This is a genomic window from Vibrio sp. STUT-A11 (genome assembly GCF_026000435.1).
Classification (GTDB): Bacteria; Pseudomonadota; Gammaproteobacteria; order Enterobacterales; family Vibrionaceae; genus Vibrio.
Genome location: NZ_AP026763.1, coordinates 461,033 through 517,684 on the forward strand (window position 1 = coordinate 461,033; position 56,652 = coordinate 517,684).

Below are 56,652 nucleotides of genomic sequence, written 5' to 3' on the forward strand. Positions count from 1 at the left end.
CGACGAGGTGTATTAAACGGCTTTTCGCTTCTTAGGTCAACAATAAAATTCAAATAAAATATCGTTTGATGAAATTGTGCTCGGAGTGGGCTGTTTTTATGCATTTTAAATGGAGATACACCTTGCTTTAAGCGTTCTTGGGAATTAAACGACGAGTTTGTTTGCCTGATTAGTAAGCCAAAAATAATAAAGCACGTTTGAAAATGTGCTTTAAGTTAGTAAATTGGCTCTAAGCTAGTGCTTTACAGAGAACTTATTCACCCATCCTTCCAGATCATTCGCTAAAGAAGCCAGGCTTTGAGTGCTTGATTGCCTCTCTGTGACCACCGAATTTAGTTGATAACCACTTTCTTCAATCAGGGTTATGCGGTGTGCAATATCGTCGCTAACATGGGTTTGCTCCGCAGCAGCCGTTGCGATTTGTTGGCTCATTGTCGTAATGGCTTCTAATGCTGTCAATATCTGTTGTAGAGATTCAGAAGCATTTTGGGACTGTGTGACTGTGCTTTGACTGGCCTCGGCGCAAATCTCCATTATTTGGATAGCATGGCGAGAACCTTGCTGGAGGTTTGAGATCATGTTCTGCACAGTATCGTAAACACTATCTTTTAGGACTACCGTATCGAAAGTTGCCTGGATATTCCCTGAGGGACAGCCTGAACGGCTTGTCGTACTTCATTGGACCATCCCCTAATACGTTCAACATCTTGAAGATAGCGATGACTAGGCTGGCGAGAGTAGCACCTGCGATGAAGAGACACAGCACGAGTTGTTATTTCGCGCTTGCCCAGAGATGAGCGCCTACAAGTGCTTGTTTAAATTATGATGGAGATTAAATTTTTGTCGTGAAGTCAGTTGTTCAAGAGGCGAGTTTTATATTTAGAACGGTGAAAGTCGTGACTGGGTAGGGGAGAATATATAGATACAAAAAAAGCCGCATCATATGATACGGCTTTTTGAAAGTGGCTCCTCCTGCTGGGCTCGAACCAGCGACCTGCGGATTAACAGTCCGTCGCTCTACCAACTGAGCTAAGGAGGAATTGTTCTTTTAACAACAAAAAGTTGTTTGTGTCTTGCCAATTAAGCAAGTGCACCAAATAATGGTGCCTCGAGGCGGAATAACGGGCCCACCCAGAGCACTGACCGATGTTTTTCAACAAAATCTTTTAAAAGACAATGTCTTCAACACCGATAATTTAATATGGTGCCTCGAGGCGGAATCGAACCACCGACACGAGGATTTTCAATCCTCTGCTCTACCGACTGAGCTATCGAGGCAAAAGAATGGTGCCGACTACCGGAATCGAACTGGTGACCTACTGATTACAAGTCAGTTGCTCTACCTACTGAGCTAAGTCGGCACACTTTATTCTTTTTGGAAGAGATGAACTCTTCTTTTTTAGAATTCCAACTAAATGAAATTCTAGAAAGTGGCTCCTCCTGCTGGGCTCGAACCAGCGACCTGCGGATTAACAGTCCGTCGCTCTACCAACTGAGCTAAGGAGGAATTGTTCTTTTAACAACAAAAAGTTGTTTGTGTCTTGCCAATCATTTCAAATTAAGCAAGCGATAATGGTGCCTCGAGGCGGAATAACGGGCCCGCCCAGGGCACTGACCGATGTTTTTCAACAAAACCTTTAACAGATAATGTGTCCAACACCGATAATTTAATATGGTGCCTCGAGGCGGAATCGAACCACCGACACGAGGATTTTCAATCCTCTGCTCTACCGACTGAGCTATCGAGGCAAAAGAATGGTGCCGACTACCGGAATCGAACTGGTGACCTACTGATTACAAGTCAGTTGCTCTACCTACTGAGCTAAGTCGGCACACTATTATTCTTTGCTTGTTGTCCGTGCATGACACCAACAACATTAAATTGTGGTGCCCGGAGGCGGAATCGAACCACCGACACGAGGATTTTCAATCCTCTGCTCTACCGACTGAGCTATCCGGGCAACGGAGCGCTATTAAACGGATTTTCCCGCTTTCCGTCAACCACTTTTTTTAAATAATTTCAAAAAAGTGGTTGTTCGAACGCTTTTTGTTCAACTCGTGCTAGAAAGTTTGCACAGAGTTAAATTCCTTTTTGAAATTTGTAACTTTTTCTAGGTAGCGTCGTGCTTCTGCATTGGGATGTTTTTTAGTTAGTGCCCAATAAACCTGATTAGGTTGCAGAGAATTCAGATCCCGCATCGCACGTTTTCGGTCACTGCGGTTAAAGGTATTGAGAACGCCACCAGTACCGCCGTTGTACGCGGATATCATACTGTATTCGAGCGAGGTGGGGTGACTGACCTCTTTTAAATAACGATTCTTCAAGATGTAGAAGTAAGCAGTTCCGGTATCAATATTGTTTTCTGGGTTAAACAAATACTCTGGGCTTGGTTGGCCTGAGCGATTTTTTACCAGCGCGAAAACGTCTCTGCCTGCTGTTTTTGGTACGACTTGCATCAAGCCATAGGCATTCGCCCAACTGACGGCATATGGATTAAAACTGCTTTCTGTTTTGATAATGGCGTAAATTAAATCTTCGGGGATGTCGTATTTCTCTGCGGCTCGGCGCACGATGTTCGCATATTGATAGCTGCGTTGGATGAAGTGATCTTCCACCATGGAAATTTCTACGTAGTACGCTTTTTTGAAGTCGACGTCTTTGGTTTTTATTTCGTGGTTAATCAGGTAATCGGCAAAGCGGTTAGCTCGCCATGACCACTTAATAGCCTTGTTATCTTGGTCGACGACTTGTTTATAGAGAAAAGGTTGACCTTCAAGTTTGATATCTTTGGAAGAAAATAGATCGACATTCACCGGGTCATCAGGAGTGAGTAGTGTTGTGATGATGGCGTTTTTGAGGTGCTTTTGTGGTTCGGTTGGCGAAACGGTTTCTATAGTGATCACGCCTTTTTGGAAATCAACTTCAGCTCTACTTAGGTAGTTATCGATATATTTTACGTAATTGCTTTTACCTGCGAGCTTAACTTCTCGTTTACCCCATTTTTTTTGGATATTACCGGAGAAGCTATTGATCAACGAATCGAGAGCTGCGGTGTCTTTCTCAAATTGTCCTGGTAACTCGGCTAAGTTATTGGCGAAGCGATTGGTTGGCTCGTACTCGACATCATAAAACTTTTCGACGACCTCGCGACTACAGCCTGCCGTTAATAGAAGAGCTGCAACGATAAAGACAATTTTTTTCATGGCTAATTATTTGATGGGATGGTGTGGCAATGACACCACAAGGTTCTATGTGATGTCATTGTTTCTGAATAGACTTACTTTATTTGAACAAGTTATTCGCTAGGTGGTGTGTAACCATCGATGTGAACGTCTTTGCCTTCGAACAGGAAGTTCACCATTTCAGTTTCGATCAGTTTACGATGCTCTGGATCCATCATGTTAAGCTTCTTTTCGTTGATCAACATGGTTTGTTTGTGTTGCCATTCAGCCCAAGCTTCTTTAGAAATATTATCAAAAATACGTTTACCTAGCTCACCTGGGTAAAGTTGAAAGTCTAGACCTTCGCCTTCTTTCTTTAGTCGAGCACAAAACACAGTGCGGCTCATAATGACTCCTTGCATTCAATTAACGAAGTTCGTGGGGTAGCGTTTCCAGCAATAGTTTGACTGGCGCGGCTAAGCCTACTTCTTCAGGTTTAGATAAGTTATACCAAAGACCTTTGTTACCTTCCATTATCACATCGGGTTGCTTTGACAGGTCAATCAAAATTGGTGTGATATCGAGATGATAATGACTAAAGGTATGGCGGAAAGTGATCAGCGTTTGCTGCTGTTTAATGTCATTGGCTTGAATGCCGCGTTGTTCCAACAGCAAATCAATATCGCTTTCGACATCAACATGTTCGGTTTGTGGAAAGCAGAATAGCCCGCCCCAAATTCCAGTTTGAGGTCTTTGTTCCAGCCATACTTCGTGCCCATTTGCATTTTTATGATGCAGCATGACAAAGCGGGTTTGCTTCACCGGTTTGTCTTTCTTGGGCTTCTTACCTGGGTAGTCGAGGATATTACCTTGTTTTTTCGCTACACAAAGATCAGCAACAGGACATAGTGTGCATTTAGGTTTGCTGCGTGTGCAGACCATCGCCCCCATGTCCATCATGGCTTGGTTATATTTGTCGACATCCGTTTGTGGGGTATGTGCCTCGGCAATTTCCCACAACTGGTTTTCCACTTTCTTCTGGCCCGGCCATCCTTCAACGGCAAAGCATCGAGAAAGTGTTCGCTTCACGTTACCATCGAGGATCGCATGAGGCTGTTTATGTACGGATGACAGTACAGCAGCCGCAGTTGAGCGGCCAATGCCTGGCAGTGCATTCATTTGCTCGATATCTAGAGGGAATTCACCGTTATAGGTTTGGGCCACCTCTTTTGCTGCTTTATGAAGGTTACGTGCTCGGGCGTAATAACCGAGACCCGTCCAAAGGTGCAGAACTTCATCTTGCTCTGCATTAGCAAGGTCGACCACGGTCGGAAATCGCTCTAAAAAGCGTTGATAATAAGGAATCACCGTAGTGACCTGAGTTTGCTGAAGCATGATTTCAGACAACCAGACACTGTATGCGGTTTTGTTCTGTTGCCACGGAAGATCTTTTCTTCCATATGCGTCATACCATTCTAAAATGGCACTGGCGAAAGGGGTCACGACTTGCTCTGTATTCTATTATTGGTTAGGGGCAAAATTGCACCACATATTGGGTGATAAGTACAACGGATAAAGTGTGGGGATATTACAGGGATCATCATAGCTTTTGAGTCGTGATAGACCGAGAGCTCAACAAAAACTTGCACCCGAGTAAATTCTTTGGATAATCCCCGCTTTGATTAATCAATGTGCAGGCAAAATCAATGAGTGAAGTAACCACTAACGAATACAACGAAGACGGCAAAATGATCCGTAAAATCCGCAGTTTCGTTCGTCGCGAAGGCCGCCTAACTAAGGGCCAAGAGAGTGCGATGAATGAGTGCTGGCCAACGATGGGTATCGATTACCAAGCAGAACTTCTTGATTGGAAAGAAGTCTTTGGTAACGACAACCCGGTTGTACTTGAGATCGGTTTTGGTATGGGCGCTTCACTGGTTGAAATGGCAAAGAACGCACCTGAGAAAAACTTCATCGGTATTGAAGTACATAGTCCAGGTGTTGGCGCTTGTCTTGCTGATGCACGTGAAGCGGGTCTGACTAACCTGCGCGTAATGTGCCACGATGCGGTTGAAGTGTTTGAGCACATGATCCCAAATGATAGCTTGGCGACTCTACAACTGTTCTTCCCTGACCCATGGCACAAAAAACGTCACCACAAGCGCCGTATCGTACAGCTAGAGTTTGCTGAAATGGTTCGCCAGAAGCTTATCCCTAATGAGGGTATCTTCCATATGGCAACGGACTGGGAAAACTACGCTGAGCACATGATTGAAATCATGAACCAGGCACCAGGCTTTGAAAACATTGCTGAAGATGGTGACTTTGTTCCTCGCCCTGAAGAGCGTCCATTGACTAAATTTGAAGCTCGCGGTCACCGTCTTGGTCACGGTGTGTGGGACATCAAATTCAAGCGTACTGCTTAAGGAGCCAGGTGATGTACCACTATGCGATATTAGCGAATCCGGGTCACAACCGTATTTATTTTGATAGCGCAATGACCATCGCATGTTCAGAGCTAAAAGCAATGCTGGCTTCTGAAGGTGTTGAAGTGACTGAAATTGGCAGTAAAGATGTCGGCTTACCTGCGGCACTGGTGTTCTCGTGTGCAGAAGCGCTCAACGAGGCACAAAGTCGTAAAATTGCGGCATCTTCGATTTATTACGCGCTGTTTGAAGTGCGTGAAGATGGTTTGCTACGTCCAATTCAGGCGCCTGCGTTCAACACTTTCCCTGAGAGCATGAGTCAGATCCTGCGTTATACCGGAAAAACAAACGAACAGTTTACGCGTTTGATGGTAAACCTTGGCGTGAGTGCCGCTAACACAGATAGTGCGCAACTGACGTTAATGGATCCGATGTGTGGTAAGGGTACAACACTATTTGAAGGTTTGATCCATGGCTTGAACGTGGTGGGTGTTGAGATCAACCAGAAATGGGTTCAAGAGATTCAAACTTTCGTCGTTAAGTTTATGAAGAACGGTCGCTTTAAGCATAAAGTGAGCAAAGAAAAGCGCACTTCTGGTGGTAAAAAAGTGGCCGATGGTTTCGTGGTTGAAGCCGCAGCGACAAAAGAAGATTACAATCAAGGTAACCTTCAGACGATGAAACTGTATTCGGCGGATACTCGTATCGCTGACCAAGTTGTGAAGAAGAACTCGGTGGATGTCATGGTGTCTGACTTGCCTTATGGTGTGCAGCACGGCAGTAAAAATACCAAAGACAGCAAACTGAACCGCAGCCCATTAGAGCTTTTAAAAGAAGCCCTGCCTGCATGGAAAGTGGTGCTGAAAAAGCAAGGTTCTGTGGTGTTGTCTTTCAATGAGTTCACACTGAAATGGAAAGATGTCGCGGCATTATTTGAAGAACAGGGATGGAAGGTGCTTTCAGAAGCCCCTTACATCGGTTATCTTCACCGCGTGGATCAATCTATCAACCGCAACATTATTGTGGCAGTGAAACCATAATTGATTGTTCGATAAAGAATATTTGAAAAGCCAACACACTGTTGGCTTTTTTTACCTCTGAATTAAATCAGTGATAATAAGGTGGACAATGAAACCTACAGTGGAAATTTTGACAGATATTCTGACCGAAGTTCGTCCTTTGATCGGTCAGGGAAAAGTAGCAGACTACATTCCAGCTCTGGCAAAAGTGCCCAGCAATAAGTTAGGTATTGCGGTATACACCAATGACGGCGAAGTGATTAAGGCGGGAGATGCCGACGAGCCTTTTTCTATCCAGTCTATTTCTAAAGCCCTGAGCCTGACGCTGGCGATGTGCTTATATAAACAAGAAGAAATATGGGCAAGGGTAGGCAAAGAGCCTTCTGGTCAGGCTTTTAACTCTTTAATCCAGTTAGAGATGGAGCAGGGCATTCCACGCAACCCGTTCATCAACGCTGGTGCGATAGTGGTTGCTGATCTGCTGCAAAGCCGTTTGTCTGCACCGCGTCAGCGCTTGCTTGAATTTGTTCGTCAGCTTTCCGGCGATACCCACATAGTGTACGACAAAGTGGTGGCCGCTTCTGAAATGATGCATGGTGACCGCAACGCTGCGATTGCTTATCTGATGCGCTCATTTGGTAACTTTGAGAATGAAGTTATTCCAGTGCTGCAAAACTATTTCCACGCCTGCGCATTGAAGATGAGCTGTGTTGATTTGGCGAAAACCTTTAGTTATTTAGCCAACAAAGGTACGTCTGTGCATACCGGGAAGCCGATTGTCTCACCGACGCAAACTAAGCAGTTGAATGCGCTGCTCGCAACGTGCGGGCTTTATGACGGTGCAGGTGAGTTTGCCTACCGAGTCGGTATGCCGGGTAAATCTGGCGTGGGCGGCGGCATTATTGCAGTCGTACCGGGGGATATGACCATTGCAGTCTGGTCCCCGGAGCTCGACCCTGCAGGTAACTCATTAGCTGGCACTAAAGCTTTGGAATTGCTTTCTGAGCGAATCGGTCGTTCTATTTTCTAGAGTTACTTACTCTTCTCAGAGCATACAAAAATGCCTCTCATATAGAGAAAATACCTTTCGCTTAAGGACTCTCATCGGGTCATTCCAGCGAGCCCTAGCGAGACTAGGAATCTAATATCAGCGTGCTGAGAATAGATAGAAAACGCTTTGACAACAAAGTACTCGGATAGAAGATCCAGAATCACGCTCCTTCGTCGCTGTTCAGGAAGACGGGAGACTTATAAATGCCGTTCGCTGTGAAACGAACGGCATCCTCAAACAGAGAGGCATTCTGATATCAGACTCGCTTATTCGTCTTCTTCTACCATAAACGCTTCGAGTAAGTCGTTCAGAAAAAGCTTACCTTTTTCAGTGATTTGCCAGTGTGTTTCGGTCTCGCTCAAGTACCCCAATTCTAACGCCCAGTTGATGGTGTCTTGAATGCTACTCAGTGGTAATCCTGTGGTGTCGATAAAGTCTTGTTTTGGACACGCTTCTATTAAACGGAAACGGTTCATAAAGAACTCAAACGGACGGTCTTCATCTTCGACGAATTGTTCAGTATGAAGGTATGGCTTAACCATATTTTGGTATGCAGCCAGATACCCACGAGGGTGTTTTACTTTCGTGGTACGAATGATCCGTCCATCAGCAAAACTCAGCTTACCGTGTGAGCCACAACCAATGCCGAGGTAATCCCCAAAGCGCCAGTAATTGAGGTTGTGCTGGCATTGGAAGCCCGGCTTACTGTAACCAGAAATTTCGTATTGTACGTACCCAGCGGCCGCCAGCTTTTTATGTCCTAGCTCGAAGATGTCCCATAAGTCATCGTCGTCAGGTAGCGTCGGCGGCTTGTAGTAGAACATGGTATTCGGCTCAATGGTGAGCTGGTACCAAGACAGGTGCGGCGGTGCCAGTTCAATCGCTTTGTCCAAATCGGCCAGAGCCTGCTCAATACTTTGATCTGGCAAGCCGTGCATTAAATCCAGGTTAAAGCTGTTCAAGCCAATCTGGTGAGCAAGGTTAGCCGCATTGACGGCCTCATCTTTGCCATGAATCCGACCAAGGCGTTCTAGTTTCTCTTGCTCAAAACTTTGCACACCAATGGAGATGCGCGTTACACCTGCTTTTCGGTAGCCGGCAAAACGTTCCGCTTCAATTGTTCCCGGGTTGGCTTCCATCGTAATTTCGATGTCAGTTTTGAACGGAATGCGCGCTTCAATACCTGTTAACAGTCTCTCAATCCCTTGTGCAGAAATCAGACTAGGCGTACCGCCACCGATAAAGATCGAGTGCAGAGGACGCGGCGCATCGTTCAAGCGATACTTCTCAATGTCGGTATCCAGATCTTCCAGCAGGGCGTTGATGTATTGCTCTTCTGGGATCTCTGCCTTGAGCTCATGCGAGTTGAAATCACAGTATGGGCACTTTTGTACACACCATGGGATGTGGACATAGAGACTGAGTGCTGGGGGCGTTAATATGGTCAAACTCGTTTACCTTACTGAGCGGCTTGTTCAGACAGCTGAGCAAACAGAGACTTAAGCGCTTTACCACGGTGTGATAGCTGCTTTTTACGCGCAGGTTCTAACTCCGCTGATGCACAGCCATCCTCCGGTACAAAAAAGACAGGGTCATAACCAAAGCCGTTCTCACCGTGAGCCTCTGTCAGGATACGACCTTCCCACTTACCGTGACAAACAATAGGCGTTGGGTCGTCTTTATGGCGCATCAGAACCAATACGCAATGGAAACGTGCGGTGCGCTCCGCCTCTGATACACCTTCCATTGCTTTTAACAGCTTTTCTAAGTTGTCTTGATCTGTCGCGCCTTCGCCAGCGTAACGCGCAGAATAGATGCCTGGTGCACCGTTAAGGTAGTCGACTTCTAAACCAGAATCATCAGCGATTGCGGGTAGGCCTGTTTCTTGTGCTGCGTGGCGGGCTTTGATGATCGCGTTTTCAATAAATGTGGTGCCTGTCTCTGCAACTTCAGAGACGTTGAATTCGCTTTGTGCTAATACTTCGAATCCGAAATCGGACAGCAAATCAGCCATCTCACGTACTTTGCCTTGGTTGCCGGTTGCTAACACAATCTTTTTCATGGGGTTCTCTTTTCATTGTGATAAGGAGAACATGTCGTTCTCCTTATCATTTTATTTCTAACTTTGTATGGCTTTTGGTCTGCAGGTGTCCAAAATCGTTTAGATCATCTGATCTAATTACTTTTCGACTTATTACTCTTCAACATAAAATTTTTGGGTAAATTGAAGCTTTCCTGAGCCTTTGTTTCCCGATTTTACATCAATATCGAAGGTAAAAGTTTCTTCATGAGTGACTGGCAGTTCCGCTAGGTAGTAAATGGCGTCACCTTCTTTGACTTCTCGAAAGGTTAACTGCTGAGTTTGACCAATCAGGTTCTTAGCTTGCCCAGCAACTTGTGCTTCTAGCGCCGGTTTTCCCAGTGAGGCTCTGTCCAGCACACTAATATTGATGATCGCAAGATAGCCATTACGTTTGATGTCATAGCTTCGCGCTATTTTAGGCGTCAAAAAGGTAGAGTTAAACGCCACGTAATGGACTTCGATGTCTTTCATGTTTTTGAACTGTTCAGCGAAAGTCGGGAAAGACAGTAGGCTGATCAGTAACGCGGTAATCCATTTGTTCATTGTGAAATCCTCAAGGAGACACTTCCATTTAAGTTTAATTTAAATAACCTGCTTTAAGCTTAAATAAAAAGCCATCATAAGATGGCTTCTATGTCAGTAGGTATCTGGGTAGGCGATTCTATCCGAATTTGTTTGTGTCGTCCCAGTTCGCCTTTTTCTATGTGAACCAGACCTTTAGCGACTTTAAACTGCTTAGCCAAGAACTTGGTGAGATGCGCATTGGCTTTACCATCGACAGGCGGTGCAGTAATGGCGATTTTTAACTCTTCTCCATGCAAGCCGACGATTTTATCGCGGCTTGCTTTGGGTTGAATATAGAGTCTTAGGACAATGTCTTCGCCATCGCGCCAAACTGCGGCTGACACTACAGTTGGAACCAGATAGGGCCAATAATATCGCCCATCAGGAAGTTGGCGAATTGTAGACCAATAAACAGAACCAGGACGCTAAGATCCAGACCACCGAATGCAGGAAGAATGCGACGGATTGGCGCGCACATTGGTTCTGTCAGCTGGTGGAATACATATTCGATAGGGCTGCGGCCTTGGCTAACCCAGCTTAAGATTGCACGAATCAGCAATACCCAGAATAACAAACCGCCAGCAGCTTTAATCAGAGACAGTAAGCCCAGGAATAGGAACTCGATACTGAAAGACACTGAACCGCTAGATGCAATTAGGATCAGTGCTACGAACTTTAGTACACACAATAGATACGCAAAGAGAACAGTAGCCAGGTCGATATTACCGACAGACGGAATAAAGCGACGCAGAGGGCCAATCACAGGCTGAGTAGCTTTAACGATAAATTGCGAGAAAGGGTTATAGAAGTCTGCACGCGCAGCTTGCAACCAAATACGCAATATAACGACCATGATATACAGGTCAAATAGGGTTGAGATGAGAAAACTCATTGAATTCATAAGGTACCCTTAACAAGTGGTGGATGGCTTTTCTCTGTAAGCATCCAGATAATTAAAATAGTTTTTCCATTTCTTCCGCACGAGCAACCGCTGCCTGCATTGCTTTTGCTACGATATCAGAAAGTTGATGTTCGTTGAATGTGCGTAGTGCTTCCGCTGTTGTGCCACCTTTAGAGGTGACATTTTCACGTAATGTGGATAGCTCGGTCTCTGGATTATTTACAACCATGCTTGCAGCACCTAATGCCGCTTGCTGAACCAGCAGACGAGCTGTGTCTTTATCAAAGCCTTGTGCTATTGCTTCTGCTTGCATGGCTTCCATAAACAAGAAGAAGTAAGCTGGCGCGCTACCTGCAGCCGCAATCACGTTGTTGATGCCAGACTCTTGTTCTACCCAAGCCACTTTACCTACCGCTTCCATTAATTGAGCGGCAAAGTCTTTATCTTGCTCAGTAACGTGTTCTGGAGCGAAAAGACCACTCATGCCTAAACCGAGTTGGGAAGGCGTATTTGGCATCACACGAACCAAGTTCAACTTAGTCGCTAGCATCTCATCTAAACGTGAACAATTAATGCCAGCAGCGATAGAAATCACTAACTTGTTACTGAAATCGACAGACTGCAGTGGTTTACATACCTCCGCCATCATTTGTGGTTTTACAGACAACACCACCACATCCGCTTCTGATGCAGCGAGGATGTTATCGCTGGTCGTACGGATGCCAAAATCTTGCTCGAGTGGCAAGCGGCGTGTTTCTGAAGGGGCGGTTGCCACAATATTTTGTGCCGGGTAACCATTTGAGACTAAGCCAGAAATGATGGCTCGCACCATGTTACCTGCACCGATGAAGGCAATCTTTTTATGTTCCATTTGTCTGATTTCCATTGTGATACTTTACTATTTATAATGCACAGGTGTGCATAGTGGCAATTAAGTCTTACCGCTTAATTTTGTGATGCGAAGATTGAGTTTTTTTCGCTTACGGGTAATGGCTATTCACTTTTTGAGTTATAGTCACGTGCGCCAAAAATCGCTGTTCCGATACGAACCATAGTACTACCAGCTTCTATCGCCGCCGTCATGTCGCCACTCATCCCCATGGACAATGTGTCGATGTCCGGATACTGCTGCTGAAGCGATTGCTTCAATGCCGCCAGTTTCTGGAACTCATGAAGTTGTGCATCATAGTCCGATACGTTCGCAGGAATAGACATCAATCCTCTTAAGGTGAGGTTCGGAAGGCGAGAAATCAACTCAGCCAGTTCGAATATTTCTGCATCGGTTACGCCAGACTTTGAGTCTTCGCCACTGGTGTTCACTTGAATCAGTACCTGTAAGGGTTCTAATTCGCTAGGGCGTTGATCATTAAGACGTTGCGCGATCTTTGCGCGGTCAATGGTGTGAACCCAATCGAAATGTTCAGCGACAAGACGTGATTTATTGGACTGAATTGGGCCGATGAAGTGCCATTCTATGCAATTATCTGGATAATGCTGTGCAAAGTGCTGAACTTTATCCACGCCCTCTTGCACATAGTTTTCACCAAATGCGGTTTGACCAGCTTGGTAAGCTTCAAGAATGGCTTCAACGGGTTTGGTTTTACTTACCGCTAGAAGTTGCACTGACTCCGGAGCACGACCGCATTTTTGCTCGTCGTTGCGAATTTGAGAGGTGATATGTTCAATATTTTGTTGAATACTACTCATAGCTGTACTTTAGACTTAAGGATTTTAAATGGATATCACTGAGTTACTGGATTTTAGTGTAAAACATAATGCCTCAGATCTACATCTTTCTGCAGGTGTACCACCTATGGTCAGAATTGATGGTGATGTGAGAAAGCTCGGGATTCCAGCGTTTACACACCAAGAGGTACATCGCTTGGTATTCGAAATCATGAATGACGCTCAACGCAGTGAGTTCGAAGAAAAACTCGAAGTCGATTTCTCTTTTGAACTACAGAACGTTGGTCGCTTTCGTGTCAACGCCTTTAACCAGTCACGTGGCTGCGCAGCGGTATTTCGTACCATTCCAAGCAGCATACCAACGCTTGATCAACTCGAAGCTCCAGAAATTTTCAGCAAGATTGCCAGCGGGCAAAAAGGCTTAGTTCTGGTAACAGGACCAACCGGCTCTGGTAAATCGACGACTTTAGCTGCCATTGTCGACTACATCAATCGTAATCACAATAAGCACATTCTCACAATTGAAGATCCAATTGAATTTGTTCACACCAACAACAAATGTTTGATCAACCAGCGTGAAGTTCACCGTGATACTCATAGCTTCCAAAACGCCTTACGCAGTGCGTTGCGTGAAGACCCGGATGTCATCTTAGTTGGTGAGATGCGTGATAAAGAAACCATCAGCCTTGCATTGACCGCCGCAGAAACCGGTCATTTGGTTTTTGGAACGCTACACACCAGCTCAGCTGCAAAAACCATCGACCGTATTATTGATGTATTCCCGGGTAGCGACAAAGACATGGTGCGTTCGATGTTGTCAGAATCGTTAAGCTCAGTGATTGCCCAGAAGTTACTTAAGCGTAATGGTGGTGGCCGAGTCGCCTGCCACGAAATCATGATGGCGACACCAGCAATCCGTAACTTGATTCGTGAAGATAAAGTCGCTCAGATGTATTCGATAATTCAAACTGGTGCGGCGCACGGCATGCAGACAATGGAGCAAAATGCGCGTCAGCTATTGGCGCAAGGTATTGTTTCTCATGAAGAGGCCGACAGCAAAGTTGGGCTTGATGTACAGCAGTTCTCGTAACACTCATACAGGTAATGGTGAATACGGAAAATGGATCTGAATAAATTTCTCGAAGGGATGCTGGCGCTGCAAGCGTCGGATCTTTATATCACGGTCGGCGCGCCGATTTTGTTTCGTGTCGACGGTGAGTTACGTCCGCAAGGTGACAAGCTGACAGAAAATGATGTGGCGCAGTTGCTGGATAATGCAATGGATCCTGAGCGTCGTCAGGAGTTTCGAAAAAGTCGAGAGTCTAACTTTGCTATCGTCAGAGACTGTGGTCGATTCCGTGTCAGTGCCTTTTTCCAGCGAGAATTGCCGGGCGCGGTTATTCGCCGTATTGAGACCGACATCCCTACCTTTGAGCAGCTCAAACTGCCTCTGGTGTTGCAAGATTTAGCGATCGCCAAGCGAGGTCTGGTGCTGGTGGTTGGTGCGACAGGTTCTGGTAAGTCGACCACGATGGCGGCGATGACAGGCTACCGAAACAGTACTAAGACCGGGCATATCCTGACGGTAGAAGATCCGATCGAATTTGTTCATGAACACCGGCGTTGTATCGTAACCCAGCGTGAAGTCGGTTTAGACACCGAAAGTTACGAAGTGGCACTGAAAAACTCCCTGCGACAGGCTCCGGATATGATTTTGATCGGCGAAATTCGCAGTAGAGAGACCATGGAATATGCGATGACCTTTGCTGAAACCGGGCATTTGTGTATGGCGACTCTCCACGCGAATAACGCCAACCAGGCGTTAGAACGTATTCTTCATTTAGTGCCTAAAGATCAAAAAGAGCAGTTCTTGTTTGATCTGTCTATGAACTTAAAAGGCGTGGTTGGCCAGCAGCTAATCCGCGATAAAAGTGGGCAGGGGCGTCATGGCGTATTTGAGATCCTGCTGAACAGTCCGCGTGTTTCGGATTTAATCCGTCGAGGCGATCTTCATGAACTCAAGTCGACCATGGCTCGTTCAAATGAGTTTGGTATGCTGACTTTTGACCAGTCGCTCTACAAGTTAGTTATGCAAGGGAAAATCAGTGAAGAGGATGCACTGCACAGTGCAGATTCGGCAAATGACCTGCGTCTCATGCTGAAAACTCAACGCGGAGAGCCTCTAGCAACAGGAAGCTTGGCGAACGTTAAGATCGATATGGACTAGGATTTCCCATATCTCAGGCAATAAAAAAGGTTGGCAGCAGCTATAATGCCGGTCACTTGACGACTCTTATAGGGTCATTCCAGCGAGCCTCAGCGAGACTAGGAATCTAATATCAGCGCACTAAGAATATAGAGAAATACCTTTGACATCAAAGTGCTCAGATAGAAGATCCTGAATCACGCTCCTTCGTCGCTGTCCAGGATGACCGGGGACTGGAATATTTGACTCGCTGTTGAGTGAACTGCATTATGGCAGAAGCTTAACACTAATTTACTCATTCCACAGATTTTCAAACCAGCTTTCTAGAATGACGACCGCCGATTGACAATCGATATTCCCTTTTGACAGCGCTTTATAACCACCCATTTCGAATAAGTCTGCACGAGCTTCTGCCGTGGACAAACGTTCATCGTGCAGCTCTACGGGTAAGCCATAACGACCATGTAAACGATTAGCAAATTTCTTCGCGCGTGGAGTAATGGTTTCCAGATCTTTGCCATGCAGGTCAGTCGGCAAACCTACCACCAGTAAATCTGGTTGCCATTCTTTGATCTGTTTTTCGATGTCGTCCCAGTTTGGAATGCCATCATTGGCTTTAAAAGCCTTGAGTGGGGAAGCGGTGCCGGTAATTTCCTGGCCAATGGCGCTGCCGATGCTTTTGGTTCCAAAATCAAAAGCCATAATTGTACGTGACATAAGGTGTCTCAAATCTCAATCTAGGGGAACGTCTGACTTATCAGGCATGTCCTGCATCAGAAGAAAGCTGACTCGGATCGATCCCCAGTTTTTCTACTGCTTTTTTCCAACGATCGGTTATTGGAGTATCAAAGATGATTTCTGGCGTCGCCTCAATGGTCAGCCAGGAGTTTTCAACTAACTCATTTTCCAGCTGTCCTGCGCTCCAGCCTGCGTAGCCCAAAGCAACTAAATAGTCGCTTGGTTCAGCCTCGGTACCCAATACCGTCAGAATATCTCGCGAGGTTGTGACGGCAAGATCATCGGTCATCTGAATACTGGATTCATAGTAATCTTTCGGTTTATGTAGAATAAAACCACGATCTTCTGAGATTGGACCGCCGTTGTATACAGGCTTGTCTAAGCTGGCCTCGAACAAGCGCGGGTGTACAGGTTGCACTTTAACTTGCTTAAGCATGTTACCCACAGTGATATCGACTGGCGCATTGATTATCAACCCCATTGCGCCTTCTTCGTTGTGCTCGCAAACGTAGATAACGCTGTTCTGAAAGTAGGGATCTTTCATTCCAGGCATGGCAACTAAAAAATGGTTTGTGAGGTTCATATTCATACTGATCCTTAGGACTCAGAAGTAGACTTGAGCAAATTTGCATTATATGCATGAATTTGCTTAAGTTTGCATGTGGCTCTCTACTATAACTTTACTATATATTTAGGATCTGTTGACCTTTCGTGCTAATTATTCGCCTTTTACTCGGCGTTCAATAGCATCCATTAATTTGCCCGTGATTGAGATATCAAACGCTGCTTCGATTTCACGAATACACGTAGGGCTGGTCACGTTGATTTCTGTCAGCTTATCGCCAATCACATCAAGGCCAACAAAGATAAGACCTTTTTCTTTCAAAGTTGGCGCTACCGCTTCGGCAATCTTAATATCAGTCTCACTGAGAGGACGAGCTTCACCCGTGCCGCCCGCAGCAAGGTTACCACGCGTTTCGCCTTTTGCTGGAATGCGTGCCAGACAGTAAGGCATTGGCTCGCCGTCAACCACGAGAATACGTTTGTCACCATTGCTGATGTCTGGTACAAACGTTTGTGCCATGGCGTAGTACTGGCCGTGGTTGGTCAGTGTTTCGATGATCACAGATACGTTTGGATCGTTCTCTTTCACACGGAAAATAGACGCACCACCCATGCCATCTAGAGGCTTTAAGATCACATCGCCGTGCTCTTCACGGAACTGTTTAATCTTTTCAGCTTTACGTGTAACGATAGTGGTTGGGGTCAATTCCGGGAACCAGGCCGTAAACAACTTCTCGTTACAGTCACGCAAGCTCTGAGGTTTGTTGACGATTAATGTGCCTTGCTCTTCTGCACGCTCAAGAATGTATGTCGCGTAGATGTACTCAGTGTCAAACGGAGGATCTTTACGCATCAGAACCGCGTCTAACTCAGATAGCTCGATAGTTTGCTCTGATTTGAATTCGTACCAGCCGTTTGGATCTTCTTTTAGTTCAACCACTTTAGTGTCGGCAATGGCCACACCTTGGTCGAGGTGAAGATCATTCATTTGCATGTAGTGGATTTCGTAGCCGCGGCGTTGCGCTTCAAGCATCATGGCAAAGCTAGAGTCTTTCTTGATGTTAATGGACGAAATTGGGTCCATTACAATACCGAGTTTGATCATTATTTTTCTCCGTTTTAACCAAGATCGCCGAAACGAACTTGTAAAGCTGTAATTGCGGTAAGAGCCGCTGTTTCGGTGCGCAGCACGCGCGGACCGAGAAGCGTCTCTTCAAATTGGTATTCGCGCGTCATATCGATTTCTTCAGACGACAACCCGCCTTCTGGGCCGATCAGCAGACGCACTTTTTCAACCGGTGTAGGTAGGGTGTTGATCGAGTATTTGGCGCGAGGGTGAAGGTTGAGCTTCAGTCCATCGTACTCTTCTTTGCTCCACTCTTCCAAGCTCATGATTGGACGAATCTCCGGAACGATGTTACGTCCACACTGTTCACAAGCACTGATCGCGATCTTCTGCCATTGGGCCAGTTTCTTCTCAAATCGTTTTTGATCGAGTTTCACGCCACAACGTTCAGAAATAAGGGGAGTGATGGTATTTACCCCGAGTTCTACCGACTTTTGAATGGTGAACTCCATCTTGTCACCTCGTGAAATGACCTGTCCTAGGTGGAGATCTAAAGGGGATTCAATGCTGTTCTCTACGCGTTCAGAAAGGTCGACCAGGACATTTTTTTTGCTGACTTCGGTGATAACTGCCGGGAACTCTGCGCCACTGCCATCAAATAGGAGAACTTCCTGGCCTTCCTTCATCCGAAGTACGCGGCCAATATGGCTAGCGGCATCTTCACTTAAAGCGAGTGTACCAAGTTGGTGAATGGTTTCTGGATGATAAATTCGAGGGATACGCATGAGATTTCCAGCAAGAGAATAAACTTAGTTCCTAACATGGATGCTTTCCATCGAAAAAACAAGGGGCAAGAGGCGTTTCAATTGGAGTAAATGAAACGCCTCAATCAGGAAAGATTAGCGATTATCGCGATTGGTGATGATTACAGTGCGCGACAGGCCTCTTGAACGAATGGATTATGGTTGCCTTGTACTTTGGCAATGCGCTTATCACGTTCGCACTCCCACCTATCAGCAGAGTAGGTTTTGTTCCATGCACTCATTAGTTGAGTTTGTTGCTTGGATAGTTTGAAACCATATTCTTTGCTCATATAAAGGTAGGTACGAGCAATTGAACCGCGTGCTCGATCGGGTGGCATGACTTTACGTTGCTTGAAGTTAACCTGAACTTCGCAACGTCCATAGGTTACACCATCGATCCCATTCCACTGACTGAAATTGTAGTTAGATCGATCACCATTTACTTCACCAATTGCTGGGGTCAGGTTATGCAGATCGGCTTCCATTGAACGGAATACCTTGTCATGACGTGTGCAGTTTTTGCGTCCGCCGTTTTGCCAGCATTGCCGTTGGTGTCCAAATTGCCAAGCAGGAACGACGTGTTCCCACTCGATGCGTGAGGCGCGTCTCTCTTGTTTTCGGATCTGGTAGCCGCATGAGGAAAGATCAGGTAAGCCTTTCTTGCCTTGCCATTGAATATCACAGCCGCAATAAAAGCTGGTGGGGTGATCTTGATAGATTTTTACCGCTTCGCGCTTAGCGGATGAAAATGAACTTGGTGGCGCGGCCACAGCTGTACTGGATAGTGCAAGAATGAACAAAGAGAATAGGTATTTCATGGTTAAAGTCTTTAAAAAGTATGACTTTATCCATTCTATCACTCAGATATTAGCTTTCGTAATAAGCAAGTTAATAATTAATAAAGAACAGTAGAACCTTGCTGGTTATTGTTTTGTTAAGAGCTAACTAAGCTGAATGCCAGTGAAGCTAAGAGGCTGACGGCACTTTTGACATGAATACACGGCTTGTTTGCGAAGCACTTTGTTGTGACGGCGAATAGAAAGGGGATATGTCGTGCAGCGACAACGGTACTCAAAGGTTTTGCCTTGAACGGAAGCCACTTCGAAACTATGCGTGGTTTTGGCCGCAACGTTAAATACGGATTCCATTATCGTTTGCCACTCTTTGCCATGAGGACGGACTCGACCGTAAACCTGGTAGGTGATTAAGTGGGCGACTTCGTGCGGAATCACTTCTTGCAAAAAAGCTTGGGTGTTTTCTTTAAATAAAACCGGGTTAAGGCGAATCTCATTGAGCTGAAGGTACGCTTTTCCTGCTGCTTTACCTCGGACTTTAAAGGTCAGGCTGGGAATGGGGAATGAACGCTTAAAAGCATGTTCAGCTAATGCGATATAGTACGCCATCACCTGTTTTGCTTGGTAGCTTAGTTCTATGTCCACTCTTTCCTCACCGATTCAATAAAAAGCCCCCGCAGTTGCGAGGGCAAGATCATAGCATCACAGAATTAAGGTGTGTGTTTTTTCTTAATCGTTGCATGGTAGGCATGCCATGTACCGTAGCCGAGAATTGGCATGGTAAATAGCATACCGATACCGTAAGTGGCAAAACCAATTAGGATGCCGCCACAGATGATTGCTGCCCAAACGATCATTGCTGGAATGTTGGATTTGACCGCATTAAAGCTGGTGAATACCGCCGTCATCATGTCAACTCGGCGCTCCATCATCAATGGAATTGAGAACGCTGAAATGCTGAACACTACGCTTGCCAGAACGAAACCAATAAGTGACCCAATCACTAAGAAAGGTAAGAACTCGGTCAACGGTGCACCTTGTACCGATGGGTACAACGCATGTAGAAGTGCCGCGATTCGCATCCAGAAAATCATACAAACGGCGAGAAGAACGGCAAATGCCCATTGAGAGGTGGAGTTACGACCTATCGCTTTCATTGAGTGGAACAGGCGAGCTTTGTGTCCGCGTTCTCTCTCCCAACTGGCATCATACAAGCCCAAAGCTAAAAATGGACCAATCAGCATATAGACGATTAAGCTCGGCATTACGACAAGATGTGTGCCTTGCCATTGCACTAGCAATACAATTCCGATCGCTGCCGCCATAAAGCACAACCCATAAAAGGCACTGATGATCGGCATTCGCACGAAATCATGTAACCCTAGGGCTAGCCAGTGGAAAGGCGCACTCAGGTTAACCGTGTTACACGGGATGGTTTTAGCGTATTCATTATCAGGGACTTCCTTTCGTTTACTATGGAAGTCGGATGAATTGACAGTTCGAGGCATAACTCCTCCTTGGCTTATTCCTTCGCAGTTATCTGAAACATGACCTAACCAACCCCTACTAGGTTTAAGTCATAAAAGGATGCCTGGCTAACGTTTTTCCCAAGGTTGCTGTAGTCACACTAGCTTACATCCACGTTGTTATTGAAATCTCATTTAACAATATTTTAACTATTGGCGGAGTTGGGACAATTTACAACTATTTGGTCGAAATTTGTTCACAATAGCTGGAGCTGATGGATAGAGGAGGAGGGGAGTAGAGGGAAACAAAAAAAGCCCCCACCATAAGGCGAGGGCTTTGGGAATTCAGCGCAAGCTTGATTACTTGATGCCAGCGAATTCGCGAAGAAGTGCTGCTTTATCAGTCGCTTCCCATGGGAACTCTTCACGACCAAAGTGGCCGTATGCTGCAGTCTTCTTGTAGATCGGCTGCAGAAGGTTAAGCATTTCTTGTAGACCATATGGACGTAGGTCGAAGAACTGGCGTACTGCTTCGATGATGATGTCGTGAGATACTTTTTCAGTACCAAACGTTTCCACCATGATTGACGTTGGATCCGCCACACCAATAGCGTAAGAAAGTTGGATTTCACAACGGTCAGCCATACCAGCTGCAACGATGTTTTTCGCTACGTAACGCGCTGCGTATGCTGCACTACGGTCAACTTTTGATGGATCTTTACCTGAGAACGCACCGCCACCGTGACGAGCCGCACCGCCGTAAGTATCTACGATAATCTTACGACCAGTCAGACCACAGTCACCCATTGGACCACCGATTACGAAACGGCCAGTTGGGTTGATGAAGAAGTTAGTCTCTTTGTTGATCCACTCCGAAGGAAGAACTGGCTTGATGATCTCTTCCATTACCGCTTCACGCAGATCTGGAGTTGAGATTGAATCACAGTGCTGAGTTGATAGAACAACTGCATCGATACCTACGATCTTACCTTGATCGTATTGGAACGTTACCTGAGATTTCGCATCTGGACGCAACCAAGGTAGTGTGCCGTTCTTACGTACTTTCGCTTGTCTTTCAACAAGACGGTGAGAGTATGTGATCGGAGCTGGCATTAGAACTTCAGTTTCGTTACATGCGTAACCGAACATGATGCCTTGGTCACCGGCGCCTTGCTCTTTTGGATCCGCTTTATCAACACCTTGGTTGATATCTGGTGACTGTTTACCAATTGTGTTTAGTACTGCACAAGAGTTCGCATCAAAACCCATATCTGAGTGTACGTAGCCGATTTCACGAACGGTTTCACGAGTTAGCTCTTCAATGTCAACCCATGCTGAAGTCGTGATTTCACCACCCACCATTACCATACCGGTTTTAACGTAAGTCTCACATGCAACACGAGCCTTTGGATCTTGCTCTAGAATCGCGTCAAGAACCGCATCAGAAATCTGGTCTGCAATTTTATCTGGATGACCTTCTGATACTGACTCAGAAGTAAACAGGTGCTTAGCCATGTTAGCTCCACTATATCTGGTTTAAAACTGGAGCATGATAAACGCTCCAGCGCAAAATAATACTAATATATGCAGGTGTATCTACATCTAGACGGCTATTCTAAGTTTGATTGCTCGAATTACAAGCTCTTTTTTGGTTTTTGTCACAACTAAACGTTTGCGTGAGTTATTTATTATTTTGGGAGTTTCAGGGGATTTAAATTCACAGATGTAATATTTGTGAGGTTTTGGGGTGGAAATCGTTTGCACACCCTGAGGGGCTTTGAGAGAATTATGAGCAATTTTTTCGTTTCGCTTAACGTACTCAGGAGCAGACATGTCGTCTCGTAAACATCTTGCCAATGCAATCCGTGCTCTAAGCATGGATGGTGTTCAACAAGCTAACTCAGGTCACCCAGGTGCACCTATGGGTATGGCTGATATCGCTGAAGTTCTTTGGCGCTCTCACCTAAACCACAACCCATCTAACCCAGAATGGGCTGATCGTGACCGTTTTGTACTTTCAAACGGCCACGGATCAATGCTGATTTACTCGCTACTACACCTAACGGGTTATGAGCTATCAATCGACGATCTGAAAAACTTCCGTCAGCTTCATTCAAAAACTCCGGGTCACCCAGAGTACGGCTACGCACCAGGTATCGAGACAACAACAGGTCCTCTAGGTCAAGGCATTACTAACGCAGTTGGTATGGCAATGGCTGAAAAAGCACTTGCTGCCCAGTTCAACAAAGAAGGCCACGACATCGTTGACCACTTCACTTATGCGTTCTTAGGTGATGGCTGTCTGATGGAAGGTATCTCGCACGAGGCTTGTTCTTTGGCGGGTACACTAGGTCTTGGCAAACTGATCGCGTTCTGGGATGACAACGGCATTTCTATCGATGGTCACCTAGAAGGCTGGTTCTCTGACGATACGCCTAAGCGTTTCGAAGCGTACGGCTGGCACGTAATTCCTGCAGTAGACGGTCACGATCCTGAAGCGATCAATGCTGCAATCGAAGCGGCAAAAGCAGACCCTCGCCCTACGTTAATCTGTACTAAGACGATCATTGGTTTCGGCTCTCCTAACAAGTCTGGCTCTCATGACTGTCACGGTGCTCCGCTAGGCCAGGACGAAGTTCAAGCGGCACGTGAGTACCTTGGTTGGGAATTTGGTCCATTTGAAATCCCAGCAGACGTATACGCAGAGTGGGATGCAATCGAGACTGGCGCGGCAAAAGAAGCAGCTTGGAACGAGAAGTTTGACGCTTACGCTGCAGCTTACCCTGCAGAAGCGGCAGAGCTTAAGCGTCGTCTAAACGGTGAGCTACCTGCACAGTGGGAAGAGAAAGCGAACCAAATCATTGCGAATCTTCAAGCTAACCCAGCGAACATTGCGTCACGTAAAGCATCGCAAAATGCACTAGAAGCGTTTGGTCAAATGCTTCCTGAATTCATGGGCGGCTCTGCAGACCTTGCGCCTTCTAACCTGACAATGTGGTCTGGTTCTAAATCTCTAGAAGCGGAAGACTTCTCGGGTAACTACATTCACTACGGTGTGCGTGAATTCGGTATGACAGCGATCATGAACGGTATCGCGCTACACGGCGGTTTCGTTCCTTACGGTGCAACATTCCTAATGTTCATGGAATACGCGCGTAACGCAATGCGCATGGCTGCTCTGATGAAAGTTCAGAACATCCAGGTTTACACGCACGATTCTATCGGTCTTGGCGAAGATGGCCCAACTCACCAACCCGTTGAGCAAATGGCTTCTCTACGTCTGACTCCAAACATGAGCACATGGCGTCCATGTGACCAGGTTGAATCAGCAGTGGCTTGGAAACTAGCGATTGAACGTAAAGATGCACCAACAGCACTTATCTTCTCTCGTCAGAACCTGGCACAACAAGAGCGTACTGCAGAGCAAGTTGCAGACATCGCGAAAGGTGCTTACATTCTGAAAGATTGCGCAGGCAAGCCAGAGCTTATCCTTATCGCAACAGGTTCAGAAGTTGAGCTAGCGGTTGAAGCAGCAGCGCAGCTAACGGCAGAAGGCAAGCAAGTACGTGTTGTTTCAATGCCATCAACCGATGCATTCGACAAACAAGACGCCGCTTACCGTGAAGCAGTACTACCATCAGACGTGACTGCACGTATCGCTATCGAAGCGGGCATCGCAGACTTCTGGTACAAGTACGTTGGCTTCGACGGTCGCATCATCGGTATGACCACCTTTGGTGAATCTGCACCTGCAGGCGAACTGTTCAAGATGTTCGGTTTCACTACTGAAAATGTAGTAAACACAGCAAAAGAGTTGTTAGCGTAATAAAATACGTGGATGAAAAACCGGGCAGAGATGCTCGGTTTTTTTATGCGTACAGTGTCGGTAATAGACACTTACTTGATGCGTTTTTGTTTGTCATCGGGTACTATTTGTGACACGAAATTTCAGGTAAGGCGAGGGATAGATGCTAAAGGTTGCGATCAATGGATTTGGGCGTATAGGTCGTAATGTTCTGCGAGCTGTGTATGAAAGCGGCAAACATCAGCAGATCAAGGTGGTTGCGGTAAACGAGCTGGCTCAGCCTGAAGCGATGGCGCACTTACTGCAGTATGACACCAGCCATGGTCGTTTTGGCAAAAAGATCTCTCATGACCAAGAGCATTTATACGTTCACCACAACTCATGCCATCAAGATGCTGGCGAATATGATGCCATCCGTATCTTACACCTAGCCGACATTGAACTTCTTCCTTGGCGTGACCTCGAAGTAGACATTGTATTAGATTGTACGGGGGTCTATGGCTGCAAAGCTGACGGCTTAGCGCATATAGAAGCGGGTGCTAAAAAAGTACTGTTTTCCCACCCTGGGGCAGCTGACATCGATAACACTATTATCTACGGTGTTAACCACGAAACCCTTAAAGATGAACATGTCGTTGTTTCTAATGGCTCCTGCACGACAAACTGTATCGTTCCTATCATCAAAGTTTTAGATGAAGCGTTCGGAATTGAGTCTGGCACCATTACGACTATCCATTCATCCATGAACGATCAACAGGTCATCGACGCTTACCATAGCGATTTACGTCGTACACGTGCTGCAAGCCAGTCTATCATTCCCGTTGACACCAAGTTGCATAAGGGTATTGAAAGAATCTTCCCGAAATTTTCTAACAAATTTGAAGCAATTTCCGTTCGCGTTCCGACAGTTAACGTTACTGCAATGGATTTAAGTGTCACAATTAGTACAAATGTGAAAGTTAATGACGTAAATCAAACCATTGTTAACGCATCTCAGTGTACATTACATGACATTGTTGACTATACTGAATCGCCACTCGTTTCCATCGATTTTAATCACGACCCCCATAGTGCGATTGTGGATGGAACTCAAACAAGAGTGAGTAACGGGCAGCTAGTAAAAATGCTCGTATGGTGCGATAACGAATGGGGCTTTGCTAATCGGATGCTGGATACCGCTTTAGCAATGCAAGCCGCTCCCCGTCATAATTGACGGCGCAGCGTTGTTGACTGCGCAAATTCACCCTAATCACATAGTACCGCTATGCTCATAGGACTGAATTTACTTGTCGCCTAGCTGCACCGACACCTATTTAGGGGGGACAGCAATTATGCGGCGAGGAGAAATATTTATTTTTAACCTTGAAATAAATATTGAATGTCTCCATATTCTATAACCAGTTTGAAGAATTAACAGGCTTGGCAGGGTTGCCGAGTTTTCAAAAACTTTAATTTTTAAATATTTGAGAGGACACAACATGTCTGTAATCAAGATGACTGACCTGGATCTTGCAGGTAAACGTGTATTTATCCGTGCTGACTTAAACGTGCCAGTAAAAGACGGAAAAGTAACTTCTGATGCACGTATCATCGCATCTCTTCCAACTATTAAGCACTGCCTAGAAGCAGGCGCTAAAGTAATGGTTACTTCTCACCTAGGTCGCCCAACTGAAGGTGAATACGCTGAAGAGTTCTCTCTACAACCTGTTGTTAACTACCTAAACGACGCACTAGATTGCGAAGTTAAGCTAGCAAAAGACTACCTAGATGGCCTAGAGCTAAACGCTGGTGAACTTGTTGTTCTAGAAAACGTTCGCTTCAACAAAGGCGAAAAGAAAAACGAAGAAGAGCTATCTAAGAAATACGCAGCACTATGTGACGTATTCGTAATGGATGCATTCGGTACGGCTCACCGTGCTCAAGCGTCAACTCACGGCGTTGGTATGCACGCTCCAGTAGCTTGTGCTGGTCCTCTACTAGCAAACGAACTAGACGCACTAGGCAAAGCAATGGACAACCCAGCTCGTCCAATGGTTGCTATCGTAGGTGGTTCAAAAGTTTCTACTAAACTGACTGTTCTTGAGTCTCTATCTAAAATCGCTGACCAGCTTGTTGTTGGTGGCGGTATCGCAAACACATTCATCGCAGCTGCTGGCCACAACGTTGGTAAGTCTCTATACGAAGCAGACCTAGTAGACACAGCTAAGAAGCTAATGGATGAGTGTGCAATTCCAGTAGCAACTGACGTTGCATGTGCGAAAGCATTCGATGAAAACGCAGAAGCTGAAATCAAAGACGTTTCTGAAGTTCAAGACGACGACATGATCTTCGACCTTGGCCCTGACTCAACAGCGGCACTAGCTGAGATTCTTAAAAACGCGAAAACTATCCTTTGGAACGGTCCAGTAGGTGTGTTCGAATTCAAGAACTTCGAAGCTGGTACTAAAGGTATCTCTGAAGCTATCGCAACTTCTGAAGGCTTCTCTGTTGCAGGTGGTGGTGACACGCTAGCAGCTATCGACAAGTTCGGTATCAAAGCTGACGTATCTTACATCTCTACTGGTGGTGGCGCTTTCCTTGAGTTCGTAGAAGGTAAAGTTCTTCCTGCAGTAGAAATGCTAGAAGCACGCGCTAAGTAATTAAAGCAAAGCGGGGGAGTTATTCTCCCGCTTTGTTGTTTGCTGCAACGTGTGAGGAACTCTGCTAAAATAGCCTCAGTTGTGAGCAAACGTTTGCAAGATTTTCAACTTAACAAGTTTTGTTTAAAAACGACAGATAAATAGGATTACATCCATGTCTAAGATCTTCGACTTCGTAAAACCAGGTGTTATCTCTGGCGATGACGTTCAGAAAGTTTTTGCAGTAGCGAAAGAAAACAACTTCGCTCTACCAGCTGTAAACGTTGTAGGTACTGACTCTGTAAACGCAGTACTAGAAGCAGCAGCTAAAGTTAAAGCTCCAGTTGTTGTTCAGTTCTCTAACGGCGGCGCAGCTTTCTTTGCTGGTAAAGGCGTGAAACTTGAAGGTCAGGGTCCTCAAATCCTTGGCGCTGTAGCTGGTGCTAAATACGTTCACGCTGTGGCTGAAGCTTACGGTGTGCCAGTAATTCTACACACTGACCACGCTGCTAAGAAACTTCTACCTTGGATCGACGGTCTTCTAGATGCTGGTGAAGAGCACTTCGCTCAAACTGGTAAGCCACTATTCTCTTCTCACATGATTGACCTTTCTGAAGAGTCTCTAGAAGAAAACATCGAAATCTGTGCTAAATACCTAGAGCGTATGGCTAAGATGAACATGACTCTAGAGATCGAACTAGGTTGTACTGGTGGTGAAGAAGACGGCGTAGATAACTCTGACATGGACGCATCTGAGCTTTACACTTCTCCAGAAGACGTTGCTTACGCATACGAGAAACTAAACGCAGTTAGCCCACGTTTCACTATCGCAGCATCTTTCGGTAACGTACACGGTGTTTACAAGCCAGGTAACGTTGTTCTTACTCCAACTATCCTACGTGACTCTCAAGCACACGTTTCTGAGAAATTCGGTCTACCAGCGAACTCTCTAAACTTCGTATTCCACGGTGGTTCTGGTTCTTCTCAAGAAGAAATCCAAGAGTCTATCGGCTACGGTGTTATCAAAATGAACATCGATACTGATACACAGTGGGCAACTTGGGATGGTATCCGTAAGTACGAAGCTGAAAACCACGATTACCTACAAGGTCAAATCGGTAACCCAACTGGCGAAGACGCACCAAACAAGAAGTACTACGATCCTCGCGTATGGCTACGTGCTGGCCAAGCTTCAATGGTTGCTCGTCTAGAGCAAGCATTTGCTGACCTTAACGCAGTAGACGTACTATAATTCGATTGAATTAAAGTTGATGAAAACCCGCTCATTGAGCGGGTTTTTTTATATCTTCATTCAGGTATCTGTCTAGATTTATAGCTCGTCCTATTCCTATCGAGCCAAAACCATCACTGGTAAATTTATCAATAGAAAAGCTTGTATATAGTTTGTATACAATAGGTTGCTTTTTGTACTGCGTGTTTGGATTTAGGTAATAAAAGTAGCGAAATAGGATAGCATTGCGTAATCTGTAACAGGCCGATATAGGAAAACTCTGATAACGTGTTGTTTTGCATCTCTTTGCGAAATTCTGACTTTGCAAAACTTCAAAGTTAATATATCGTGCCAAAATTCTGACACTGTTCAGTTTTACAATAGTGATATTGTGACAGATAAGAGCCTATAAAAGACAAGGTTCACATAGAAACGGCAATTGGTTTTATATCTTGATTTGAGGATAAGTATTATGGCAGGTGAGTCGGTGGATATCGATAACACAATAACGAATGGGCTGAGTAGCGCTGAGCATTGGCTTTCGAGCAACTCAGACCTTCTCGTTCAGTATGGTGTAAACATTATTTCAGCACTGATTATTCTATTTATCGGTAATATTATCGTTAAAGCAGTTGCTGGTAGTGTGGCAAAAGTACTTGAAAAGAAAAACATGGATAAGGCGGTCGTTGAATTTATTCACGGTCTTGTTCGTTACTTGTTATTCGTGATTGTTCTTATTGCTGCTCTTGGTCGTGTTGGGGTTCAAACTGCCTCTGTTGTTGCTGTAATTGGTGCAGCAGGCCTGGCGGTTGGTCTTGCTCTGCAAGGGTCGCTATCAAACTTTGCCGCAGGTGTGCTTATTGTAGCGTTCCGTCCATTTAAGTCTGGCGATTATGTTGAGATTGGTGGTGTTGCAGGTAGTGTTGAAGCAATTCAAATTTTCCAAACGATTCTAAAAACACCTGATAACAAAATGGTTGTCGTGCCTAACTCTTCTGTCATTGGTGGTGCAATCACTAACTACTCTCGCCACGCGACTCGTCGTGTCGATCTAGTGATTGGTGTTTCTTACAAAGCGGATCTTCAGCTAACCAAGAAAGTTATCCGTGAGACGCTGGAAAAAGACGCTCGAATTCTTAAAAACCCTGATATTACGATTGGTGTATTAGCTCTGGCTGATTCTTCTGTAAACTTCGTAGTACGTCCTTGGGTTAAGACTGAAGATTACTGGGGTGTTTATTTTGATGCGATGCAAGGCATCAAAGAAGCTCTGGATGCAAATGGCATCGAAATTCCATTCCCACAAATGGATGTTCACCTGAACAAAGTAGAAGCGTAATCAAAGCGAATTTCTATTTAGAGAGCGAGGCAAATTTGCCTCGCTTTTTTTATGCATAGTAGAGAAGCTGATGTAGATTAAGCTGCTGCATAACGAGAGCTATCACCAGTATTTGGTTATCAATTCGCTCGCTAAAACATAGGCGATAGCAAACATCATCAATGCCACACCAATATCTATACCTTTCTTCACCTTAGGCTTAGATAGTGTTGGTCCCAATTTGGCTGCTCCCAGAGACAGGGTAAAGAACCACACAAAAGAGGCCATGATTGTACCGAGAGCAAAGGCGATACGGTCGTGACCTTCAAACTGACCGCCAATAGAGCCAAGAATCACGACGGTGTCTAAGTACAGGTGCGGGTTTAATACCGTTACCGCAAGTGCGCCGAGAATCACTGTTCGACGACCACGTGCTATAACTTCCCCTTGAGTTTCTGATCCCTTTTCTGATTTGAATGCACTTTTCAGTGACAGGTAGCCATAGACACTGAGAAACGCGATACCGCCGACTGTTACTGAAGTAAGCAGTATTTCATTTTTTGATAAAACTGCACCACCACCAAAAATACCTAAAGAAATAAACAGCACATCCAGAATGCTGCAGATAGTTGCGGTAGTGAGATGGTGATTACGTTTGATGCCTTGATTCAAGACATACGCATTTTGTGCTCCAATCGGAATGATCATTGATGCACCTAATCCAAATCCTTGCAATACAACCCAAAAGCTCACAACTCACCTCTAAAATAGTTATTAAAATCACGAACAGGAGCAAGATAAAGGCTTTAGCTAAATAAGTATAATTAATGATTTTAATATATTATTAGTAAGGCTTATTTGTCCGATGTTAATAGGGGATTTTCATGCGAGGACTGGATTACAAGTGGATAGAAGCGCTTGATGCCGTAGTCTATCAAGGAAGCTTCGAGCGAGCTGCAGAGAGCCTTTATGTCTCTCAATCCGCTATTTCTCAACGAATTAAACAGTTAGAAAAATTTCTTGCTCAACCGGTACTGATTCGTGAACAGCCACCTAAGCCGACACCAATAGGTAAGAAGTTGCTCGGACTGTATCGTCGAGTTCGTTTGCTGGAACATGAAATTTTACCTGAGCTAACAAATGACACCACAACACGACCTGTCCAGCTGTCATTGGCGACCAACGCCGACAGTTTAGCTACATGGTTATTACCAGCCTTGCAAGATGTGATGAAAACGCGCCAAGTCGAGTTAAAACTCGCGATTTATGGTGAATCTCGCTCGATTGAGAAGCTAAGAAGTGGTGAAGTTGCAGGAGCCATCAGTCTGGAATCTCAGGCTATTCCAGGCTGTCGAGCGGACTATTTAGGCCGTATCGATTATGTCTGCGTGGCAAACCCTGAATTTTATCAACGCTACTTTTCGGCTGGGGTAAATAATAAAACGCTCGCCGAGGCTCCGGCGGTTTCTTACGATCAATACGACGAGCTGCACAAGAAGTTTCTGACGGAACACTTTAATGTGCGCCCTGACAGTGTCATCCATCATAATATCAGCAGTTCCGAAGCTTTCCTCAAAATGGCTTTAGCTGGCGTGGCTTATTGTTTGATTCCCCACCTACAGATTACCGACGAATTGGAACAGGGCTTATTGATTGATATCACGCCGGGTTTTTTGATGACCTATCGAATTTACTGGCATCACTGGCAATTGGAAACCGGTGTTTTGCAAGAAATCTCGCAGGCAATCGTCGGCTATGCTCAACGTCATTTACCGCAGTAGAATGCAACAACAATGACGTTAACGCGTACCTCTTGCATTAATTTGGTTAAAAATCACACCAAAGTTACACAGTCAAAGTTATGTTAGAAGTGAATGAGGGTGGTTGGATAATCGTCGAAAATTCCTATTATCAAGCATTATATACCCAAATAACCTCGAGATGCTTGGTTCAGCGAGAGTGACTTGGCTCTCAGACGCGGCAACGATTTGAAGATCTAGTGGTTCTAAATCAAAAATCGTTAACAAAGTCTGTGAGTCAAGACAACTCGCCCTTCGGGAGCGTGTCACTGACACAATTTCTGCGTCAAATAACTTGGAAAGAGCTTGCTATTCCGCTTCATTATTTTCCTTGAACTAGTATCAGTGACAACGCTCTGAATCCTGCATCTTGAAGTCATTTGGGTATATGCTCAAGCCGTTATGAGTGTTTGAGTATTACCCCTGGTGACTTCGGTAGTGCTAACTACTGTAGGATCGCTTTTGGGACATGTCTTTTATATATGGATGGATCTGTCGAATGAAACTGTATTCGTGTTTGCTGGCTACTTTGCTCAGCCTTACCAGTGTTTCAGCCCTAGCTACTACACCTGAATTTGCACACGTAACGACAACAGGTTATGGCGAGGTAATTGCAACGCCAGATATGGCGACTTTTTCGGTCAAAGTGGTGGATACTACGATGACTGCCGAGCAAGCAAAGCTGTCGGTGGATACGACTGTCGATGAGTTTTTGCAAAAACTGTCAGATGCAGGATTATCTAAAGACAGTATTACCAGTTCGAATCTGTACCTAGCTCCTCAATACCATTATCCAAAATCGGGTAAGGCTGAGCTGGTTGGTTATCGCGCTTCTCGCAGTATAAACGTCACGGTTAAGGATTTAGCCAACCTTAATCAGTACCTTGATATGGCAATACAAGCGGGTATTAATCAGGTTGATAATATTCAGCTTAAGGTGAGTAATCAGGCTGAGTATCAACAGAAAGCACGTCTGGCTGCGATCAAAGATGCCAGAGAAAGTGCGGCCTCTTTAGCTTCCGGCTTTGATAAGACTCTGGGGGATATCTGGCGGGTCAACTACAACAACACTTACCCAACGCCAGTTTTAATGCGCTCTATGGCGATGGAAGGCAAGCAGAATGCCAATAGCTACCAGGATTCTACGATGGTAATTCGCGATCAGGTAGAGGTTATTTACAAGCTGAAATAGGTCGAATAACTAACCGATATAAAAAGGCAGGGAATTTTCCCTGCCTTTGTTGTTTCTGTTCTTCTTAGTGAAGAATACGAGCACGAATTGTACCTTCGATGCTTTTTAGCTTGGTTAGTGCTTCTTCTGAACGCTCAGTTTCTACATCGATAACCACGTAGCCGATCTCTGCAGCTGTTTGTAGATACTGCGCTGCGATGTTGATGCCTTCCTCAGCAAAAATGGTGTTGATCTGAGTAAGGATACCTGGACGGTTTTTGTGGATGTGTAGTAAGCGAGAGACTTCGCCACCGTGCTCGGGTAGAGACACTTCAGGGAAGTTTACACTTGAAAGCGTTGAGCCATTATCAGAGTATTTCGCTAGCTTACCAGCAACTTCAACGCCGATATTTTCTTGTGCTTCTTGCGTTGAACCGCCGACATGAGGAGTCAGGATTACATTGTCGAACTTCAGTAGAGGCGACTCAAACGGGTCAGCGTTTGTTTTTGGTTCCACAGGGAATACGTCGATAGCTGCACCAGCCAGGTGACCTGCCTCTAACGTGCTGCAAAGTGCAGGAATATCTACAACAGTACCACGAGCAGCGTTGATAAAGATTGAGCCAGGCTTCATGCGAGCAAATTCTTCTTCACCCATCATGTTCTTCGTTTCTGGTGTTTCTGGAACGTGCAGTGAGATAACGTCACACTTATTCAGCAGTTCACTCATGGTGTGAACTTGTGTGGCATTGCCCAGAGACAACTTGTTTTCGATGTCGTAGTAGTAAACGCGCATACCAAGGTTTTCAGCGATAATGCCCAGCTGAGTACCGATATGGCCGTAACCGATAATACCAAGACGCTTACCACGAGCTTCGTAAGAGTTATCTGCGCTCTTCTTCCAGATACCGCGATGTGCAAGCGCGTTCTTTTCAGGAATGCCTCGTAGTAGCAATAGAATCTGGCCAAGAACCAATTCTGCTACGCTTCGTGTGTTTGAGAAAGGTGCATTAAACACAGGAACGCCGCGCTTAGCTGCTGCGTCGAGATCGACTTGGTTCGTACCGATACAAAAACAGCCAATAGCAACCAGCTTGTTTGCCGCATTGATCACTTCTTCCGATAGGTTGGTGCGGGAACGAATACCGATGAAGTGAACATCTTTCACTGCTTCAATCAGCTCTTCCTCAGGAAGTGAACCTTTGTGATATTCAATATTGGTGTAACCAGCAGCTTGAAGAACTTCAACTGAAGATGGGTGAAGGCCTTCAAGTAAAAGGATCTTAATCTTGTCTTTTTCCAGCGAAACTTTGGCCATTTTTTCTCGTCCTTAAAATGGAAAGGTGGGCTAATATGGCGCACATTGGGCAAAACCATTAAAAAGGGGATAATTAATAGTTTTGTAGGAGGACAAACGTTTCCTTGTGCGTCTTCTGTTCAATAAAGTAACAAAAAAAAATCGCTTTGGGTAAGAAAATTACGGAATAAGGAATAATTTTATTTGGTGAAAGAATGAAAAACGGTGCTTTGCAGCACCGTATGTAATGAAATAACCGAAAAATGAACCTGATAGGCTAATTGTCTAGGGGGTTTACTCTTCGATTTTTGCACCTTGAGGTGTGCCAGTGATAACCACATCCGCACCACGGTGCGCAAACAGACCATTGGTCACAACACCAGCGATGCTGTTGATCTTATCTTCCATCTCTTTCGGGTTAGTGATCTTCATGTTGTGTACATCCAGAATCACGTTGCCGTTATCGGTCACCACACCTTCGCGGTAAGCAGGATCGCCGCCAAGTTTAACCAGTTCACGCGCCACGTAAGAACGAGCCATCGGGATTACTTCTACAGGTAATGGGAACTGACCTAGAACATCGACCGCTTTTGTGTCGTCCACAATGCACACGAACTTTTCTGAGATGGCTGCAACGATTTTTTCACGTGTTAATGCGGCACCACCACCTTTAATCATGTCTCGCGTTGGGTTGATTTCATCCGCACCATCAACATAAATATCTAGCTTAATTACGTCGTTACACTCAAATACTTCAATACCAAGCTCTTTTAGACGCTCAGTAGAAGCCACAGAGCTAGAGACTGCACCTTTGATATCGTCTTTGATAGTCCCTAGAGCATCGATGAAGTGATTCACGGTAGAGCCAGTGCCGACACCGACAATGCTGCCTTTTTCAACATATTTTAATGCTGCCCAACCAGCCGCTTTTTTCATTTCATCTTGAGTCATGCCAATCTCCTGAATAGATGTCCGTTAACATTTTCGGCGTGATTATAGCGGTTAAGTGTTAGTTTTCCCATTGCCAGATTCGGCTTGGCGTCACGATCTTAGGCAGTGGAATGTCCCAACTTTCAATTGGCAGACGTTCAACATGTTGACAGTCGTGGGCGATCCCTACTGGTGCGGCACCTTCACCACTGGCAAACCAATGGGAAAGGGTGCGATCATAGTATCCACCTCCCATTCCCAAACGGTGACCAATACTGTCGAAACCCACCAAAGGCGTACAGATAAGATCGAGCTGACGAACTGGTATCAGGTGGCGAATATCGAGTTTTGGCTCAAGAATGCCATATTTGTTGTAGATCAGTTGATCGTCACTCATATACTGAAGAAACAGCAGCTGACCTTTTGAAAAAGGGTGAATAACAGGCAGATATATAGACTTCCCTTGTTGCCATAGCCACTCGATAAGGGGCTTGGTATCCAGTTCACCATCTGCAGAGAGATAAATAGCAATATGCTGCGAGCTCTGGATTTCAGGAAGTTGAGAAAATTGACTGACTAAGTCGAGCCCCGCTTGAAACTGCGTGTCGCTGCATAGAGCGTTGCGTTTTTCACGGATCAGTTTACGGAAGTCTTGTCGAGAAAGTTCTGACATAGAGGAATACCCCAGGGTGCCGTTGAGGATTGTGGCCCTTGAACCAGCTGGTTCAAGGCGGATCAGCAATGATAACCGTAGGCTTCTCGGTACATGCCAAGCTTGCTCAATAGTTACCAAATACTAACCCTTAGGTATTGCTTATCGGCTCAGGGACTTACATCCTGCTGACGCACACCCCAGGGTAAATTTTGTATCTACTGCTGTCCTTGCGTAACTTTACTTAATGCGTTCTCTAAAGACGCAGTGAGCTGTTCCATTCGCTCAGTAATTTCTTGCTGTTGACCGCTCGATTCGTATGACTTGGTCTGTAACTCATAACAAATGTTCAATGCGGCAAACGTCAGCAGTTGAATTTCATTGGTTACCTTAGTACGTTCGCTCATCTCTTTCAATCGTCGATCGAGATCTTTTGCTGCTGCAACGAGAGATTCCTCTTGTCCCGCAGGACAATTTACTCGAGTTACTTTGCCTAGTATTTGAACGTCGATCGCTTGATTGCTCATGATGAATAAACTCTATATTCGCGCTATCTAAGGTGTTGCTCTATGCAACTACCGAGGAGGAAACTATAGGAAAACCGCTATTAAGATTCAAGCATTTCCCATCACAGAAAGAGAAATGATGGCATGATCACACAGGAATTGGGCAAATTGAGCAAATGGTGTTCAAAATGAATTTGATAGTCGTTTCGGAGGACTAGGCTTGATGGTAGGATATGTCGATATATTATTACGCAAGAATGAGCCAAGTTATGAGTGAAATCACCCTTCCTGAATACCAATCTATTGCTGCTGAATTACAATCTGCAAGTTTGGCAGTGACTCCTGCTGAATTGCACGGTTTGCTTGTCGGCATGCTAAGTGGTGGATTGGCGATTAACGATCAAACCTGGCAACCCATTCTATTTGATTACACTAATGATGGTATGGGCTGGCCTGCAACCGCGTTAACATACGCACAGAGTGTGTTCAAAGTTTCCGTTGGTGAACTGACCGGCTCTTCAATGGAGCTGTCTTTACTATTGCCAGACGAGCCTGGTGAAGAAGGCTTGTTTGCCTTAGCGGATAGTGTATCTGACTTCGTCAATCACTTTATTTCTGGTTTGGGTTTAGCTGGTATTGTCATGAGCAAAGCTTCTGATGATGTGAAAGAAGCATTAGCTGACCTAGAAGAAATTGCCAAACTTGGTATTGATGAAGACGACGATCTTGGTGAGCAAGCGCAATTACTTGAGCAAGTGATCGAACATGTTAAAGCTTGTGTGCTTACTATCCATGCAGAGTTTGGTGCGCGCCCAGAAAGCAGCGACAGTAAACCTACGATCCATTAATCATAGATTGTTCAGAGGTAAGCATGAGGCAATATGATGTAGTCATTGCTGGTGGTGCTATGGCCGGGGCGACGTTAGCTCTGGCGATTGAACACTTATCCCAAGCGGCTTTACGCATTGCTGTCGTCGAGCCTTTTAAAGCCCAATCGGATGTCCACCCGGGCTTTGATTCACGTTCGATAGCGTTGTCTTATGGTACGGTAAACCTGTTGCGTCAGTTGCAACTCTGGTCTGCCATAGAGCCATTTACTACCCCAATTGAGCATATTCATGTTTCTGATCGTTCTCATGCAGGAATGACAGAGATTACTAAGCAAGAAGTCGGGGTTGAGGCTCTGGGATACGTTGTTGAGCTGGCTGATGTGGGACGCGTGTATCAAGAGCTACTTACTAGGAGCATCTCAATAGATTTTTTCTGCCCAGACTCCGTGACCTATATCGAGCGAGAGCAAGCTCATACGATGGTTGAGCTTAGTAGTGGCGAAAAACTCGAAGCGAAGCTGTTAGTTGCGGCTGATGGCGCGGTTTCACAGTGCTGCCAGCAAGTTGGACTAGAGTTATCTGAACACGACTTTGAGCAAGTGGCTGTGATCGCCAACATCCAGGCTCAGGAGCTGCATCAAGGGCGTGCATTTGAACGTTTTACTGAAAACGGGCCGGTCGCATTGCTGCCGATGAGTGACAATCGTATGTCGCTCGTGTGGTGCTTGCATCCGGATGAAGCTGAAACGGTATTGGCTCTCTCTGACCGTGATTTTCTGGCGCGATTGCAGAATGATTTTGGCTGGCGTTTGGGGGCTCTGAATAAAGTCGGTCTGCGTGCGAGCTATCCTCTATTACTCCGACATCGGAAGCAGAATATTTCACATCGATTTGCGATTGTGGGTAATGCTGCTCAGACACTACACCCGATCGCGGGACAAGGCTTCAACCTAGGTATTCGTGATGTGGTGTCTCTGGCTGAAGAGGTGGTTAAGCAAAGCGATGACGCTGGACGTTATCGAGGCTTAATGCGTTTTAGCCAGCGCCGTGAAGCCGATCGCAGTGAAACCATCTGGTTAACGAGCTCGCTCGTACATATTTTTTCAAACGATTTACCCGCGATGCGAATTGGGCGTAATGCCGCTTTAGCAGCGATGGATAACCTTTCTATTTTTAAGCAGCCTTTGCTACGCCATACTCTTGGCTTAGTAAAAAGATAAACGGTTGCAAAGAATTAGATAACCATTAGTTATTAGGTAAGTAAAAGCAATGATGCAAAGTGTAGATATCGCCATCATCGGCGGAGGGATGGTTGGGTTGGCGCTTGCCGCCGCATTCAAAGACAGTGACCTGCGTATCGCTGTCATAGAAGGCAGCGTTCCAGATGATAAACTGAATGAACTACCCGATGTGCGTGTGTCTGCATTGAGCCGATCGAGTGAAACCATATTGCGCAACCTAGGGGCCTGGCAAGGTATCGATCAGCGTAGATCGTCGCCATACTATGGCATGGAGGTTTGGGAACAGGACAGCTTTGCCAAAATAGAGTTTGATGCGCAATGTATGGCCCAGCCTGATTTAGGTCACATTGTTGAAAACAGAGTGATTCAGTTGGCTTTGTTGGAGCAAGTGCAAAAACAGGGCAACGTGACGCTGTTTATGCCAGCACGTTGCGCCACCTTAGCCGTTGGTGAGCAAGAAAGCTGGCTAACGTTGGACAATGGACAAGCGATGACGGCTAAATTAGTGGTCGGCGCGGATGGTGCAAATTCTTGGTTGCGCCGTCAGATGGACATTCCGCTTACTCATTGGGATTATGGCCATAGCGCGCTAGTCGCGAATGTTCGAACAACCGAGCCTCACAACCATATCGCACGCCAGATTTTCACTCCACATGGCCCATTGGCTTTACTGCCGATGTCTCAGCCAAACATGTGCTCGATTGTTTGGTCAACAGAGCCAGACAGAGCAGAGCAACTTCTGGCGATGGATGAGCATGATTTCAATAAAGCGTTAACCAGCGAGTTCGATGCACGACTTGGCTTGTGTGAAGCGATGGGAACGCGCACCGCATTTCCATTAAAAATGCGTTACGCACGAGACTTTGTCGTTGAGCGTGTGGCGTTAGTCGGTGATGCCGCACATACCATCCATCCGTTAGCGGGGCAGGGGGTGAACTTGGGCCTTCTGGATGCGGCAAGTTTAGCTCAGGAAGTCTTAGAGTTATGGAAACAAGGCCAGGACATTGGCAGTAAACGTAACCTACGTAGTTATGAGCGCTGGCGTAAAGCAGAAGCGGCCAAGATGATTGCTGCGATGCAAGGTTTTCGTGATTTATTCTCTGGTGATAATCCGGCTAAGAAGTTGGTGCGAGGTATTGGTTTAAGTCTGGCAGGGCAGTTACCTGGTGCGAAAGATGAGATTATGAGACGAGCATTGGGCCTAAAAGGTGAGCTGCCAGAGTTGGCTCGGCAGTAGTTGTTTATCCTAAGAACAAAAAAAGGCTGAACTAATCAGCCTTTTTATCAATGAATTTTAGCTAAGCATATGCGCATCGGAGTTTCATGATTTCTTGGTTGATCTCTTTTACGGCTCTGAAATGACGTTGCTCCGCTCTTTCAGGTAATATCAGTTTACCGTTATCAAACTCGAATTTTCCGACCCCGTAAATATAAATTCTTCCTTTAAAAAGACGACTTATATGTTTAGCAATCATACCTGGTGTATAGCGCTTAAACAGTCTCATATTTACTTTCCTTTTCTTTTCTTACCTAGCTCAGGACATTCTACGTTTTTTATGCGAAATTATTGTGATAGCAGTACGACTAAGTGCAGGTGAGATGTAACAAAATAGAGATTTGTGCTGTCTTAGGCAAAGTGACGCCTTTATGTCTAAAATTGCGTGAGGATTACCCCAAAAATCACCGATTAATGAACATTATTCGTCCTGTACTCTCTTATACGTGGTGCATTAAGCAATAGTTTTGTTACAGGATTAAGAATAGAAGGAAATAGAATGTTTGCTAAATGTTCACTTTTCAACGTCCATTCCGTTTTCTTCTATCTTTTAATCTTAGAGCGTGAAGACAGATAAAAAGTTCAGACAAAAAAAGCCCGCTTCAGCGGGCGAATAGTCACAGATGCATTACACAAAAGTGGATTGCTGACTGAACAAAGACTGTTATCGAAATCAGCGGATTCACTTTATATCGGCAGAGTCCTGTTGAAAACTCAACCAACACAGGCATCATATACGAGTTTTTCGCTGGTGACTATTTATGTATTATAAATGATTAAAAATTCCCTATTAATTTACGCACGATGTGATCTTTATCACAGTTCGTTGCTGGTTGTGTAATCGATTACGTTTGTTGTCTAAACTATCGACAAATATCAGCCACGACGGGATGACACAGCTCGACGAGATCATCTATTGATAAAGCGATACCCGCCATTCGATCACCGCTACTGATCGTCACCTCCCTTTCTCTTAAAAGGCTCGGGTCGAATACGACTGGCATGTGGCGCTTCAATAGCAACGGTGTCACCGTGCCAATTTTATATCCGGTAATATTTTCGACATCCGCTTGATCGACACAAGTCATACGTCGGCATTGCAAAAGTGAGCGGACCTTTTTGGGATCAATACTACGGTCTCCTGGTGCACAGGCGAGTGCATAAAGATTCCCCATATCTCTTAGTAAGATAGCTTTGACCATTTGAGAGGGGCGAATGCCACGCTGCTGCGCGGCATCCTCTATTGTGGTGGAGGGCCTTTGATGTGGAAGTAAACGAAACTCGATGTTTTGCTCTGCCAGAAACTGCATTAAAGGCGTTTCAATGGGTTTACTCATCATCAAGGCTGTAAGGCAGTTCGGCGATGGTCCATTCACACTCCGGCTGTGAAACCAGACGCAAACGAGTGTCGTCATCTAAGTTATTTGGTAAAACAATCAAACCTATCGCCTGGTTGTCTGAATATTGGTAATGGGTAAGTAGGGCACCGACAGAACGCCAGTTTTCTCCCACGCTACGTTCTAGAGCAATGGGGTCATCAGTTAAGTTTGCTGATGTTGCACCTTTCACTATGTACATCGCGCGTTTATTGGTTCCGCGGTATTTTGCACGAGCTACGGTTTCTTGCCCAGTGTAGCAACCCTTCGTGAAGCTGATACCACCAAGTGCTTGCAGGTTGAGTGCTTGTGGAATGTGCTCGTTTTGCGCAGCTGCTGGTACAAATGGTAGTGCCGCTTCAATCTCAAAACGGTTCCAAAGTTCATGTGTCGTCAGTGTGGCATCACTGTTTTCAATCACTGATTGAGCTGCATCGCTGGTCAACAGCAGCAGCCAGCGGTTGTCTGCCACTTTGACGGCAGTGCCGCCGCTAATCGCACGTACATCACCAGACTCTTCGCTGATGCCATCGATAAACGAATTGGCTTGAGAGCCAGCAACGCCAAGAATAATGTCGCTGGATTCTTCGATAGTGACTTTAGAAAATACAGCGTATTTCTTAATTTCTTTTAATTCGATTTCAAGGGCTGACTTCGGTTGGATCAGTCCATAACCATCTTGGTGATGGAATAAACGGAACACACTCCATACTTTGCCTTTAGCATCACAATGCGCACCAAGTGTTGATTGGTCTTTCTCTAGAGAGACGACATCGCAGGTGACCTGACCTTGTAAGTATGATTTTTTGTCATCACCCACCATGGTGATCACGCCTAAGTTGTCCAACAGTGAGATAGATAGCTCAGGTAAAGCATCTTGAATTGAGAGAGGTAGTGCTGAGAAGCGAGTTTGCCATTCCATGATTACAATGCCTTTTGAAGATGTTTTTCAGCTATGGTAATTCGAGAATAAGCATTTGTCAGCTTTGATTATACTCAAGCAACCTCACTGGGTTTGGTTCGCGTATTGTGACCGGTACACTAGTTGCGTAGCATATCCCTTGTTACACTCCGCACTTATAACAAGACATCTATGAAGGAATAATGAATGTACACTCCGGAAGAAAAGGCGCGTATTAAATGGGCTTGCCGTAGAGGTATGCTTGAACTTGATGTGGTGATTATGCCGTTCTTTGAAGAGTGCTTCGATGCGCTAAGCGAACAGGAACAGCAACATTTTGTTTCTTTGCTTGAGTGTGACGATCCAGATTTGTTCACCTGGATTATGGGACATGGCCGTAGTGAAAATCTAAGTCATGCATCAATGGTTGATAAAATTGTCGCCCACAACCTCAGCAAAGTTCGTTAATCTCACTCTTGCCCCCTCAATTACTGCCCGAGTCATGAGTTTCTCTCTTATTTTCTCAATGACTTGGGCGGTCATCTTGTCTGATACGCCAATTGTATTATCTATCTATCTGTTATTAATGATTGCTAAACTGCACTTTGGCGAGCTTTTGGTTGCGCCTACCAGCTTAGGTATCTGGTCTGTTGATTGTGATGGCACAGTGAGAAGCGAATCAAAACAGGCCCAGATTAAGCGAATTGACTTGTCGACTCTGCCGTTTAAGACCGTAATTACGCTCGAATCTGGTGAGCGTGTGACGGTATGGCGAGACAGCTGTGAAGATAAACAATATCGCCAGTTAAGTCTGGTATTGCGTCAGTGGGAAATGAAACAGGGAGCCGATACTCCCTGTTGAGGTGTTGCGTTAATCATCTTATCGACGATTATTGGTCAGATAGCTGCTTAGTCGGGGTTAGGATCGTCGGCCCACTGTTTTCCAATTGGTTTGGGTAATCCAGTGTATAGTGCAGCCCACGGCTCTCTTTGCGTTGCATCGCACAACGTACCATCAATTCAGCAACCTGAAGCAGGTTACGCAGTTCAAGCAAGTTATTCGATACGCGGAAATTACTGTAGTATTCATGCGTCTCTTGCTGCAGCATTTGAATGCGTCGTAGCGCACGTTCCAAACGCTTATCCGTACGCACAATACCCATGTAGTCCCACATAAACAGGCGCAACTCGTGCCAGTTGTGCTGGATGATAACCTCTTCATCGCTGTTGGTAACCTGGCTTTCATCCCAGCAAGGCAATTGAGGAGCCAGCTCGACTTCAGTACGGTGCTTAAGAATATCTTTTGCTGCTGACCATGCGTAAACGACGCATTCTAGTAGTGAGTTAGATGCCATGCGGTTTGCACCGTGAAGGCCGGTGTAGCTCACTTCACCAATCGCGTATAAGTTTTTCAGGTCTGTGCTGCCGTTTCTGTCGACAATGACACCACCACAGGTGTAGTGAGCGGCAGGTACAATCGGAATTGGCTCTTTGGTCATATCAATACCCAGATCCATCAAGCGAGAGTAGATAGTCGGGAAGTGTTTGGTAATGAAATCTGCTGGTTTATGGCTAATATCGAGATACATGCAATCTGCACCCAGACGCTTCATTTCAAAGTCGATGGCACGAGCAACAACATCACGTGGAGCTAACTCTTTACGTTCATCAAAGTCGGGCATGAAACGAGAACCATCAGGACGACGTAAATATGCGCCCTCGCCACGCAGTGCTTCAGTTAGCAGGAAATTACGTGCTTCAGGGTGATAAAGACAGGTCGGATGGAACTGGTTGAATTCCAAGTTTGCCACACGGCAGCCCGCACGCCACGCAATCGCAATACCATCACCAGATGAAACGTCAGGGTTGGATGTGTATTGGTAAACCTTCGAAGAGCCGCCAGTCGCAAGCACCACAAATTTTGCACGAACGGTTTCTACATGCTCTTCGTTACGGTTCCAGATATAAGCGCCAATGACTTTATTTTTGTCACCACCAATTTTATCTTCCGTGATCAGGTCAAGCGCATTGTGTCGTTCAAGAACATGAATGTTTGGATGATTGTGCGCATTGTCTTGCAGGGAAGTTTGCATCGCCATACCCGTTGCATCCGCAGCGTGCAGAATACGGCGACAACTGTGTCCGCCTTCTCGGGTCAGGTGGTAACGAGGTTCTTCGTCGGAATCGTCTTCTTCGCGATCGAACGGAACGCCACCATCAATGAGCCACTGTACACACTCTTTTGAATGTTCAGCGATAAATCTCACCGTCTCTTCATCACAAATACCATCGCCTGCGATCTGGGTATCTTCAACGTGTGACTCAATCGTATCTGACTCATCAAACACCGCAGCGATACCACCCTGAGCGTAATAGGTCGCCCCTTCGCTACGTGGTCCTTTACTAAGCACCATTACTTTACAGTGGTTGGCGACACGTAAAGCCAACGACAAACCTGCGGCTCCGCTCCCTACCACTAACACATCACATTCATGTTCACGATTTGTGTTCATATAACTTTCATAATCCCAAGCTAAGACAACAACGTTATCTTGTGTATTATTTGCACACCATGTGCACTTCCATTAGCGTGACATCCGTCACTAAGGGCTAAGTTGGGAGGTTCATCTAAATTACAGTTACTCTGGTGACTTGAGCCACTCTTCTTTTTTAGTATGTCTAGGCCGAAGACCCCAAATCACATACGAATATTTTTGAGCTTTATTAAAAAAGTTATTCAGACTGCCAACAGCCATGTAAATGATAAGCAATAGTTTATCAATATCATTGCTTTTCCATGCTCTACCCAGCACAATTTAAACTGAGGGCGATTATTATACCCATTTCCCCCTAATTTGCTCGCCTATCAAACTTAGATTTAAGTTTAAAAAGGCTAGGGATTAGGCGCATGACATCACACTGTGAATAAACAATGACAAAAATTGCGGAAGTCATGGAACTTTCTCATTCATATTGCAGTCACAATAGTGCTCAAGTAAGCAGTGGTGTCAATACTACGTTTTGCAAAGATAGTACCCATATCTGAGATAGAGTAGGGGCATAACAAATAGGAGTATCCGCTCGAATGAACGAGCAGCTGACCGATCAAGTATTGATTGAGCGAGTTCAGAATGGTGATAAGCAAGCATTCAACCTGCTGGTAACGAAGTATCAGAACAAGGTATGTAATCTTATCTCCAGATACGTAAGTAATCCTGGCGATGTTCCAGATGTAGCACAAGAAGCGTTTATCAAGGCTTACCGAGCTATCCCCAGTTTTCGAGGGGAAAGTGCGTTTTATACGTGGCTGTATCGCATTGCAGTGAATACTGCGAAAAATCACATTGTGGCCCAGGGGCGAAGACCCCCAGCGACAGATGTTGATGCTGAAGATGCTGAATTTTACGAAACAGGTAGTGCACTTAAAGAAATTTCGAACCCTGAGAACTTAACGTTGTCCAAAGAATTGCAACGGGTAGTGTTCAGTGCAATCGAAGCCTTACCTGAAGATTTAAAAACAGCAATGACGTTGCGAGAGCTTGACGGCTTGAGCTATGAGGAAATTGCTGAAGTAATGGATTGCCCGGTAGGAACGGTACGCTCACGTATCTTCCGTGCTCGTGAAGCGGTGGAAAAGAAAATCAAACCTCTTTTACAGCGCTAGTACAAGTAATAACTATGGTGAAAACAATGGCTGACAAAGAAAAACTTTCAGCTCTCATGGATGGAGAATTGATCGATAAGGCTTTAATTCAAGAATTAGGGCAAGATCAAGAGAGCCGTAAAGCTTGGCAGAATTATCACCTGATTGGTGATGTGATGCGAGGCGAAGCGCCAGCAAAACCTGAGTGGAATATTGCTGAAAGCGTGGCGTTAGCGTTAGAAGATGAACCAGTGCATCGTGCTGTCGATTCACATAGTGCAAACGTGACTTCAATTACGGATGCACCTAAAGAATCGCAACCAGAACCGCAAAAAGCCAAACGTCAGCTACCAAGTTGGTTGACTCAATTTGGCCAAGTTGCCGTTGCTGCGTGTGTATCGCTAGTCGTCATCTTAGGCGTACAGCAGTACGGCGGAAGTGATTCTTCGGTACCTCAAGCTGAACAGTTGCCAGTATTGCAAACCGTTCCATTCGCGGGTAGCGCAGAACCTGTGAGTTTAACCCGTGAATCCGTAGAGCGTTCTGTAAGTGAAGCAAATATGCAGGAGCAACGTAAGCGTGTTCATGCTATGCTACGAGACTACGAATTACAGTTAAGAATTAACAGTGATGCATCTCAGCAAGATGCGCCTCTGACGCCGGATGTTGAATGAATAAATTCCTGATCAGCGCTTGCGCTCTGTTCAGTATGATGTCTTCACAAGCCTTTGCTGGTGATAAACCAGCGGAGGCTTTATTGCATCAAATGAGCGAGGCAAGTAAGAATTTAAGCTATGAGCTCTCTTATATTCTCATCAAAAAGAACAGTATTGAACCTTTGCTGTACCGCCACGCGACTCACGGTGAAGAGCAATACGCCCACCTTATTTATTTAAGCGGCCCTGTGCGTGAAGTCATTCTCCGTGGTCGTGAAGTCAGCTACATCGAAACGGGTTCAGAGCCTTTCACGATAGAATCGGGGAAAATGGTCGCACCTACCATCCCAATGCTAAATACCAATATTGATGAACTCAATCGCTATTATGACTATGTTCAGGTTGGGCGAGCTCGTGAAGCCGGTGTTGCTACTCAGGTGTTACGTATCGTACCGAAAGATGGCTTACGCTATTCATACATCCTTTGGGTTGATGAAAAGAGCAAGCTTCCACTGCGAGCTGATCTTATCGATCGTGATGGCGAAGTGCTGGAGCAATACCGTACGATTTCATACACAGTGAATGCTAAAATCGCTGAGCTCATGAGTGGCTTAGAAGATGTTCAGTTACCAGCCGTTCTTACCATGCCGAAAGGTGAGGTGAGTACCAGTGACTGGATTGTCGGTTGGATACCAGATGGTTTTGAGGCTAATGAACTCAATCGCTATCGCATGGCAGCCAGTGACCAAATGGTAGAAAGCCAAATGTATTCCGATGGACTTTTTAATTTCTCGGTCTACGTCGCGAGCAAAGATGAACATTCATTTAAAGGACAGCTTGTTCGTCAAGGTCGCAGAACATTGCACAGCTTCGTCAGTGGGGATTATGAAATCTCCGTCGTGGGCGATATACCGCCAGCAACCGCACAGCGCATTGCTCAATCTGTCACCTTTAAAGTAACCAGAAACAGTAACGAATAAGCAATATGAGTAACGCGCAATGATGACTGCATTAGCGACAGTGACGGGTGTTCAACGTCACGGTGAACAATATGATATTGACTTGAGCTGTGAGCAGCAAACCAGTTGCAGCAGTTGTTCATCGCAAAAAAGTTGTGGTACAGGTGTGGTCACCAAAGCCATTGGTAACAAAAGTCTTTCCTGGCATTTACGTACCGAAAAAGCAGTGCAAATCGGGCAAGTCGTAGAAATTGGTTTCCCTGAATCCAGTTTAATTAAATCGGCGATGGCAGTGTACCTACTGCCACTGTTTGGTCTGATACTCGGTGCGCTTTTCGGTCATCTACTGTTTGCTCCCCTCATTGCAGGTGGTGAAGGTGTAATTATTCTCTCTTCAGTATTCTTTGCTGCTGGTGGCGTTTGGGTAGCGAAGCGTATATCCAAGCCACTTGAAGATGAATCGAAGCGCCAAGTCACGTTAGTTCGAGTACTTGGAGAGCCGATCCAGTAAGCTCTGACCCCGCCCCCTTTCAGTCACTTGGGTTTATGTACTTTAAATTACGTGCGCCCGCTAACGAAATTCGGTAGAATCTGCCAACTTGATTGAAATGCCATCAGATGATGGCTTTCTTACTGTCCCTATTTTGTAAAGAGTTAGTCAGCCTAAATCTATGAAGCACATTCGTAACTTTTCGATTATCGCCCACATCGACCATGGTAAGTCGACCCTATCAGACCGTTTAATCCAAGTTTGTGGAGGATTGAGCGATCGTGAAATGGCCGCACAGGTTCTGGATTCTATGGATCTTGAACGTGAGCGTGGTATCACCATTAAATCTCAGAGTGTGACGCTAAACTACACCGCTAAAGACGGTGAAACATACCAGCTGAACTTCATCGATACTCCGGGACACGTAGACTTTGCATACGAAGTGTCACGTTCTCTAGCCGCTTGTGAAGGTGCGCTCTTGGTGGTTGATGCTGGTCAGGGCGTAGAAGCGCAAACGCTAGCAAACTGTTACACCGCGATCGAAATGGATCTGGAAGTTGTGCCAATCCTAAACAAGATCGATCTTCCAGCAGCAGATCCAGAACGTGTAGCAGAAGAAATTGAAGAAATCGTTGGTATCGATGCGATGGAAGCAACCCGCTGTTCTGCGAAAACAGGTTTGGGTGTTGAAGACGTACTAGAAAATATCGTATCAGCGATTCCAGCGCCAGAAGGCGATCCAGACGCACCGCTACAGGCGCTTATCATCGACTCATGGTTTGATAACTACCTTGGCGTCGTTTCTTTAGTACGAATCAAAAATGGTTCACTGAAGAAGAACGACAAGATCAAAGTAATGAGCACAGGTCAAACTTGGGGTGTAGACCGTTTGGGTATTTTCACGCCTAAGCGAGTGGATACTGACGTTCTAAATACTGGCGAAGTAGGTTGGGTTGTTTGTGGTATTAAAGACATCCTGGGCGCTCCAGTAGGTGATACGCTGACACTAGCGAAAAACGGCAGTGAAAAGCCACTACCGGGCTTTCAGAAAGTAAAACCTCAGGTATACGCTGGTTTGTTCCCTGTATCGTCTGATGATTACGAAAACTTCCGTGATGCATTAGGTAAATTAAGCCTGAATGATGCGTCACTATTCTACGAGCCAGAAAACTCTGCAGCTCTTGGCTTTGGTTTCCGTTGTGGTTTCCTTGGCATGCTGCACATGGAAATTATCCAAGAACGTTTAGAGCGTGAATACGACCTAGACCTAATTACGACTGCACCTACGGTAGTCTACGAAGTAGAGAAAACCGATGGTGATTTGCTGTATGTCGATAGCCCAGCGAAACTGCCTGCGGTAAACGACATCGAAGAAATCCGCGAGCCGATCGCGCGTTGTAACATTCTAGTGCCGTCTGAATACCTAGGTAACGTGATCACACTGTGTGTTGAAAAACGTGGTGCTCAGGTGGATATGGTTTATCACGGTAACCAAGTTGCAGTGACTTACGATATTCCGATGGCAGAAGTTGTACTGGATTTCTTCGACCGTTTGAAGTCTACTTCTCGCGGTTATGCTTCACTGGATTACAACTTCCAGCGCTTTGAAGCGTCGAACATGGTTCGCGTAGACGTACTTCTGAACGGTGACACGGTTGACGCACTAGCGATGATCACACACAAAGATCAGTCTCAGACTCGTGGTCGTCAGTTGGTTGAGAAGATGAAAGAGTTCATCCCTCGTCAGATGTTTGATATCGCGATTCAGGCTGCGATCGGTAACCACATCATCGCGCGTTCTACGGTTAAACAGCTACGTAAGAACGTTATCGCGAAATGTTACGGTGGTGACGTGAGCCGTAAGAAGAAACTTCTGAAGAAACAGAAAGAAGGTAAGAAGCGTATGAAGCAGATCGGTAACGTTGAACTGCCTCAAGAAGCGTTCCTGGCGATTCTTCACGTAGGCAAAGACTAGAATTGAACTTTGTTCCACTCTTGTTGGTCATAAGACGTTAGAACTTAAAATAAGTGAAAGAGTTAGCGCTCTTTCACTTTCGCATTTTTAGATAAGGGAATTTAATGGCGAATACATTCTCACTGATTCTGGTTATTGTGACCTTGGTAACTGGTGTAGTTTGGCTTTTGGAAAAACTGGTGTTTGCAAAGAAACGTCAGGCAAAAGTCGCGGAGATCGAAGCGCAAACAGCTAACGGCTTAGATGCAGTAACCCTGCAAAAAGTAGAACGCCAGCCTTGGTGGGTTGAAAATAGCGTCTCTATTTTCCCTGTGATCGCGTTTGTACTCGTATTACGTTCTTTTATCTATGAACCGTTTCAAATCCCGTCTGGCTCAATGATGCCTACTTTACTGGTTGGGGATTTCATCCTGGTAGAAAAGTACGCTTACGGTCTGAAAGATCCAGTATGGCGCACTGAGCTGGTAGAAACAGGCAAGCCAGAACGTGGCGATATCGTCGTGTTTAAATATCCTCCTCACCCTAGCATTGATTACATCAAGCGTGTGGTTGGTTTGCCAGGTGATATCGTGCGTTACTCAAACGATAAGCAGATTTGTATTCAAAGCAAAGGTGAATCGAGCTGTAAGCCAGTTAAACTGAGTAATGTCGAAGAGAGTCAATTTAGCTCAAATGGTATCCCGATGCTCCAGTTGGATGAAAAACTGGGTAACGTTGAGCACAATATTTTGGTTAACCCAATTGTTCGCAATCATGTGGAGCAGTACTTCCCACGTAGCGGAACAACAGAATGGGTTGTACCACAAGGTCAGTACTTTGTGATGGGTGATAACCGTGACAACAGTGCAGACAGCCGTTACTGGGGCTTTGTTCCTGAAGCAAACCTAGTCGGCAAAGCTGTCGCCATTTGGATCAGCTTCGAGTTTGAGCGTGGCACAGATAGCGTTTTACCTTCATGGATTCCAACTGGTGTGCGTTTTAACCGCATCGGTGGTATTCACTAACTTCTCGTCATATTTGAAGTCGCAGCGTTGTTGACTGCATAAATACCCCCTAATCACATAGTACATCTATGCTCATAGGGCTGAATTTATTTGTCGCCTAGCTGCAACTCCAACTATATAGAGAAATAAACATTAATATCGAGAGAGTATGAATTCTCCAATTGATAAACTAGAGCGTAAGCTCGGCTACCAGTTTAAAGATGCCGAGCTTATCAACTTGGCGCTGACTCACCGCAGCGCCAACAGTAAGCATAACGAACGTCTTGAGTTTCTGGGCGATTCAATTTTAAGTTTTGTCATCGCTGATGATCTGTACCATCGTTTCCCGAAAGTGAACGAAGGTGATATGAGTCGTATGCGTGCTACTTTGGTTCGCGGACACACATTGGCGGAACTGGGTCGTGAATTCGATCTAGGAGATTATTTAAAATTAGGTCCAGGTGAATTGAAGAGTGGTGGCTTTCGCCGTGACTCTATTCTAGCCGATGCGGTGGAAGCCATTATTGGTGCAATTTACCTAGATAGTGATATTGAAGCAGTGCGTGGCATTGTGCTGAGCTGGTATAAGTCTCGCCTTGAAGCCATTAAGCCTGGTGTATCACAAAAAGACCCAAAAACTCGCCTCCAAGAGTTCCTGCAAGGCAGAAGAAAACCGCTGCCTGTTTACACAGTGACTAATATTAAAGGTGAAGCGCACAACCAAGAATTTACGGTTGAGTGCGAAGTCGCAGGTGTGGATAAACCTGTAATCGGTAAAGGCACCAGCCGCCGCAAGGCAGAACAGGCGGCAGCGGAAACAGCACTTGAGCAATTAACTAATGGCTGATAACGAATTCGATATCGATGCATACTTTGCATCACATGGTGAAGCGAGTTCACCAGAAAACCAGCACTGTGGCTTTATCGCTATTGTTGGGCGTCCAAACGTGGGTAAATCAACGCTTCTGAACAAGATTTTAGGTCAGAAGATTTCGATTACTTCTCGCAAGCCGCAAACCACACGCCACCGTATTATGGGTGTGGACACTGACGGTGACTATCAGGCGATTTATGTCGATACACCTGGACTTCATATTGAAGAAAAGCGTGCTATCAACCGTTTGATGAACCGTGCGGCAAACTCTTCGTTGAGTGACGTGAACTTGGTGTTCTTCTTAGTTGACGGTACCCATTGGACCAAAGACGACGAGATGGTACTGACGAAGTTACAGAAATCGAACTTCCCGGTTGTACTGTGTGTCAACAAAGTCGACAACGTACAAGATCGCAACGAAGTGATGCTGCACATGGCGGACATGTCTAAGAAAATGGACTTTGTCGACGTTGTGCCAATTTCAGCGAAGCAGGGTAAGAACATTGATGTACTGCGTAAACATGTACGCGATCACTTACCTGTAGCGACGCATCACTTCCCAGAAGAGTACGTGACAGACCGTTCACAGCGCTTTATGGCATCCGAAATCGTGCGTGAGAAACTGATGCGTTTCACGGGTGAGGAACTACCTTACTCTGTGACGGTAGAGATTGAACGTTTCGATTACAACCCGGAAACCGATGGCTTCCATATCAATGCCCTGATTCTGGTTGAACGTAATGGTCAGAAGAAAATGGTGATCGGTAAAGGTGGCGAGAAGATCAAAACCATCGGCCGTGAAGCTCGTCTGGATATGGAAGAGCTGTTTGGTCGTAAGGTTTATCTCGAGACCTGGGTTAAAGTGAAATCTGGTTGGGCTGACGACGAACGTGCGCTGCGCTCGCTGGGTTACATCGACGATCTATAAACTTGAAGCGAAGCCACTTCGCTCCAACATCGATTAGAATAAGGAGCCGCTTGGCTCCTTATTTTTTATTTTAGATAGGCACACCGATATAGATGAGCAACCAGTCCTCTGAAGGCTTACAACGCTGCTTTGTTTTGCACCGAAGACCTTACAGTGAATCGAGCTTAATTCTTGATGTTTTCAGTGAGGAGTATGGCCGCATCACATTGATGGCCAAAGGCGCGCGTAGCAAACGTTCCAATCTGAAAGGGGCGCTACAGCCATTCACACCACTGTTACTAAAATGGTCAGGCAAAGGGTCAATGAAAACCTTAAGACAGGCCGAACCTATTAGCCTTGGCTTACCCTTAACAGGAATCAACCTTTACTCTGCTATGTACGTTAATGAATTGATTGGACGTGTATTGATGGCAGAAGTGCCAATGCCAGCCTTGTTTCACGATTATCTGCATGCATTAACCGAGCTGGCTCAGTGTGATAATCCTGAGCCAGCACTGCGACGATTTGAACTGGCCTTACTTTCTACGATGGGGTACGGCGTCGACTTTATGCACTGTGCAGGAACAGGTGAACCTGTCGAAGCGGACATGACTTACCGTTATCGTGAGCAGAAGGGATTTATTGCTTCAGTAAGGCGTGACAACCTGACATTTTTAGGTAATGAATTGATTGCAATCAGTGAGCGGCGCTTCGTCACTAAAGAGCAGTTAAAAGCGGCAAAACGCTTTACACGTATAGCCTTAAAGCCGTATCTTGGCGGCAAACCTTTAAAAAGTCGTGAATTGTTTATTCACACACCCAGAGCACGGAGTAATGGAAAATGAGCTCAATCTATTTAGGCGTTAATATCGATCATATAGCTACTTTACGTAATGCACGTGGTACAAAATATCCGGATCCGGTGCATGCTGCTGAAATTGCAGAGCGAGCGGGTGCCGATGGTATCACCATTCACTTGCGTGAAGATCGCCGACATATTTTGGACCGTGATGTGCGTATCCTGCGTGAAACTCTACAGACGCGCATGAACCTAGAGATGGCCGTAACCGATGAAATGGTTGATATTGCGCTGAAAACCAAGCCTGAGTTCGTTTGTTTAGTACCAGAGAAGCGTGAAGAGCTGACGACAGAAGGCGGCCTGGATGTGGTTGGTCAACTGGCTAAAGTGAAGGCGGCAACGGAGAAACTGACCGAAGCGGGTATTAAAGTTTCTCTGTTTATCGATGCAGACCGTCAACAGATTGATGCAGCAAAGCAATGTGGCGCGCCTTATATTGAACTGCACACTGGTCACTATGCTGATGCGACGACTGAGGAAGAGCAGCAAGCTGAACTGAAAAAAATTGCAGCTGGCGCAAGCTATGCTGACGATCTGGGCATCATCGTTAATGCGGGTCATGGTTTGACTTACCATAACGTTGCCCCTATTGCTGCGTTACCAGAAATCTACGAACTAAATATTGGTCACTCTATCATTGGCCGCGCGGTCTTCGATGGCTTAGAGAAAGCGGTTGCTGATATGAAAGCTTTGATGATCGAAGCTCGCAAGTAATCAGGCATACGAATGGCTATTTTAGGTTTAGGCACCGACATCGCGGAAATTGAGCGTATTGAAAAAGCGCTGGATCGCACTGGAGAGTCATTTGCTCAGCGCATTCTTTGTGAAGAAGAGATGGTTAAGTTTTCACAGCTAAAGCAACAAGGGCGTTACCTTGCCAAACGTTTTGCTGCGAAAGAAGCGGCGTCAAAAGCATTGGGGACGGGTATCGCCAAAGGCGTGACCTTTCACGACTTTTGTGTGACTAACGATGAACTGGGGAAGCCTGTAATTTCCTTGTCTGGTACGGCACAGAAAATAGCTCAAAAATTGGGGGTGAACCATGTTCACCTTTCGATCTCCGACGAGAGACATTACGCTGTTGCGACCGTGATTTTAGAGTCCTGATCTAAAGCCAGATAAAACACCTAAATGCCGCTCATTTAGCATGGAGCGGCATCTTTAGAACAGGCATTAGCACTACCCAGTCATCCTGAACTGCGACGAAGGAGCGTGATTCAGGATCTACTATCCAAGCACTTTGTTGCTGCAACAATATTTAGAACTTCTCAGCGCACTGATATTAGATTCCTAGTCTCGCTAGGGCTCGCTGGAATGACCCGATGAGAGTCCTTAAGCGAAAGGCATTTGAGCACATTGCTCTGGCTTTTTTACTTAAGTAACCAGTAGATTACTGTTCCAGGTAGAGTTTAGCCGTGGTCGTGACCTTAATCATTTCATCTTGTAGCTCAAACATTTCGGGCTCAATGTCGTCAAGTTCCGCGCCTGAGCGAAGTGCCTGCTCCAGCGTCGCACACAATGACTTTAACCTTGGCACACCGCAATACGAGCTACTGCCGTGCAGCTTGTGAATGACATGAATGAGCTCTTCACGGGCAAAGCTTTCTTCTTCTAGGGCTTGAGCAACCACATCATCCACTTCAGGGATAAAGTCGATTAACATGCGCAGCATATCTTTGGCCAAATCTTCTTTATTCGCACTCTGTTTCAACGCGGCTTGCCAATCGATAATGACATCTTGATGAGCTTTTTCTGTTGCGCTTACCGCTTCACTTTCTTGTTCATCAATGTAAGACGGCGTGACTTTACCAATGCTGTCTGCGCAGGCATTTGGGTTCCAGTGAACCAAAACCTGTTGCAGCACGTGTTCTTCAATTGGTTTGGTCAGGTAATCATCCATACCCGCGGCGAGGAGACGATCACGCTCACCCGCCATCGCATGGGCGGTTACCGCGATGACAGGCGTATCTTTGTTGAGCTCAATCTGCTTGATATGCTTACAGGCGGTCACCCCATCCATATGTGGCATTTGGATGTCCATGAATACCATGTCGTACTTTTTCTCGGTCGCCAGATTCACTGCTTGTTGACCGTTACTGCATGCGGTCACGGTTTCAACACGCTCTTTCAGTAGGGCTGAAATAAGCTTTAAATTGGCCGGATTGTCGTCAACTGCTAAAACATGCAACGGTAAACGTTCTTCCTCTACGCTCTTAATTGGCGCACTCAGAAGAGGTTGAGGCGATTCAACATGTTCGCTGATCAGGCTTTGTAGCAATCGGCGGCGTGACAGAGGTTTGGTCAAGCACTGGATGTGATGTTCCGTCATGATTTGATCAGCAAGAGCAAGCTCTGTACTTGGTGTCCCCATGATCACACTTGGCGCCATCTGCTTCGCTTGTTCTATCCAAGCTTGGACCGATTGCTCATCATAAGTCTGGTTTGCAGCCAAATTGAGTAACACGTAATCGTAGTGCTCATTCGCTTCAGGTAACGTTGAGCGATAAGTCACTAGGATACCCTCCTGACTCAGGATCTGTTGTGTTACCGATGCCGCCTGCATATTTGGCTCTACCAATAACAACTGTTTGCCTGTAAGCAGTTCAATCTCGATTAGATCGCTCATCGGCATTTCTGTCGAGTTGAGGCGTAGAGTAAACCAGAAAGTGGACCCCTGGTGCAAGCGACTGGTCAGGCTGATTTCCCCACCCATCTGGCTAACCAGTTTCTGAGTAATGACCAGACCAAGACCTGTACCACCATAACGGCGTGAGATGCTGGCATCGGCTTGGCTAAATGCCTGGAAGAGTTGCGCTTGCTGACGTTCTGAAATACCAATACCGGTATCGCGAACCATAAATTGCAACTCAACCGAGTCACCGGACTGAGAACGCATCTCGACACTGATGTCGATGTTGCCGCGCTCAGTAAATTTGATCGAGTTTCCGACCAGATTGGTCAGGACTTGTTGAATACGCAGCGGATCGCCAATCAAACCGGATGGGATTTTCGGATCCACTTTGAGTGTGATTTCCAGCCCTTTCTCATGGGCACTGGTCGCTTGAAGGTTAACGACTTCTTCCAGACTTTCACGGAAATCAAACGGAATGTTTTCCAGAGCCAGCTTACCCGCTTCCAGTTTAGAAAAGTCGAGGATATCGTTAATTATGTTCAGCAGGTTGTTTGCCGATTTTTCGATAGTTTGCAGGTAATCCGTCTGACTATTAGAAAGTTGCGTTTTGAGCATCTGGCGCGTAAAGCCAATCACGCCGTTCAGCGGGGTACGCAGTTCGTGCGACATATTGGCCAGGAACTCTGATTTTACACGCGCGGCTTCTTGTGCTCGTTTCTTCGCGATGTCTAACTCAACGTTCTGGATTTCCAGCTGTTCTAAGGTTTCACGTAGGTCAGAGGTTGCCTGATCGATACTGTGTTGCATCTCGACGTGGTATTCCGAAAGTGAGACGGCCATGGCGTTGATACCATTTTTCAGCTGATCAAGCTCACCGTGCATTTTCCCTTCGATACGAACATCCAGGTGGCCGCGTCGAATACGGTCTACCACATTTTTCATGTGTGTGATCGGCTGAGTCACATCATGCATTAAACGGGAGGCGAATACACTGGCAAGGCCGAGGCCTAAAATCAGCACCAAAAAGGCAGAGAAGACTTCCTGATATTGTTGAAGGCGCAGAGACGAGAGATCCAGCTCCACGGCAATGTAGCCTATGGATTTGGTCGCTTGGCTTTTATTAGACAGATCCGTCAGGTAGTGCCCTTCAGATAAGATAGGCACACGCAAAATCAGGTAATTATCGTAGATTTC

57 protein-coding genes, 8 tRNA genes, 1 other RNA gene and 1 pseudogene (2 of these 67 only partly in view) are annotated in these 56,652 nt (G+C 45.7%); 28 read left to right on the plus strand and 39 right to left on the minus strand.

What is annotated here, in order from left to right:
* The 12 genes and pseudogenes from OO774_RS02170 to mutY form a co-directional block, all read right to left on the minus strand.
* A tRNA-Phe gene (locus OO774_RS02170) sits at position 1 on the minus strand; it reaches 75 nt to the left of the window's first position.
* Between the two features lie 233 nt (positions 2-234).
* A pseudogene (locus OO774_RS02175) lies at positions 235-609 on the minus strand (methyl-accepting chemotaxis protein); the annotation flags it as partial.
* 354 nt (positions 610-963) lie between these two features.
* A tRNA-Asn gene (locus OO774_RS02180) sits at positions 964-1,039 on the minus strand.
* Between the two features lie 163 nt (positions 1,040-1,202).
* Positions 1,203-1,278, minus strand: a tRNA-Phe gene (locus tag OO774_RS02185).
* A gap of 7 nt (positions 1,279-1,285) precedes the next feature.
* Positions 1,286-1,361: transfer RNA gene (locus tag OO774_RS02190), tRNA-Thr, on the minus strand.
* A 70-nt stretch (positions 1,362-1,431) separates the two neighbouring features.
* Positions 1,432-1,507, minus strand: a tRNA-Asn gene (locus OO774_RS02195).
* A gap of 166 nt (positions 1,508-1,673) precedes the next feature.
* Positions 1,674-1,749 (minus strand) — tRNA-Phe (locus OO774_RS02200).
* 7 nt (positions 1,750-1,756) lie between these two features.
* Positions 1,757-1,832 (minus strand) — tRNA-Thr (locus tag OO774_RS02205).
* 53 nt (positions 1,833-1,885) lie between these two features.
* Positions 1,886-1,961: transfer RNA gene (locus OO774_RS02210), tRNA-Phe, on the minus strand.
* Between the two features lie 100 nt (positions 1,962-2,061).
* On the minus strand, positions 2,062-3,204 hold the full coding sequence (mltC, locus tag OO774_RS02215) for a membrane-bound lytic murein transglycosylase MltC (protein ID WP_264904238.1): 1,143 nt from the start codon (positions 3,202-3,204) through the stop codon (positions 2,062-2,064).
* Between the two features lie 92 nt (positions 3,205-3,296).
* Complete coding sequence (locus OO774_RS02220; protein WP_014233043.1) at positions 3,297-3,569, minus strand: oxidative damage protection protein; 273 nt, start codon at positions 3,567-3,569, stop codon at positions 3,297-3,299.
* Positions 3,570-3,588: 19 nt separating this feature from the next.
* Positions 3,589-4,665 (minus strand): A/G-specific adenine glycosylase, encoded by a 1,077-nt coding sequence (mutY, locus tag OO774_RS02225; protein WP_264904241.1) that lies wholly within the window; start codon positions 4,663-4,665, stop codon positions 3,589-3,591.
* 203 nt (positions 4,666-4,868) lie between these two features.
* On the opposite strand from mutY, the gene trmB reads away from it, so the two are divergent.
* From trmB to glsB, 3 genes are all read left to right on the plus strand, one after another.
* Entirely contained in the window at positions 4,869-5,588 is a 720-nt protein-coding gene (gene trmB / locus OO774_RS02230) for a tRNA (guanosine(46)-N7)-methyltransferase TrmB (protein ID WP_264904242.1), read from the plus strand.
* 11 nt (positions 5,589-5,599) lie between these two features.
* On the plus strand, positions 5,600-6,628 hold the full coding sequence (locus tag OO774_RS02235; RefSeq protein ID WP_264906042.1) for a DNA methylase: 1,029 nt from the start codon (positions 5,600-5,602) through the stop codon (positions 6,626-6,628).
* A gap of 88 nt (positions 6,629-6,716) precedes the next feature.
* On the plus strand, positions 6,717-7,637 hold the full coding sequence (glsB, locus tag OO774_RS02240; RefSeq protein ID WP_014233039.1) for a glutaminase B: 921 nt from the start codon (positions 6,717-6,719) through the stop codon (positions 7,635-7,637).
* Positions 7,638-7,924: 287 nt separating this feature from the next.
* On the opposite strand, the gene hemW is transcribed toward glsB, so the two are convergent.
* The 7 genes from hemW to OO774_RS02275 form a co-directional block, all read right to left on the minus strand.
* On the minus strand, positions 7,925-9,100 hold the full coding sequence (gene hemW / locus OO774_RS02245) for a radical SAM family heme chaperone HemW (protein WP_264906043.1): 1,176 nt from the start codon (positions 9,098-9,100) through the stop codon (positions 7,925-7,927).
* Between the two features lie 17 nt (positions 9,101-9,117).
* The gene (locus OO774_RS02250; RefSeq protein WP_263837478.1) at positions 9,118-9,720 is read right to left on the minus strand and encodes an XTP/dITP diphosphatase; all 603 of its coding nucleotides are present in this window, start codon (positions 9,718-9,720) and stop codon (positions 9,118-9,120) included.
* 132 nt (positions 9,721-9,852) lie between these two features.
* A complete protein-coding gene (locus OO774_RS02255) occupies positions 9,853-10,284 on the minus strand; it encodes a DUF4426 domain-containing protein (protein ID WP_020334002.1) in 432 nt (143 codons plus the stop codon).
* 74 nt (positions 10,285-10,358) lie between these two features.
* A complete protein-coding gene (gene yggU, locus OO774_RS02260; RefSeq protein ID WP_014233036.1) occupies positions 10,359-10,649 on the minus strand; it encodes a DUF167 family protein YggU in 291 nt (96 codons plus the stop codon).
* A complete protein-coding gene (locus OO774_RS02265) occupies positions 10,649-11,206 on the minus strand; it encodes a YggT family protein (RefSeq protein ID WP_014233035.1) in 558 nt (185 codons plus the stop codon). Before OO774_RS02265 ends, yggU begins: the two co-directional genes overlap by 1 nt.
* Before the next feature lie 52 nt (positions 11,207-11,258).
* A complete protein-coding gene (gene proC, locus OO774_RS02270; protein ID WP_264904246.1) occupies positions 11,259-12,077 on the minus strand; it encodes a pyrroline-5-carboxylate reductase in 819 nt (272 codons plus the stop codon).
* A 122-nt stretch (positions 12,078-12,199) separates the two neighbouring features.
* On the minus strand, positions 12,200-12,913 hold the full coding sequence (locus OO774_RS02275; RefSeq protein WP_264904248.1) for a YggS family pyridoxal phosphate-dependent enzyme: 714 nt from the start codon (positions 12,911-12,913) through the stop codon (positions 12,200-12,202).
* Between the two features lie 28 nt (positions 12,914-12,941).
* On the opposite strand from OO774_RS02275, the gene OO774_RS02280 reads away from it, so the two are divergent.
* The gene (locus tag OO774_RS02280) at positions 12,942-13,982 is read left to right on the plus strand and encodes a type IV pilus twitching motility protein PilT (protein WP_014233032.1); all 1,041 of its coding nucleotides are present in this window, start codon (positions 12,942-12,944) and stop codon (positions 13,980-13,982) included.
* Between the two features lie 30 nt (positions 13,983-14,012).
* Entirely contained in the window at positions 14,013-15,119 is a 1,107-nt protein-coding gene (locus OO774_RS02285) for a PilT/PilU family type 4a pilus ATPase (RefSeq protein ID WP_264904250.1), read from the plus strand.
* Positions 15,120-15,389: 270 nt separating this feature from the next.
* Here OO774_RS02285 and ruvX read toward each other — a convergent pair whose 3' ends face one another.
* The 9 genes from ruvX to OO774_RS02330 all read right to left on the minus strand — a co-directional run bounded on the left by ruvX (position 15,390) and on the right by OO774_RS02330 (position 22,362).
* Complete coding sequence (gene ruvX, locus OO774_RS02290; RefSeq protein WP_264904251.1) at positions 15,390-15,815, minus strand: Holliday junction resolvase RuvX; 426 nt, start codon at positions 15,813-15,815, stop codon at positions 15,390-15,392.
* Between the two features lie 40 nt (positions 15,816-15,855).
* Positions 15,856-16,419, minus strand: coding sequence for a YqgE/AlgH family protein (locus tag OO774_RS02295; protein ID WP_264906045.1), 564 nt, complete (start codon positions 16,417-16,419; stop codon positions 15,856-15,858).
* 135 nt (positions 16,420-16,554) lie between these two features.
* Positions 16,555-17,505: a glutathione synthase gene (gshB, locus tag OO774_RS02300; protein ID WP_264904252.1), complete on the minus strand. Its 951-nt coding sequence runs from the start codon at positions 17,503-17,505 to the stop codon at positions 16,555-16,557.
* A gap of 14 nt (positions 17,506-17,519) precedes the next feature.
* The gene (gene rsmE, locus OO774_RS02305) at positions 17,520-18,251 is read right to left on the minus strand and encodes a 16S rRNA (uracil(1498)-N(3))-methyltransferase (protein WP_264904253.1); all 732 of its coding nucleotides are present in this window, start codon (positions 18,249-18,251) and stop codon (positions 17,520-17,522) included.
* 140 nt (positions 18,252-18,391) lie between these two features.
* Positions 18,392-19,087, minus strand: a complete 696-nt coding sequence (locus tag OO774_RS02310; RefSeq protein ID WP_264904255.1) for an endonuclease — start codon at positions 19,085-19,087, stop codon at positions 18,392-18,394.
* A gap of 123 nt (positions 19,088-19,210) precedes the next feature.
* The gene (locus tag OO774_RS02315; RefSeq protein ID WP_264904256.1) at positions 19,211-19,708 is read right to left on the minus strand and encodes a SprT family zinc-dependent metalloprotease; all 498 of its coding nucleotides are present in this window, start codon (positions 19,706-19,708) and stop codon (positions 19,211-19,213) included.
* 65 nt (positions 19,709-19,773) lie between these two features.
* Positions 19,774-20,571 (minus strand): DUF2189 domain-containing protein, encoded by a 798-nt coding sequence (locus OO774_RS02320; RefSeq protein ID WP_264904258.1) that lies wholly within the window; start codon positions 20,569-20,571, stop codon positions 19,774-19,776.
* A 318-nt stretch (positions 20,572-20,889) separates the two neighbouring features.
* Positions 20,890-22,044, minus strand: a complete 1,155-nt coding sequence (metK, locus tag OO774_RS02325; protein ID WP_264904260.1) for a methionine adenosyltransferase — start codon at positions 22,042-22,044, stop codon at positions 20,890-20,892.
* 87 nt (positions 22,045-22,131) lie between these two features.
* Entirely contained in the window at positions 22,132-22,362 is a 231-nt protein-coding gene (locus OO774_RS02330; RefSeq protein ID WP_264904261.1) for a hypothetical protein, read from the minus strand.
* On the opposite strand from OO774_RS02330, the gene tkt reads away from it, so the two are divergent.
* The 5 genes from tkt to mscS all read left to right on the plus strand — a co-directional run bounded on the left by tkt (position 22,361) and on the right by mscS (position 29,522).
* Positions 22,361-24,355, plus strand: coding sequence for a transketolase (gene tkt, locus OO774_RS02335; protein WP_264904262.1), 1,995 nt, complete (start codon positions 22,361-22,363; stop codon positions 24,353-24,355). The two genes, OO774_RS02330 and tkt, sit on opposite strands and share 2 nt — an antisense overlap.
* A gap of 142 nt (positions 24,356-24,497) precedes the next feature.
* The gene (epd, locus tag OO774_RS02340) at positions 24,498-25,547 is read left to right on the plus strand and encodes an erythrose-4-phosphate dehydrogenase (protein WP_264904264.1); all 1,050 of its coding nucleotides are present in this window, start codon (positions 24,498-24,500) and stop codon (positions 25,545-25,547) included.
* Positions 25,548-25,812: 265 nt separating this feature from the next.
* The gene (locus OO774_RS02345; RefSeq protein ID WP_014233019.1) at positions 25,813-26,973 is read left to right on the plus strand and encodes a phosphoglycerate kinase; all 1,161 of its coding nucleotides are present in this window, start codon (positions 25,813-25,815) and stop codon (positions 26,971-26,973) included.
* A 154-nt stretch (positions 26,974-27,127) separates the two neighbouring features.
* Positions 27,128-28,204 carry a class II fructose-bisphosphate aldolase gene (gene fbaA, locus OO774_RS02350; RefSeq protein WP_264904266.1) on the plus strand — a complete coding sequence of 359 codons (1,077 nt, stop codon included), beginning with the start codon at positions 27,128-27,130 and terminating at the stop codon, positions 28,202-28,204.
* A gap of 451 nt (positions 28,205-28,655) precedes the next feature.
* Positions 28,656-29,522 carry a small-conductance mechanosensitive channel MscS gene (gene mscS, locus OO774_RS02355; RefSeq protein ID WP_264904268.1) on the plus strand — a complete coding sequence of 289 codons (867 nt, stop codon included), beginning with the start codon at positions 28,656-28,658 and terminating at the stop codon, positions 29,520-29,522.
* A gap of 102 nt (positions 29,523-29,624) precedes the next feature.
* Here mscS and OO774_RS02360 read toward each other — a convergent pair whose 3' ends face one another.
* Positions 29,625-30,254, minus strand: a complete 630-nt coding sequence (locus OO774_RS02360) for a LysE/ArgO family amino acid transporter (protein ID WP_264904270.1) — start codon at positions 30,252-30,254, stop codon at positions 29,625-29,627.
* Between the two features lie 131 nt (positions 30,255-30,385).
* On the opposite strand from OO774_RS02360, the gene OO774_RS02365 reads away from it, so the two are divergent.
* Together OO774_RS02365 and OO774_RS02370 are read left to right on the plus strand one after the other, a co-directional pair.
* Positions 30,386-31,282, plus strand: a complete 897-nt coding sequence (locus tag OO774_RS02365; RefSeq protein ID WP_264904272.1) for a LysR family transcriptional regulator ArgP — start codon at positions 30,386-30,388, stop codon at positions 31,280-31,282.
* Between the two features lie 517 nt (positions 31,283-31,799).
* On the plus strand, positions 31,800-32,492 hold the full coding sequence (locus OO774_RS02370; RefSeq protein WP_014233014.1) for an oxidative stress defense protein: 693 nt from the start codon (positions 31,800-31,802) through the stop codon (positions 32,490-32,492).
* A gap of 64 nt (positions 32,493-32,556) precedes the next feature.
* On the opposite strand, the gene serA is transcribed toward OO774_RS02370, so the two are convergent.
* The 5 genes from serA to OO774_RS02395 all read right to left on the minus strand — a co-directional run bounded on the left by serA (position 32,557) and on the right by OO774_RS02395 (position 35,877).
* The gene (gene serA, locus OO774_RS02375) at positions 32,557-33,789 is read right to left on the minus strand and encodes a phosphoglycerate dehydrogenase (protein WP_264904275.1); all 1,233 of its coding nucleotides are present in this window, start codon (positions 33,787-33,789) and stop codon (positions 32,557-32,559) included.
* Positions 33,790-34,062: 273 nt separating this feature from the next.
* Positions 34,063-34,719, minus strand: coding sequence for a ribose-5-phosphate isomerase RpiA (gene rpiA / locus OO774_RS02380; RefSeq protein WP_264904277.1), 657 nt, complete (start codon positions 34,717-34,719; stop codon positions 34,063-34,065).
* A 58-nt stretch (positions 34,720-34,777) separates the two neighbouring features.
* Positions 34,778-35,371, minus strand: coding sequence for a 5-formyltetrahydrofolate cyclo-ligase (locus tag OO774_RS02385; protein WP_264904278.1), 594 nt, complete (start codon positions 35,369-35,371; stop codon positions 34,778-34,780).
* Positions 35,372-35,375: 4 nt separating this feature from the next.
* Positions 35,376-35,560: non-coding RNA, 6S RNA (ssrS, locus tag OO774_RS02390), on the minus strand.
* 8 nt (positions 35,561-35,568) lie between these two features.
* The gene (locus OO774_RS02395) at positions 35,569-35,877 is read right to left on the minus strand and encodes a cell division protein ZapA (protein WP_020333986.1); all 309 of its coding nucleotides are present in this window, start codon (positions 35,875-35,877) and stop codon (positions 35,569-35,571) included.
* Between the two features lie 248 nt (positions 35,878-36,125).
* Here OO774_RS02395 and OO774_RS02400 point away from each other — a divergent pair, with 248 nt between their 5' ends.
* The 3 genes from OO774_RS02400 to OO774_RS02410 are packed head-to-tail and all read left to right on the plus strand — an operon-like array spanning position 36,126 to position 39,164.
* On the plus strand, positions 36,126-36,704 hold the full coding sequence (locus tag OO774_RS02400; RefSeq protein WP_264904279.1) for a YecA family protein: 579 nt from the start codon (positions 36,126-36,128) through the stop codon (positions 36,702-36,704).
* Positions 36,705-36,727: 23 nt separating this feature from the next.
* Entirely contained in the window at positions 36,728-37,906 is a 1,179-nt protein-coding gene (gene ubiH / locus OO774_RS02405; protein ID WP_264904281.1) for a 2-octaprenyl-6-methoxyphenyl hydroxylase, read from the plus strand.
* 49 nt (positions 37,907-37,955) lie between these two features.
* On the plus strand, positions 37,956-39,164 hold the full coding sequence (locus OO774_RS02410; RefSeq protein ID WP_264904283.1) for an FAD-dependent 2-octaprenylphenol hydroxylase: 1,209 nt from the start codon (positions 37,956-37,958) through the stop codon (positions 39,162-39,164).
* Between the two features lie 61 nt (positions 39,165-39,225).
* Here the strand turns inward: OO774_RS02410 and OO774_RS02415 are convergent, their stop codons facing one another.
* From OO774_RS02415 to ygfZ, 3 genes are all read right to left on the minus strand, one after another.
* On the minus strand, positions 39,226-39,432 hold the full coding sequence (locus OO774_RS02415; protein WP_264904284.1) for a DUF1107 domain-containing protein: 207 nt from the start codon (positions 39,430-39,432) through the stop codon (positions 39,226-39,228).
* Between the two features lie 634 nt (positions 39,433-40,066).
* Positions 40,067-40,540, minus strand: coding sequence for a YbaK/EbsC family protein (locus OO774_RS02420; protein ID WP_264906046.1), 474 nt, complete (start codon positions 40,538-40,540; stop codon positions 40,067-40,069).
* On the minus strand, positions 40,533-41,501 hold the full coding sequence (gene ygfZ / locus OO774_RS02425) for a tRNA-modifying protein YgfZ (protein WP_264904286.1): 969 nt from the start codon (positions 41,499-41,501) through the stop codon (positions 40,533-40,535). Before ygfZ ends, OO774_RS02420 begins: the two co-directional genes overlap by 8 nt.
* A 186-nt stretch (positions 41,502-41,687) precedes the next feature.
* On the opposite strand from ygfZ, the gene OO774_RS02430 reads away from it, so the two are divergent.
* Positions 41,688-41,948 carry a succinate dehydrogenase assembly factor 2 gene (locus OO774_RS02430; protein ID WP_237315353.1) on the plus strand — a complete coding sequence of 87 codons (261 nt, stop codon included), beginning with the start codon at positions 41,688-41,690 and terminating at the stop codon, positions 41,946-41,948.
* Between the two features lie 34 nt (positions 41,949-41,982).
* Positions 41,983-42,342, plus strand: a complete 360-nt coding sequence (locus OO774_RS02435; protein ID WP_264904287.1) for a hypothetical protein — start codon at positions 41,983-41,985, stop codon at positions 42,340-42,342.
* A gap of 28 nt (positions 42,343-42,370) precedes the next feature.
* Here OO774_RS02435 and nadB read toward each other — a convergent pair whose 3' ends face one another.
* Positions 42,371-43,993, minus strand: a complete 1,623-nt coding sequence (nadB, locus tag OO774_RS02440) for an L-aspartate oxidase (protein WP_264904288.1) — start codon at positions 43,991-43,993, stop codon at positions 42,371-42,373.
* 572 nt (positions 43,994-44,565) lie between these two features.
* Between nadB and rpoE the strand changes: the two genes are divergently transcribed.
* The 11 genes from rpoE to acpS all read left to right on the plus strand — a co-directional run bounded on the left by rpoE (position 44,566) and on the right by acpS (position 53,933).
* Positions 44,566-45,144 (plus strand): RNA polymerase sigma factor RpoE, encoded by a 579-nt coding sequence (gene rpoE, locus OO774_RS02445; protein ID WP_014233001.1) that lies wholly within the window; start codon positions 44,566-44,568, stop codon positions 45,142-45,144.
* Positions 45,145-45,170: 26 nt separating this feature from the next.
* Positions 45,171-45,797, plus strand: coding sequence for a sigma-E factor negative regulatory protein (locus tag OO774_RS02450; RefSeq protein ID WP_264904290.1), 627 nt, complete (start codon positions 45,171-45,173; stop codon positions 45,795-45,797).
* A complete protein-coding gene (gene rseB / locus OO774_RS02455) occupies positions 45,794-46,759 on the plus strand; it encodes a sigma-E factor regulatory protein RseB (RefSeq protein ID WP_264904292.1) in 966 nt (321 codons plus the stop codon). Before OO774_RS02450 ends, rseB begins: the two co-directional genes overlap by 4 nt.
* A gap of 19 nt (positions 46,760-46,778) precedes the next feature.
* Positions 46,779-47,249: a SoxR reducing system RseC family protein gene (locus OO774_RS02460; protein WP_264904294.1), complete on the plus strand. Its 471-nt coding sequence runs from the start codon at positions 46,779-46,781 to the stop codon at positions 47,247-47,249.
* 160 nt (positions 47,250-47,409) lie between these two features.
* Positions 47,410-49,203, plus strand: coding sequence for a translation elongation factor 4 (gene lepA / locus OO774_RS02465; RefSeq protein ID WP_264904296.1), 1,794 nt, complete (start codon positions 47,410-47,412; stop codon positions 49,201-49,203).
* Between the two features lie 104 nt (positions 49,204-49,307).
* Positions 49,308-50,207 carry a signal peptidase I gene (lepB, locus tag OO774_RS02470; RefSeq protein ID WP_264904298.1) on the plus strand — a complete coding sequence of 300 codons (900 nt, stop codon included), beginning with the start codon at positions 49,308-49,310 and terminating at the stop codon, positions 50,205-50,207.
* 148 nt (positions 50,208-50,355) lie between these two features.
* Entirely contained in the window at positions 50,356-51,033 is a 678-nt protein-coding gene (gene rnc / locus OO774_RS02475) for a ribonuclease III (RefSeq protein WP_014232995.1), read from the plus strand.
* Positions 51,026-51,988, plus strand: coding sequence for a GTPase Era (gene era, locus OO774_RS02480; RefSeq protein ID WP_264904300.1), 963 nt, complete (start codon positions 51,026-51,028; stop codon positions 51,986-51,988). The genes rnc and era overlap by 8 nt, the downstream gene beginning before the upstream one ends.
* Before the next feature lie 92 nt (positions 51,989-52,080).
* Positions 52,081-52,812: a DNA repair protein RecO gene (gene recO, locus OO774_RS02485; RefSeq protein ID WP_264904302.1), complete on the plus strand. Its 732-nt coding sequence runs from the start codon at positions 52,081-52,083 to the stop codon at positions 52,810-52,812.
* Complete coding sequence (pdxJ, locus tag OO774_RS02490; RefSeq protein WP_264904303.1) at positions 52,809-53,540, plus strand: pyridoxine 5'-phosphate synthase; 732 nt, start codon at positions 52,809-52,811, stop codon at positions 53,538-53,540. Before recO ends, pdxJ begins: the two co-directional genes overlap by 4 nt.
* Before the next feature lie 12 nt (positions 53,541-53,552).
* On the plus strand, positions 53,553-53,933 hold the full coding sequence (gene acpS, locus OO774_RS02495; RefSeq protein WP_264904305.1) for a holo-ACP synthase: 381 nt from the start codon (positions 53,553-53,555) through the stop codon (positions 53,931-53,933).
* 283 nt (positions 53,934-54,216) lie between these two features.
* On the opposite strand, the gene barA is transcribed toward acpS, so the two are convergent.
* Positions 54,217-56,652, minus strand: partial view of a two-component sensor histidine kinase BarA gene (barA, locus tag OO774_RS02500; RefSeq protein WP_264904307.1) — the 3' portion only. It continues 366 nt past the right edge of the window; only the last 2,436 of its 2,802 coding nucleotides appear in the window; the start codon falls outside the window, past its right edge — the gene reads right to left on this strand; its stop codon occupies positions 54,217-54,219.

What these genes read in the sequence shown, in the direction of transcription:
- mltC (WP_264904238.1), bottom strand. Translation starts at nt 3,204, where the DNA reads ATGAAAAAAATTGTCTTTATCGTTGCAGCTCTTCTATTAACGGCAGGC.
- OO774_RS02220 (WP_014233043.1), bottom strand. Translation starts at nt 3,569, where the DNA reads ATGAGCCGCACTGTGTTTTGTGCTCGACTAAAGAAAGAAGGCGAAGGT.
- trmB (WP_264904242.1), top strand. Translation starts at nt 4,869, where the DNA reads ATGAGTGAAGTAACCACTAACGAATACAACGAAGACGGCAAAATGATC.
- OO774_RS02235 (WP_264906042.1), top strand. Translation starts at nt 5,600, where the DNA reads ATGTACCACTATGCGATATTAGCGAATCCGGGTCACAACCGTATTTAT.
- glsB (WP_014233039.1), top strand. Translation starts at nt 6,717, where the DNA reads ATGAAACCTACAGTGGAAATTTTGACAGATATTCTGACCGAAGTTCGT.
- OO774_RS02250 (WP_263837478.1), bottom strand. Translation starts at nt 9,720, where the DNA reads ATGAAAAAGATTGTGTTAGCAACCGGCAACCAAGGCAAAGTACGTGAG.
- OO774_RS02255 (WP_020334002.1), bottom strand. Translation starts at nt 10,284, where the DNA reads ATGAACAAATGGATTACCGCGTTACTGATCAGCCTACTGTCTTTCCCG.
- OO774_RS02265 (WP_014233035.1), bottom strand. Translation starts at nt 11,206, where the DNA reads ATGAATTCAATGAGTTTTCTCATCTCAACCCTATTTGACCTGTATATC.
- proC (WP_264904246.1), bottom strand. Translation starts at nt 12,077, where the DNA reads ATGGAACATAAAAAGATTGCCTTCATCGGTGCAGGTAACATGGTGCGA.
- OO774_RS02275 (WP_264904248.1), bottom strand. Translation starts at nt 12,913, where the DNA reads ATGAGTAGTATTCAACAAAATATTGAACATATCACCTCTCAAATTCGC.
- OO774_RS02280 (WP_014233032.1), top strand. Translation starts at nt 12,942, where the DNA reads ATGGATATCACTGAGTTACTGGATTTTAGTGTAAAACATAATGCCTCA.
- OO774_RS02285 (WP_264904250.1), top strand. Translation starts at nt 14,013, where the DNA reads ATGGATCTGAATAAATTTCTCGAAGGGATGCTGGCGCTGCAAGCGTCG.
- ruvX (WP_264904251.1), bottom strand. Translation starts at nt 15,815, where the DNA reads ATGTCACGTACAATTATGGCTTTTGATTTTGGAACCAAAAGCATCGGC.
- OO774_RS02295 (WP_264906045.1), bottom strand. Translation starts at nt 16,419, where the DNA reads ATGAACCTCACAAACCATTTTTTAGTTGCCATGCCTGGAATGAAAGAT.
- gshB (WP_264904252.1), bottom strand. Translation starts at nt 17,505, where the DNA reads ATGATCAAACTCGGTATTGTAATGGACCCAATTTCGTCCATTAACATC.
- rsmE (WP_264904253.1), bottom strand. Translation starts at nt 18,251, where the DNA reads ATGCGTATCCCTCGAATTTATCATCCAGAAACCATTCACCAACTTGGT.
- OO774_RS02310 (WP_264904255.1), bottom strand. Translation starts at nt 19,087, where the DNA reads ATGAAATACCTATTCTCTTTGTTCATTCTTGCACTATCCAGTACAGCT.
- OO774_RS02320 (WP_264904258.1), bottom strand. Translation starts at nt 20,571, where the DNA reads ATGCCTCGAACTGTCAATTCATCCGACTTCCATAGTAAACGAAAGGAA.
- metK (WP_264904260.1), bottom strand. Translation starts at nt 22,044, where the DNA reads ATGGCTAAGCACCTGTTTACTTCTGAGTCAGTATCAGAAGGTCATCCA.
- tkt (WP_264904262.1), top strand. Translation starts at nt 22,361, where the DNA reads ATGTCGTCTCGTAAACATCTTGCCAATGCAATCCGTGCTCTAAGCATG.
- OO774_RS02330 (WP_264904261.1), bottom strand. Translation starts at nt 22,362, where the DNA reads ATGTCTGCTCCTGAGTACGTTAAGCGAAACGAAAAAATTGCTCATAAT.
- epd (WP_264904264.1), top strand. Translation starts at nt 24,498, where the DNA reads ATGCTAAAGGTTGCGATCAATGGATTTGGGCGTATAGGTCGTAATGTT.
- OO774_RS02345 (WP_014233019.1), top strand. Translation starts at nt 25,813, where the DNA reads ATGTCTGTAATCAAGATGACTGACCTGGATCTTGCAGGTAAACGTGTA.
- fbaA (WP_264904266.1), top strand. Translation starts at nt 27,128, where the DNA reads ATGTCTAAGATCTTCGACTTCGTAAAACCAGGTGTTATCTCTGGCGAT.
- mscS (WP_264904268.1), top strand. Translation starts at nt 28,656, where the DNA reads ATGGCAGGTGAGTCGGTGGATATCGATAACACAATAACGAATGGGCTG.
- OO774_RS02365 (WP_264904272.1), top strand. Translation starts at nt 30,386, where the DNA reads ATGCGAGGACTGGATTACAAGTGGATAGAAGCGCTTGATGCCGTAGTC.
- OO774_RS02370 (WP_014233014.1), top strand. Translation starts at nt 31,800, where the DNA reads ATGAAACTGTATTCGTGTTTGCTGGCTACTTTGCTCAGCCTTACCAGT.
- serA (WP_264904275.1), bottom strand. Translation starts at nt 33,789, where the DNA reads ATGGCCAAAGTTTCGCTGGAAAAAGACAAGATTAAGATCCTTTTACTT.
- rpiA (WP_264904277.1), bottom strand. Translation starts at nt 34,719, where the DNA reads ATGACTCAAGATGAAATGAAAAAAGCGGCTGGTTGGGCAGCATTAAAA.
- OO774_RS02385 (WP_264904278.1), bottom strand. Translation starts at nt 35,371, where the DNA reads ATGTCAGAACTTTCTCGACAAGACTTCCGTAAACTGATCCGTGAAAAA.
- OO774_RS02395 (WP_020333986.1), bottom strand. Translation starts at nt 35,877, where the DNA reads ATGAGCAATCAAGCGATCGACGTTCAAATACTAGGCAAAGTAACTCGA.
- OO774_RS02400 (WP_264904279.1), top strand. Translation starts at nt 36,126, where the DNA reads ATGAGTGAAATCACCCTTCCTGAATACCAATCTATTGCTGCTGAATTA.
- ubiH (WP_264904281.1), top strand. Translation starts at nt 36,728, where the DNA reads ATGAGGCAATATGATGTAGTCATTGCTGGTGGTGCTATGGCCGGGGCG.
- OO774_RS02410 (WP_264904283.1), top strand. Translation starts at nt 37,956, where the DNA reads ATGATGCAAAGTGTAGATATCGCCATCATCGGCGGAGGGATGGTTGGG.
- OO774_RS02415 (WP_264904284.1), bottom strand. Translation starts at nt 39,432, where the DNA reads ATGAGACTGTTTAAGCGCTATACACCAGGTATGATTGCTAAACATATA.
- OO774_RS02420 (WP_264906046.1), bottom strand. Translation starts at nt 40,540, where the DNA reads ATGAGTAAACCCATTGAAACGCCTTTAATGCAGTTTCTGGCAGAGCAA.
- ygfZ (WP_264904286.1), bottom strand. Translation starts at nt 41,501, where the DNA reads ATGGAATGGCAAACTCGCTTCTCAGCACTACCTCTCTCAATTCAAGAT.
- OO774_RS02430 (WP_237315353.1), top strand. Translation starts at nt 41,688, where the DNA reads ATGTACACTCCGGAAGAAAAGGCGCGTATTAAATGGGCTTGCCGTAGA.
- OO774_RS02435 (WP_264904287.1), top strand. Translation starts at nt 41,983, where the DNA reads ATGAGTTTCTCTCTTATTTTCTCAATGACTTGGGCGGTCATCTTGTCT.
- nadB (WP_264904288.1), bottom strand. Translation starts at nt 43,993, where the DNA reads ATGAACACAAATCGTGAACATGAATGTGATGTGTTAGTGGTAGGGAGC.
- rpoE (WP_014233001.1), top strand. Translation starts at nt 44,566, where the DNA reads ATGAACGAGCAGCTGACCGATCAAGTATTGATTGAGCGAGTTCAGAAT.
- OO774_RS02450 (WP_264904290.1), top strand. Translation starts at nt 45,171, where the DNA reads ATGGCTGACAAAGAAAAACTTTCAGCTCTCATGGATGGAGAATTGATC.
- rseB (WP_264904292.1), top strand. Translation starts at nt 45,794, where the DNA reads ATGAATAAATTCCTGATCAGCGCTTGCGCTCTGTTCAGTATGATGTCT.
- OO774_RS02460 (WP_264904294.1), top strand. Translation starts at nt 46,779, where the DNA reads ATGATGACTGCATTAGCGACAGTGACGGGTGTTCAACGTCACGGTGAA.
- lepA (WP_264904296.1), top strand. Translation starts at nt 47,410, where the DNA reads ATGAAGCACATTCGTAACTTTTCGATTATCGCCCACATCGACCATGGT.
- lepB (WP_264904298.1), top strand. Translation starts at nt 49,308, where the DNA reads ATGGCGAATACATTCTCACTGATTCTGGTTATTGTGACCTTGGTAACT.
- rnc (WP_014232995.1), top strand. Translation starts at nt 50,356, where the DNA reads ATGAATTCTCCAATTGATAAACTAGAGCGTAAGCTCGGCTACCAGTTT.
- era (WP_264904300.1), top strand. Translation starts at nt 51,026, where the DNA reads ATGGCTGATAACGAATTCGATATCGATGCATACTTTGCATCACATGGT.
- recO (WP_264904302.1), top strand. Translation starts at nt 52,081, where the DNA reads ATGAGCAACCAGTCCTCTGAAGGCTTACAACGCTGCTTTGTTTTGCAC.
- pdxJ (WP_264904303.1), top strand. Translation starts at nt 52,809, where the DNA reads ATGAGCTCAATCTATTTAGGCGTTAATATCGATCATATAGCTACTTTA.
- acpS (WP_264904305.1), top strand. Translation starts at nt 53,553, where the DNA reads ATGGCTATTTTAGGTTTAGGCACCGACATCGCGGAAATTGAGCGTATT.